Here is a 54,498-nt window from a genome sequence, read left to right as displayed (position 1 = left end):
ACCGTGTCCATGGTCAGGGTGGTCTGTTCCAGTAGGCGGCGGGCCAGGAGGACTCGTTGGCCGGTCAGCCAGTCGTGCGGAGTTGCGCCGGTCTCGGCGACGAAGCGGCGGGCGAAGGTACGGACGGCCATGTGCGAGCGGTCGGCCAGCTGCTCGATGGTCACCTGCTCGTCGAGGTGTTCGACCAGCCACTCCAGCAGCGGCTCCAGGGTGGGGGCGTCGCTGGTCTTGGGCACGGGGGCCTCGACGTACTGGGCCTGGCCGCCGTCGCGGTGCGGGGGCACCACCATCCGGCGCGCCAGCTTGTTGGCGACCTCGGAGCCGTGTTCGCGGCGGACCAGGTAGAGGCCCAGGTCGATGCCGGCGGCGGTGCCGGCGCTGGTCATGATGTTGCCGTCGGCCACATACAGGGAGTTGGGCTCGACGATGGCCGTCGGGTAGCGGCGGGCCAGTTGCTCGGCGTAGCGCCAGTGCGTGGTGCAGCGGCGGCCGTCCAGCAGGCCGGCCTCGGCCAGCACGAACGCCCCGGAGCAGACGCTGAGCAGCTCGGCGCCACGGTCGGCGGCGGTGCGCAGGGCGGCGAGGGCGGCGGGTGGCACCGGGGAGTTCATCGGGTGCGCGGGCACGCCGATCAGGTCGGCCTCGGCGAGCGGGGCCAGGTCGGCATGCGGGGTCAGGTGGAAGCCGAGGGAGGTACGGACCGAGCGGCCGTCCGGGCCACAGACGGTGAACTCGTAGCCGGGGATGCCGTCGTCGGTGCGGTCGATGCCGAAGACCTCGCACAACACGCCCAGCTCGAACGGGGCCACCCCGTCGAGGACCAGCGCGGCGACGCGTCGGATCACGCCAGCGAGCATAGCCGAACACTGGCCGAAAATCGACGAACTATGGCATCACTGCCACTCGAAGGGTCGTGTCCTCCGGCGGATCATTGAGGACAGACCCGGTGCGCACCGGCCGCGAACTTCACTCCACCGAGAGAGGCACGGCCGTCATGGGAATCGCAATCTTGACGTTCATCCTGGTCATCGCGCTGGCCTCGGCGGCCGGCTGGACCGCCGACAGCCGCGACAGCGCGGACTGGAAGCCCTATGTGTTCGGCGTGCTCGGCGGCGCGATGAAAGCGTGCCGGAGGCGGGTCCGGGCTCAGGTCTCGAACTTGTAGCCGAGACCGCGCACGGTGACCAGGTGCTTCGGCGCGGACGGGTCGGACTCGATCTTCGAGCGGAGCCGCTTGACGTGCACGTCCAGGGTCTTGGTGTCGCCCACGTAGTCGGCGCCCCAGACGCGGTCGATGAGCTGGCCCCGGGTGAGCACCCGGCCGACGTTGCGCAGCAGGTACTCCAGCAGGTCGAACTCCTTGAGCGGCAGCGGCACCTCGCCGCCGGCCACCGTGACCACGTGCCGCTCCACGTCCATCCGGACCGGGCCGGCCTCCAGCACGGGCGGGGACATGTCCTCGGACTCGCCGCCCCGGCGGAGCACGGCGCGCACCCTGGCGATGAGCTCGCGCGCGGAGTAGGGCTTGGTCACGTAGTCGTCGGCGCCGAGCTCCAGGCCGACCACCTTGTCGATCTCGCTGTCCCGGGCGGTGACCATGATCACCGGGACGGCGGAGCGCTGCCGCAGCGCCTTGCACACGTCGGTGCCGCTCATGCCGGGGAGCATCAGGTCGAGCAGCACGATGTCCGCGCCGTTGCGGTCGAACTCGTCGAGCGCGTCCTGGCCGGTGCCGGCCACCGCGGCGGTGAAACCCTCCTTGCGCAGCAGGAAGGCCAGCGGGTCGGCGAACGACTCCTCGTCCTCGACGATCAATACCCTGGTCACAGCACACCTCCTGGTTCGCTCACGCGCGTGGCGTGCCCACCGTTCTGGATCGCTTGCTGAGCGTTTGGTAGAGCGCCGTTGCTCGACGGTTCGGTCCCGACCCCGTGGACGGGGAGCCTGAGGGTGAACGTGGATCCGGTGCCGGGCCGGCTCCACAGCCGGACCTCGCCGCCGTGGTTGGCGGCCACGTGCTTGACGATGGCCAGCCCAAGGCCGGTGCCGCCGGTGGCCCGCGACCGGGCCGGGTCGACCCGGAAGAACCGTTCGAACACCCGCTGCTGGTGCTGCGGCTCGATGCCGATGCCCCGGTCGGTGACCGCGATCTCGACCAGGTCGCCCACCCGGCGGCGGCTGACCGACACGGCGGTGTCCGGCGGCGAGTACGAGATGGCGTTGTCCAGCAGGTTGGACAGCGCGGTGACCAGCAGCGTTCGGTCGCCGTCCACCAGCAGGCCGCTGTCGGCGTCCACGTTGATGCCGATGCCGGTGGACTCGACCACCAGCTTGGTGCGGGCCAGCGACTCGGCGATCACGTCGTCCACCTCGACCACCGCCAGCTCGGGCAGCCGCTCGGCCCCGGTCAGCCGGGACAGCGCGATCAGCTCGGTGACCAGCGAGCCCAGCCGGGTGGACTCATTGAGGATCTTGGTGGCGAACCGGCGGACCTCGTCCGGGTCGTCGGCGGCGTCCAGCACGGCCTCGGCGAGCAGCGCGACCGCCCCGACAGGGGTCTTGAGCTCGTGGCTGACGTTGGCCACGAAGTCGCGGCGGGTGGCCTCCAGGCGGACCATCTCCGAGGTGTCCTCGGCGTCCACCACGGCGAACCCGTCGCCCAGCGGACGCACCTGCCCGACCACCGCCTCCGGCTGGCGGCCCCGGTGCTCCAGCGGGGACAGGTCCACCTCCAGCGGCTGGCCGGAGTCGACGACCTGCTCGGCGGCCTTGAGCGCCCGGGGGTCCGCGCGCGCCACCTTGACCACCCCGAGCTCGGTGGCCCGGGGGTTGTGCAGCACCACGTCGCCGTGCCTGTTCAGCACCGCGAGCCCGTTGCGGGAGGACTGCACCAGCAGGTTGAGCAGATCGGCAAACGTGGGACCCGGAGGGCGGGCGCGCCGGACGGAACGACGACGAGCCCACAACCACCCGGCGGTCAGGCCCACGAAAAGGGTCCCGGCGGCCAGGGCGACGCTCGCCAGGAAGCTCACGGCAGCATCGTATGTCGCATCAGGGGGCCGTTGACCAGCCCGAACCACCGAGAGGTGACGAGTCCGACCCCCGCCGGGACCAGATTTCCGCGGTCGTTCACCCGCCGTTCACACTGACGGGCGATCCGTTATGCCACGAACTAGCGACCTTGGTTCGCGACAGCGCGCGCGGCGACCTCGGCGGCCTCCGGATCCAGGTACTCGCCCCGGGGCGTGAGCGGGCGCAACGCGTCGTCCAACCGGTACCGCAGCGGGATGCCGGTGGGGATGTCCAGGCCGGCGATGTCCGCGTCGGAGATCCCGTCCAGGTGCTTGACCAGAGCCCGCATCGAGTTGCCGTGCGCGGCCACCAGCACCGTGCGCCCGGCGCGCAGGTCGGGCACGATCGCGGACTCCCAGTACGGCAGCATCCGCGCGACCACGTCCTTCAGGCACTCGGTGCGCGGCGCGCCATCCTCGATGCCGGCGTAGCGCGGGTCGGCGGACTGGTCGAACTCGCTGCCCGGCTTGATGGGCGGCGGCGGGGTGTCGTACGAGCGGCGCCAGAGCATGAACTGCTCGTCGCCGAACTCCTCGCGGGTCTGCTTCTTGTTCTTGCCCTGCAGCGCGCCGTAGTGCCGCTCGTTGAGCCGCCAGTCCCGGCGCACCGGGATCCAGTGCCGGTCGCAGGCATCCAGCGCCAGGTTCGCGGTCGAGATGGCCCGGCGCAGCACCGAGGTGTGCACCACGTCCGGCAACAGGCCGGCCTCGGCGAGCAGCTCACCGCCCCGGCGGGCCTCCTGCTCACCCTTCGCGGACAGCGCGACGTCCACCCACCCGGTGAACAGGCCCTTCGCGTTCCACTCGCTCTCACCGTGTCGCAACAACACCAGCTGGTACGGCTCGCTCATGAGAACCCACTGTGCCAGAGTGACAGCCGCAGCTGTCCCGGTGCTCGATGGACGCCGGGATGCGCACGGTGCTCGGCGGCAGGTCGGGCTCGGCCAGCCGGCGCATCAGCAGCTGCACCGCCCGCGCGCCCATCGCGTGGCAGGGCTGCGCGGCGGCGGTCAGCCGGGGCCGCACCAGCGGGGACCACTCGAAGTCGTCGAAGGCCACCATCGCCACGTCGTGCGGCACCCGCACGCCGCGCCGCTCCAGCGTGGTCAGCGCGCCGACGGTCATCGCGTTGTTGCCGCTGAACACCGCCGTCGGCGGCATCGGCCGCTCCAGCAGCCGGGCCATGGCCCGCCGGCCGCCGTCCACGCTGGACTCACCGCAGACGATCAGAGCCTCGTCCACGGTGGCCCGCCGGCGCCGGTGCGCGCGCCGGTAGCCGGCCTCGCGCTCGCTGGTGGTGGACAGCCCGGACAGGCCGCTGATCATCCCGATGCGGCGGTGGCCGAGCCGGAGCAGGTGCTCGACCAGCACGCAGGAGCCCGGCTCGTTCTCCACCCCGACCTGGTCGACGTCCTCCGGCACCATCCTGTCGACCAGCACGAACGGCACCTTCCGCTCGTGCAGCAGCGGCCAGGCGCGCTCCGCCCAGCCGGCGGTCGGGGCCATCACCAGCGCCTCGATCCGGTGCGCGAGCAGGCTGGCCACCGCGCGCCACTCGGTCTCCGGGTCGTCGTGGGTGTCGGTCAGCACCAGCACCCGGCCGGCGCGGGCCAGCTCCTGCTCCACGCCCTGCACCAGGTCGGAGAAGTACGGGTTGGACACCCCGGACAGGGTCAGCCCGACCGCCGTCAGGTTGCGCGGCATCTGGCCCGGACGGGTGACCCGGCGGCGGTAGCCCAGCTCGGCCATGGCCCGCTCCACCTGGCGGCGGGTCTCGGCGGCCACCGTCCGGGTGCCGTTGAGCACGTGGGACACCGTCGTGATCGAGCAGCCGGCCGCCTCGGCGACCTCGCTCATGGTGGCCATCCGCCGATCCCTCCGCCGTGACCGGGTTCACCCGGCAGGGGGCCACCCTACTGAGAGCGGAGGCGGTGCGGGAGCGGAAACTCGCCAGGATGAGAACTCGGTCGAGGTGACCGCCGAGGATGCCTGGGGGTCGCTGCCGTCCGAGAGCAGCACCCTGGGCACCCGCCGGCGGCGCAGCTCGCGCCCGTACTCCTCCCGCCGCACCGAGACCAGCGTGCGCAGCTCGGCACCGCGCAGCGCGCGCCGCGCCTCGGCCAGGGTCAGGAAGAACACGTCGCCCGCGTCGTCCAGCCGCCCGGCCGAGGCCAGCTCGACGCCCACCTCGGCCACCGCCGCGCGCACCGGGGCCAGCCCGGCCACCAGCCGGTTCGTCGGCGCCCCCCGCATCCCGGCCAGCTCACGGGCCCGGCGCAGCGCCAGGCCGACCAGCAACGCCCGCCACCGGCCCCGGGTGCGCGCGGACGCGACCAGCCGGCGCACGGTGTCCTCGGCGGCCGCCTCGTCGGGCGAGGACGAAACGTCCCGCCGCAGGTGGTTCGACAGCGCGCCGAACAGGTCGGTCGGGTCGTCGGCCCACCGGGGGATGCCGAGGTCGATCCCGGCCGCCGCGTGGTGCCCGTGGCCGGCCAGGAACTCGGCCACGCCGCGCTGGACCACCGGCGGGAGGGTCCCGGTGCGGTAGCGCGCGGCCAGCTCGGCGGCCGGGAGCTCGCGCAGCGTGTTGGCCGCGTAGTGGTCGCCGGCGATCCGGGTGGCCAGCGCCCGCAGCGCCAGGTCCGCCTCGGCGGCGGGGGCGCGCAGCGCCGTCGAAAGGTCACCGGGCCGGGTCAGGCCGCGCAGCAGCCGGCCGGCCAGCGCCGCCATCAGGAACCCGGCGGCCGGCGCCACGGCGCTGCTCGCCACGGCGGCCGGCAGCTCCTCGTGCAGCACCCGCTCGGCGTAGTCCAGGCGCTCGTCGGCGCCCGGTTCGGCACCGGCGCGCCGCTCGTCCTCCCCGGCCAGCCGCCGCCGCGCCCGCCGCGGTGAGACCAGCGCCTCCAGCAGCCGCCACGGTGCCCGCACCCGCCACACCGCCCGGGCCAGCGCCCGCACCAACGGCCACGGTGAGCCGATGCGGACGGCGAACCGGGAGTCCTCGCCGAGCCCGCGCACCACCTCGGCCGCCCGCGCCTCGACCACGCCGAGGGTCCGCACCAACAGCCGCCGGCCCAGCGGATGGCGCAGCGCTGGCGTGATGTCCACGAACGGGCGCTGGCCGGCCACCACCAGCGGGCTCGGCCCCTCCAGCGGGCGGGCCACCTCCACACCAGCCAGGCCGGCGAGCCCGGATCCGAGCACGCGGAACGCGGACAGCCCCATCGGCGTCATCGGCCGGACCAGCCCCTGGGCCAGCGACGCACAGACGTACGCCCGGGCGCCGGACGGGTCGGCGTCGGTGTGGTCCGGCAGCGGGTAGAGCGTGGTGATCGGCCTGGCCTGGGTCAGCCACAGCGCGCCGCCGGTGTCCAGCGCCCACTCGCAGTCCTGCGGCGCGCCGTAGTCGTCCTCCACCCGGCGGCCCAGCTCGGCGAGCTCGCACAGCTGGTCGTCGGTCAGGCCGGTCGGGTGCACGGCGGCCGGGCGTCGCTCGCGGACCTCGCCGCCGTCCAGGCCGAGCACGAACCGGTCGGGGTCCCCCGCCAGGCCCAGGCCGGGGGCGGCGTCGACCACCGCCTCGCGGCGCCGGCCGGTGACCGGGTTGGCGGTGACCATCGCGCCGCTGGCCGCCGAGTCGACCAGCCGCTGCACCACCACCGCCGGGTGGCCGCCGTCGGTCCACGGCGAGGCCCAGCAGCGGTGCACCGCGTCCAGCACCGCATCGGCGCCGGCGACGTGCGGGAACGCCGTGGCCGACGAGCGCACCGCGACCGGGACGTCCGCGCCCAACGCGGCGTACGCCGTGACCACCTCCTCGGCGACCCGAGGCGGCACCGGGGCGGCGAGCAGTGCGGCACGCGCCGTGTCGGACACCGGATGCCCCACCAGCCCGGCCAGCGCGGCGGCCTCCCGGTAGGCGCCCACCGTGACGCAGAACCCGTCGGGCACCGGCAGCCCGGCGCTGGCCAGCTCACCGAGGTTGGCCGCCGTGTCCCCGACCAGCTCCAGCATCGTCGCGTCCACGGCGGCGAGGTTCAGCACCAGCGCGTCCACGGTGGCCTCCAGCTACCAGGAACTCAACGGCTGATGAAAAGTAACACGACGGACCGGGGTGCGGCCAACGTTTAAACGGCGGGGTGGCCGACCCCCTCGATGTCCAGAGAGGGTCGGCCACCCCGCCGCGCAATAGGTATACCGAGTTCAGCGAAGGTGTTTGGCGAAGAAGTCCAGCGTGCGCTGCCAGGCCCGCTCGGCGGCGGACTCGTTGTACATCGAGGGCGCGTCCCAGTTGGAGAACGCGTGGCCGGCGTCGTAGTGGTGCACCACCACGTCCGGGCGGCCGGCGAACCCGGCCTCCACGGCGGCCACCTGGTCGGAAGGGATGTACGGGTCCTGGTCGCCGTAGTGGAACATAAGGGGACACTCAATGTCGTCCGCCCGGTCCAGCATCTCGTGGATGCCCGAGCCGTAGTACGGCACCGCCGCGTCCACCCCGCGCCCGTTCGCCCTGGCGGTGGCCGCGCAGGTGTAGGCGAGCGTGCCGCCCAGGCAGAAGCCCACCGCGCCGACCTTGCCGCTACAGCCGTCCATGCCGAGCACGTGCCCCAGCGTCGAGGCCATGTCCCTGGCCCCGAGCTCCCAGTCGAACCGCTGGACCATGGCCATCCCGTCGGCCAGCCCGGACTCGTCGCGCCGCTCGAAGCCGGGCTCGAGCCGCCAGAACATGTCCGGGACCAGCGTCAGGTAGCCGGCGTCGGCCAGCCGCCCGGCCAGCCCGCGCATGTTGTCGTTCACCCCGAAGATCTCCTGGAACAGCAGGATCCCCGGCCCGGTGCCGCCCTCGGGCACGGCACAGAACGCGGTGAACTCGCCGCCGTCGTGGGCGGCGATCCGCTCGGTGTGTGTGCTGCTCACGTGGTCCTCCCTCGCGCCGGATTTTGTGCACACCGTGCCACGCGCCGAGCCCGCGCGCCCGGGGGATGCTGATATTCGGGGACGAGGAGAGGAGCGCACGCGAATGGTGTGGTTGATGCTGGCCGGAGCGATCGTGACCGAGGTGAGCGCGACGATCCTGCTGCGCCAGTCCGACGGGCTGTCCAGGTGGCTGCCGAGCGTGCTGGTGGTGCTGGGCTACGGGGTGTCGTTCGTGCTGCTGGCCCAGGTGCTCAAGCGGGGGCTGGCGGTCGGCGTGGCGTACGGGATCTGGTCGGCGGTCGGCGTCTCGCTGGTCGCGCTGATCGGGGCGATGTTCCTGGGCGAGTCGCTGACCTGGGTGCAGGTCCTCGGGCTGGTCCTGGTGATCACCGGGGTGGTCGCCGTGCAGTCCGGCACCACCACGCACTGAACGTGCGCCGAACATGCACTGAACACTCGTGCGCCCCGGGCCGATCCGCACGGCCCGGGGCACCCGGTTGGGGAGCGGACTAGGCCGCCGCAGGCGCGCGCGGATACGAACGCCCACGCCCACACGTAACGACTTCATCGCCGACAGGTGACGCGGCGTAACCAATCACCGAACACGTGCGGTGCGACCGCCTGTAGTGCCCTATACAGACCACTCTTTCGGGGGGCGCGCCCGACGCGTAATGGATTACTTGCAAGCCAGGTGTCCTGAATACTCCGTAACCCGGAGTGGAGCAATCGGCGCTTGCACCACCCACCCGTGCCCTAGCAGGCGTTTTACAACGAGACCCACCCGTCGGGAGCACACCGAGCGTTGATACCCTGTTACGCGTGTTACTGTTGAGACCACCTGAATAGGTCAGGCGAGACCCCTTGCATCAATACAGTCTTACTGCCAAGGTTACTTTTCTCACGACGACGTGAAGGAGCTCCAGCACGCCGTCGGAGGGCTTCGTGGTCCGTCCCCCGTGGACCGCGAGCCGTCCTGGCATCTCGTGTCCCCCATTTTGCGAGATGCCGGGGTGGTTAGTGCGGAGTGGCCCAAGTACGTGACTCCCCCTCATAGCTTGGGCCGCTCCGCTCACTTTCCCCAGTCTTTTCCCGTCAGGTGCCGTCGGGCGCGGCGGTCCGTCGCCTGCGCACCAGCCGGCGGGCGGTCAGCCAGGCGCCGGCCAGCAGGCCGAGCAGCACCAGGAACGGCAGCACCACGCCGAGCGCGGTGAGCAGGCCGCTCGCGGCGGCCAGGAACGCCTTCCAACCGGCGGCCAGCCCGCCGAGGAACCCGGTGCCGGCCGGGTCGACCGGCGCCGGCTCGGGGGCGAGCTGGACGGTCAGCGTGGACATCGCCACCCGCCCGGTGACCGACGCCAGCCGCTTCTGCAGCGACTCCAGCGTCGCCTCCCGCTGGGTCAGCTCGGACTCGATCATCACCACGTCGCCCACGGAGGTGGCCTTGTCCAGCAGCGCGCGCACCCGCGCCACGCTGGCCCGCTGGGTGGCCAGCCGGCCGTCCAGGTCGGCCACCTGGTCGGTCACGTCGTCGGCCTGCTCGGAGCGCTCGGTCACCTTGCCGGCACCGGCGAGCTGCCCGGTCACCTCGTTCAGGCGGGTGGCCGGGATCTTCAGGGTGAACGTGGAGAGCTTGTCCACGGACTGCTCGCTGGCCACGAACCCGCCCACTCCGCCCGCGAGCGCGCGCACCTTCGCGGCCACCGAGGGGAGGTCGGCCACCGTGAGCTCCAGCCGGGCGGTGCGGGCCACCTGGCGGTCCGGCTCGGCGGCGGCCAGGTCGGTCGGGGCCTGCGGCGGGGCGGGCGGGGCGTAGGTCTGCTGGCGCTGGTCGGTGGTCAGCGGCGCGGTGCCCTTGAACTGGGGCTCGGACGCGGCGGCTCCCGGGGCGACCTCGGAGGGAGCGCCGTACCGAGCGGCCCCCGACCGACCGCTCGGCACGGCGTCCTGGCCAGCCCGCTCGGGCTGGGGCGCGGGGTGCGCGGCGGCCGCGGAGTTGCCGGACAGTGTGCCCGATGTTGTCACGAACGCCACAGCAGCCACCCAGGTCACTATGACCACCGCCAGCAGGGCTACCCCGGCCACCACGAACCGGCCGGACCTCCGCTGCCTACCCGCCCGTACCGCCGTCCACACCCGCTGCCATGTCGTCATTGCCCGGCCCCTCTCGCTCGTGTGCGGATGGGACGGAGGGCGATGGCCGTCGGGTTGGTTCGGCGACGGTCACGAATTGGTTACGAGATCAGCGCCTCAGTACGTAGCGTCAGAACGAGACGCAGGGCGGGGTGGCGTCGTCGGCGCGCAGCACCGACTCCTGGTTGAACTTCTGCCGGTAGAGCTGCCGGATCTCGTCGATCTTGACCCCGGGCTGGGTGCCCGCCGACTTCGGGTACAGCAGGACCAGCACCATGGCCTGCTCCCGCGCCAGCTTGCCGTCCGAGCCCCGGAACTGGCCGTAGCCGGACAGCAGCGTCAGCCCGTCCGGGAACCGGGGCGTCACCTCGCTGTCCAGGAACGCGTGGAACTCCTGGTCGCTGATCGGCGGGCCGCCCGCGCGGGTGGTGCCGAAGAACAGCTCGGTGCGGGCGTACGGCTCGCAACCGGGCGGGGCGGGGTTCGCGGCGGGCGGGGTCGCGGGCGGCGCGGCGGCGGACGTGGCGCAGCCGGTGAGCGCGATCAACAGGGTCGCGCCGAGGACGGCAGCCCTGACCGGCGAGGCGAATGGGAGCATCGGAGAAGGATCTCAGCCCGGACGGCCGATGCGGATACGCAGTTTTGCGGTCTACCCGCCGGAGACCAGGTCCTCGAACGCGCGCAGGTTGGCCAGCGACTCGCCGCGATCGACCCGCCACGCCCACTCGCGGCGGATCGAGCTGGCGAAGCCGAGCCTGAGCAGCGTGTTGAAGTCGCCGTCGGCGGCCTCCAGTATCTGGCCGAGCACCCGGTCCAGCTCGTCCGCGGTGACGGCATGCAGGCCCAACCGGCCGACCAGGTGGATGTCGCCGGCCCTGTCGATCGCGTAGTGCACGCCGTACAGCCTGGCGTTGCGCTGCAGCAGGAACCGGTAGACGTCCTGGTGGCACTCGTCGGGGCGCCGGCACACGAACGCGCCGACCAGCAGCGCGTGCTCGGTGACGATCAGCCAGGTCGGGGTCTGCAACCGGGCGGTGCCGGGCAGCGTGACCAGGAACCGGCCGGTGCCGTGCCGGGTGTACGCCAGCCCCTCGTCGTCCAGCGCCCCGGCGATCAGCTTGTCCAGCTCGGCGTTCATCCGGCCAGGCCCTCCTCGGCGGCGAGCCTGGCGCCGAACTCGGCCACCGCGCCGGCATAGGTGGCCAGCAGCGCGTCGGTGGTCCGATCCCAGGAGAACCGCCGCGCGTGCTCCACCGCCCCGGCGGACAGCTCCGCGCGCCGCCCGGGCCGCAGCGCCACCGAGGCCAGCGCGGCCGCCCACTCGGCGGCGCCATGCCCGGGCACCAGCAGCCCGGACCGCCCGTCCGCCACCGCGACCGGCAGCCCACCGACCGCGGCCGCCACCACCGGCGTCCCACAGGCCTGGGCCTCCAGCGCGACCAGCCCGAACGACTCGTTGTGGCTGGGCACCGCTATCACGTCGGCGGCCCGGTACACGTCGGCCAGCGCCTCGCCCGAGCGCGGCGGCAGGAACCGCACCTGCTCGGCGATGCCCAGCGAGGCGGCCAGCATGCGCAGCGCCGTCGGCTCGGCCATGCCGGTGCCGGACGGCCCGCCCACGACCAGCACCACCAGCCGACGGCGCAGGTCCGCTTCTTCACCACGGGCGCGAGCCTTGTCGAACAGCTCGGCGGCGGCGTGCAGCAGCACGTCCGGGGCCTTGAGCGGCTGGATGCGGCCGACGAAGGCGAGCACCACCGCGTCCGGCGGCAGGCCCAGCTCGGCGCGCGCCAGGTGCCGGTTGCCGGGCACGAACCTCCGCAGGTCCACCCCGGGCGGGATGGTCACCGTCCGCTCCGGGTCTGCGCCGTAGAGGTCGATGAGCTGGGCGGTCTCCGCCTCGGTGTTTCCGACCAGCCGGTCCGCCTCGGCGACGATCTGCTCCTCCCCGAGCACCCGCGACCGGGGCTCCGGAGTGTCGCCGTCGGCCAGCGCGGCGTTCTTGACCTTGGCCAGGGTGTGCGCGGAGTGCACCAGCGGCACCCCCCAGCGGTCCCTGGCCAGCCAGCCGGCCTGCCCGGACAGCCAGTAGTGCGAGTGCACCACGCCGTAGTGGCCTGGCTCGTGGCGCGCCTCGGCACGCAGCAGGCCCAGGGTGAACGCGCACATCTGGCTGGGCAGCTCGTTCTTGCCGAGGTCCTCGAACGGGCCGGCCGGCACGTGCCGCACCTTCACCCCGGGGGCCAGCTCGGCCGTCGGCGGCTGCTCGGACGAGGTGGCCCTGGTGAAGATCTCCACCGGCACCCCGCGCTGCGCCATCCGGATCGAGGTCTGCTCGATGTAGACGTTCATCCCGCCGGCGTCCCCGGTGCCCGGTTGCTCCAGCGGCGAGGTGTGCACGGACAACACGCACACCCTGCGCGGCCATCCGGATGTCCAAGGCCCCGGGCCGCCGAACGTCGGGCTGACTATCCGCCTCACGGGGCCCTTCCTAGCACGCCGGTGGTCGGCTCACCCGGTGACGCGCGACGCCTAAGCTCAGCTTCCGTGACCACCACTCGTCCCACCGCCGTCGTCACCGGTGCCAGCTCGGGCATCGGCGCCGCCACCGCCCGCGAGCTCGCCGGCCAGGGCTTCCACGTCGTCGTCGGCGCCCGCCGGCTGGAGCGGTGCAAGGAGCTGGCCGCCGAGATCGACGGCACCGCCCTGGCACTGGACGTCACGGACGCCGACTCGGTCGCCGCGTTCGTGGCCGCCGTCCCCGCCGCCCGGGTGCTGGTGAACAACGCGGGCGGGGCGCGCGGGCTGGCGCCGGTCGAGGACGCCGACGAGGAGCACTGGCGCTGGATGTGGGAGACCAACGTGCTCGGCACGCTGCGGGTGACCAGGGCGCTGCTGCCGACGCTGGTCGAGTCCGGCGACGGGCACGTGGTCACCGTCACCTCGATCGCCGCGTTCGACGTCTACGACAACGGCGGCGGCTACACCTCGGCCAAGCACGCCCAGTCCGCGCTGCACCGCACCCTGCGCGGCGAGCTGCTGGGCCGGCCGGTGCGGGTGACCGAGATCGCCCCCGGCCTGGTGGAGACGGACTTCTCGCTGGTCCGCTTCGACGGCGACGAGGCGCGGGCGGCCGGCGTCTACGCGGGCATGACCCCGCTCACCGCGTCCGACGTGGCCGAGGTGATCGGCTTCGCGGTCAGCCGCCCGGCCCACGTCAACCTGGACACGATCGTCCTGCGGCCCCGCGACCAGGCCTCCGCCACCCGGGTGCACCGCTCGTGAGTGGCCTCAGTCAAGGGCCGAGAGCTTCTGCCACTCCGGCCAGGGCAGCGTCCAGTCCCAGATGTCGCCGTCCCTGGACGAGAGGTTGACCCCGGAGCCGACGACCTCGACCGGGTCGCCGTACTGGGCCATGTCGTAGTAGTTCTTCGCGTCCTCGGTGGACAGGTTGACGCAGCCGTGGCTGACGTTCGACGAACCCTGGACGCCGACGGTGGCCGGGTTGGCGTGGATGAACTCGCCGTTGTTGCTCATCCGGACCGCCCACTTCTCCATCACGTCATAGCCGTACTGCTGGCTGACCATCCGCTTGTCGGTGAACTTCTCGGTGATCACGTGGATGCCGGAGCGGGTGTTGCGGTTCGGGTCGGAGTCCAGGCCGTAGCTGGCCGGGTAGTTGGCCACCTGCTGCCCGTCGCGCATGACCACGAGCTGGTGGCTGTGCACGTCCGCCTTGGTGATCTGCGCGCGGCCGATGGTGAACGACGTGGTCAGGTTGGCCGCGCCGAACGCGCCGCCGCCGTAGTCCGCGCCGTAGAGGTTCGCCTTCACGTTGACCTTCGTGCCCGGCTTCCAGTACTCGCGCGGGCGCCAGTGGATCCGGGAGCCGCCGTTCTCGTCCGGCAGCCAACCCCAGGCGCCCTCGGTGGGCACCGAGGTCTCGACCGAGAGCACCTTCTCGGCGGACGCCTTGTCGTCGATGTGCGTGGAGAACTGGATCTGGATCGGCGCCGCGATCCCGACGGTGCGGTCGTCGCCGATGTTCACCGTGCCGCGCACCAGCTTGGCCGGGGTCACGACGCTCACCGTGCCGGCCACCGGGACGGTCTTGTTGTCGACGTCGGCGGCGGTGCCGCTCCAGGTGTACGTCTTGCCGAACGCCAGCGGCTCGGCGACCGTCCAGGTGCGGCGGTCCGGGGAGAGCGTGCCCTTCACCGGGGTGCCGCCGGCCGGGGTGAGCGCCACCTCGCGCAGCACACCGTTGGTGGCGCTGACCTGGATCGGGGTGGTCGGCTTCACCGGGGCGGTGCCGGGGCCGGGCTGGTAGCTCAGCGCCACCTTCGGCGGCGAGGGCGCCAGGAGCGGCAACGCGGAGCCTCGGCCGCCGCCGGTGGCCGTCGCCCCCGTGACCACGCCGGCGACGCCGACCAGCGCCACCGCGACCGCCAGCAACGTCCGCCGGAAGTCTCGTCTCGTGCCACCGCCCACTCTTACAGTCCTACAGGCGGCAGCCGACGAATACAGGCTCTGGCGCCAACTCGATACCAAAGGCCCCCCGCACCCCGTCGCGCACCTCACGGGCCAGCGCGAGCAGGTCTTCGGTGGAGCCGGTGCCCCGGTTGGTCAGCGCCAGGCTGTGCCGCCCGGACAGCGACACCCGCCCGCCCGGGCCGGGGTGACCGCGCCGGAATCCGGCCTGTGAGATCAGCCACGCGGCGGACAGCTTCACGTGTCCGTCGGCGGCCGGGTAGCGCGGCATGTCCACATCGGGGGCCGCCTCGACGGGCATCACCGGGTTGGTGAAGAACGAGCCGGCGCTCCAGGTGTCGTGGTCGTCCGGGTCAAGCACCATGCCCTTGGACCGGCGCAGCGCCAGCACGGCGTCGCGGACCTCGTGGGCGGGCGCGCTGGCCCCCTCCGCGACGCCCAGCGTCCTGGCCAGCTCGGGGTAGCGGACGGGTTTGCTTCGCGTGCCGGCGTCCAGGGCCAGCCGGATGCGCAGCACCACGGCGTCGTCGCGGCCCTTGAGCGCACTGTGCCGGTAGGCCAGCCCCAGCTCGGCGGCCGGCACGTGCTCGCGGACGGTGCCGGCGCGGCGGTCGTAGAGGTCCACGTCGACCAGCAGCTCGGCGATCTCGACCCCGTACGCGCCGACGTTCTGCACCGGGACGGCGCCGGCCCGCCCGGGGATGCCGGACAGGCACTCCAGGCCGGTCAGGCCGTCGGCCAGGGTGCCGGCCACCACCGCGTCCCAGTCCTCGCCGGCCTCCACGGTGAGCAGCACCTGGCCGTCGCCAGCGTGCTCCTTGCGCACGCCCGTGCTGGCCACCAGCACCGTGGTCCCGGCCACGCCGTCGTCGGACACCACGAGGTTCGAGCCGCCGCCGAGCACCAGCAGCGGCTCGCCGCCCGCGTCCGCCGTGCGCACCGCGTCCACCACGGCATCCGCCGAGCCGGCGCGCACCAGCCGCCGAGCCGGGCCGCCGAGGCGGAGCGTGGTGTACGCGGCGAGGCGGGGCGGCGCGTCTGGTTCGGCGCGGGTCGTCACATCCGGCAACGGTAGCGGTCGGTACTGTCTGCCCATGCCTCGGCCGATTCGGTTCCGGTTCCGGTACGCCGCCCCGGCGGACCGCGTGTACGGCGCGCTGGTCGACCGCTCCTACCTGGACGCGCGGCTGGCCACGATGGGCGGCAAGGACGCGGCGGTGGTGGAGCTCACCTCGGACGCCGACAACGCCCGCTACGTGCTGCACCAGGGCGTGGGCGCCGAGCAGCTGCCCGGGTCCGTCGCCCGGATCCTGCCCGGCGACCTGGTCATCGAGCGCACCGAGACCTGGCAACGCGGCGGGCCCGGCCGCTACGAGGGCACCGTCTCCGCGACCGTGCGGGGCGCGCCGGGAAAGATCGACGGCGTGCTGTCGCTGGTCGACGTGGACGGGGGCAGCGAGTACGGGCTGGACGGCGAGGCCAAGGTGGACGTCCCGCTGCTCGGCGGCGCCATCGAGGCCATGGTCGCCGAACAGATCACCAAGCTGATCGACGGCGAGGCCCGGTTCACCGAGGACTGGCTGGCCCGGTGAGCGACCGCAGTTTCGTCATCACGTTCAGCTGCCCGGACCGCACCGGGATCGTGGCCCGGATCTCCGGCTTCCTGGCCGACGCCGGCGGCTGGATCACCGAGGCGGCGTATCACACCGACTCCGACACCGGGTGGTTCTTCACCCGCCAGGTGGTCCGCGCGGACTCGCTGCCGTTCGACGCCGACGAGCTGCGGCAACGGTTCGCGGCGGTCGCGTCCGGGTTGTCCGACCAGGCGTCCTGGAAGGTCACCGACACCGGCGAGACCAAGCGGATAGTGCTGCTGGTCACCAAGGACGGGCACTGCCTGCACGACCTGCTCGGGCGCGCGGCCAGCGGGGAGCTGCCCGGCCGGATCAGCGCCGTGATCGGCAACAACGAGGCGCTGCGCGGCATGACCGAGGCGCACGGGCTGCCGTTCTCCTACGTCCCGTTCCCGGCGCTCGGGATGAACGGCGACGCCCGCTCCGCCGCGTTCGAGGAGCTGGCCGGGCAGGTCGACGCGCACGAGCCGCACGCGGTGGTGCTCGCCCGGTTCATGCAGATCGTGCCGGCCAAGCTGTGCGAGGCGTGGGCCGGGCGCGCGATCAACATCCACCACAGCTTCCTGCCGTCGTTCGTCGGCGCCCGCCCGTACCACCAGGCGCACGCCCGCGGCGTCAAGCTGATCGGCGCGACCTGCCACTACGTGACGGCCGACCTGGACGCCGGGCCGATCATCGAACAGGACGTGATCCGGATCGACCACGGCGACACAGTGGCCGACATGGTCCGCCTCGGCCGCGACGCCGAGAAGCTCGTCCTGGCTCGCGGCCTGCGCTGGCACCTGGAGGACCGCATCCTCATCCAGGGCAACAAGACGATCACGTTCACGTAGGGAGACCCGTGAGTGGTTAGCATTGTCATAGCAACGCTAACCACTCACGGGTTGTCCTCAGGCGGCGTGCGCGGGGACTTCGGCCGGCTCCAGGGCGAGGTCCAGGACCTCGGCGACGTCGGCGACCGGGTGCACCCTCAGCGCGCCTCGGACGGACTCGGGCAGGTCGTCCAGGTCCGGCTCGTTGCGCTTCGGGATGATCACGTCGGTCAGGCCGGCGCGGTGCGCGGCGAGCAGCTTCTGCTTCACCCCGCCGATCGGCAGCACCCTGCCCTGGAGGGTGACCTCGCCGGTCATGCCGACGCTGGCCTTCACCGGACGGCCAGAGGCGAGCGAGGCCAGCGCCGTGGTCATGGTGATGCCCGCCGACGGCCCGTCCTTGGGGACCGCGCCCGCCGGGACGTGCACGTGCACCTTGCGGGAGGCCAGCGAGCCGGCCAGCCCGCGCGAGCGCAGGTAGGACAGCGCGATCGACACGGACTCCTTCATGACGTCGCCGAGCTGCCCGGTCACGGTCAGGCCGGCCTCGCCGTCCATGTCGGTGGCCTCGATGAACAGCACGTCGCCGCCGGTTCCGGTGACCGCGAGCCCGGTGGCCACGCCCGGCACGGAGGTGCGCTCCGCGGACTCCGGGGTGAACCTCGGCCGGCCCAGGTAGCCGACCAGTGCGTCGGCGTCGATGTGCACCGGCCGTTCCAGGTCCTGGGAGTCGAGCGACACCGCGACCTTGCGGAGCACCTTGGCCAGGCCGCGCTCCAACTGGCGGACGCCGGCCTCCCGGGTGTACTCGGCCGCGATCATGGACAGCGCCACGTCGGTGAACTCGACGTCGGACGGCTCCAGGCCGGCCTTCTCGACCTGGCGGGGCAGCAGGTGGTCGCGCGCGATGGCGACCTTCTCCGCCTCGGTGTAGCCGTCCAGCGTGACCAGCTCCATCCTGTCCGCCAGCGGGCCGGGGATGGTCTCGGCCACGTTCGCGGTGGCCAGGAACAGCACATCGGACAGGTCCAGGTCGACCTCCAGGTAGTGGTCCCGGAAGGTGTGGTTCTGCGCCGGGTCGAGCACCTCCAGCAGCGCGGAGGACGGGTCGCCCCGGAAGTCCGCGCCCAGCTTGTCGATCTCGTCCAGCAGCACCACCGGGTTCATCGAGCCGGCCTCGCGGATCGCGCGCACGATCCGGCCGGGCAGCGCGCCCACGTAGGTGCGCCGGTGTCCCCGGATCTCCGCCTCGTCGCGCACGCCGCCCAGCGCGACCCGCACGAACTTGCGGCCCAGCGACCGCGCCACCGACTCGCCCAGTGAGGTCTTGCCCACACCGGGCGGCCCGACCAGCGCCAACACCGCGCCGGAGCCACGCCCGCCGACCTTCTCCATACCCTTGCGAGCCCGCCGCGAGCGAACCGCCAGGAACTCGATCAGCCGCTCCTTGACGTCGTCCAGGCCGGCGTGGTCGGCGTCCAGCACGGCGCGGGCGGCCACCAGGTCGTCGGCGTCGTCCGTCCTGGTGTTCCAAGGAATGTCCAGCACGGTGTCCAGCCAGGTGCGGATCCACCCCGACTCCGGGGACTGGTCGGACGCCCGCTCCAGCTTCCCGACCTCGACCAGCGCGGCCTTGCGGACGTCATCGGGCAGGTCGGAGGCCTCGACCCGGGCCCGGTAGTCCTCGCCGCCGTCCGGCTCGGACTCGCCCAGCTCCTTGCGGATGGCGGCCAACTGCTGGCGCAGCAGGAACTCGCGCTGGGTCTTCTCCATGCCCTCGCGGACATCGTCGGCGATCTTCTCGCTGACCTCCTGCTCGGCCACGTGCTCGCGCGTCCAGCCGACCAGCAGCTCCAGCCGCTTCGTCACGTCCGGCTCGGCGAGCAGCTGCAGCTTGCGCTCGGTGTCCAGGTAGCTGGCCCAGCCGGCGGTGTCGGCCAGCTGGCCGGGGTCGGTGATCTGCTCCACGGAGTCGATCACCTGCCAGGCGTTGCGCCGCTGCAGGATGCCGACGACCAGCGCCTTGTACTCCTTGGCGAGCTCCTGCGCCCGCCCGGTCGCGCCGCCCGTGTCGGGCAGCGGGGTGGCCTCCACCCAGAGCGCGGCGCCCGGCCCGGCCACCCCGGAGCCGATGCGGGCGCGCTGCTCGCCGCGCACCACGGCGGCCGGTTCGCCGGTCGGCATCCGGCCGACCTGAACCAGCACCGCCACCGTGCCCACGGCCGCGTACTGGCCCTCCGGCCGGGGCACCAGCAGGACCCGGCGCTCGCCGCTCTCGACACCACTCTGCGCCGCATCCACCGCGGCGCGCGGTTCTGGCTGGTCGAGCTCGATCGGCACGACCATGCCGGGCAGCACGACCGAGTCGGTCAGCGGTAGCACCGGCAGCTTCAGTGTGTCTGTCATGCCCGCTGCAACGCGGGACAACCGGAACTCATTCCGCACGGAGCAGGGAAGTTGAGCCTTGTCCGCTCAGGGCTGAACGGGGAACTACCTGCGGCCGCCCTGGACCTCGATCAGGACCGGCCGGACGTCGACGAGGTACACCAGCGCCGCGATCAGGCCGGCCACCCAGAACAGGGTCATCGGACCCCTGCACAACACCAGTACCAGCAGGCCGATTCCGGTGATCGCCAGCCAGGCCGGCTTGGTGAGCTTGTCGGCTGCCGTGAACGCGTCGGGCCGGGACCGCAGCGCGTCGATGAACGCCCACGCGCCGACGGGTATGCCGACGATCCATATCGCCTGGTTGATGTAGAAGTCCAGGTACCTGAGCAGCTCCACCTGGTAAGACTACGTCCGGTTGGCGGTTCGGGACACTCTCCGCCACCGAAACGGGCCGGACCCGGGTGCGTGCGACACCCGGGTCCGGCCCTGTTGAGCAGCGGTTTTACTTGGAGCCGCCGCTGCCGTTGGTTGCACGGCGAGCGGTCGACTGCTTGCGCGGAGCGGTCCGGTTGGCGGCCTTCCGGGTGGTGCTGCGGGTGGTGTGCGCCACCTCGTCACCGGTCTCCCGAACGGCCTCGGCCACGTCGGCGCCCGCCTCGGACGCCTTCTCGGCGGCGTCGGCGGCCACTCGCTGGGTGGCGCGGGCGGCCCGCTCGCCCACCGAGCGGGTCTGGCCGCTCACCCGGCCGAGCACCTCCTCGCCGGCGTCGTGCACGTCGTCGACGACCCGGTCCACTCGCTTGTCGAGCTTCTCGCTGGCGTCCTCGACGGCGCTGATGAACCGCGCGACCCTCGGCTCACGGCGCAGCCGCTCCAGGGTGTCCTCGCCCCGGTCGGCCAGCTCGGTGTAGGCCTTGCGGGCGCGCTCGGTCACCTCGTCGACGCGCTTGCGCAGCTCGTCGCCGGTGAGCCTGCCGCGCTCCGACTCGAACCGCTCGCGCAGCTCGGTGGGCAGCTCGGCCAGCTGGTCCTGCAGCTTCTCCGCGCGCGTCCGGGCGGCCTTCTGGCGCTCGGTGGCGCGGGTGCGGGCCTTGGCAACCGCGTCGTTGACCTTGTTCACGGCGAGGTCACCGGCGCCGAGCCAGGCCAGCAGCGGGGTGCGGACCAGGTCGAACTGGGTGTTGACGGCCTTGGTGGCCTGCGCGCGAACCTTGCGCACGTCGGCCGATGTCGGCAGCGATGCGGCCATGATGATCACCTTTTCTGGGGTGGTTGTATCGCCGGAGCGCCCCTGTCGGGCGTTCCGGTAGACGTTGTTCTGGCTGGCTAGTGCTCTGGCTTGTCGGCGAGGCCGTCGACCGGGTCGACGACCTTCGACCAGTCGGCCGGGCGGGACTGTTCGTTCTCCCGACGGAACGACTGGTAGATGTCGAGCAGCACCTGCTTCTGCCGCTCGGTGAGCTCCGTGTCGGCGAGCACGGCGTCGGTCACCGCGCTGGCGGGCCGCCGTTCCAGGATCCCGGCCCTGACGTAGAGCGCCTCCGCCGAGATCCGCAGGCCCTTGGCGATCTGCTGCAGGATCTCCGCCGACGGCTTGCGCAACCCCCGCTCGACCTGGCTGAGGTAGGGGTTGCTGACGCCGGCCAGCTTGGCGAGCTGGCGGAGCGAGACCTGCGCGCCTTCGCGCTGCTGGCGGATGTACTCGCCGATCTCCTCGACCGCCTGCCCGACGGTGTGGCCGACCTGTTCGGCCCGGTTGGACTCGGGCTTGCCCATCTCGACCACCTCCCCGACCGGCGTCGTTTGTTCTTACCGATACCCAAGGTAGCTCAATGTGCTAGCTCTAGCAAGCGCTCTGCTTGCACCCCGTCGAGTGGCCTTCGCCACGGTCACGGCCGGGTCTGACAGATACCCCGACTCACCCTGACAAAATCCCCGACTCGCGGACCCGCCTGGGTCACGTGATCATTTGGGAGACGGCGTAGATGACTAGGCCGGCGAGGGAACCTACGACCGTGCCGTTGATGCGGATGAACTGGAGGTCGCGGCCGACCTGGAGCTCGACCTTGCGGGACGTTTCCTGGGCGTCCCAGCGGGCCACCGTGTCGGTGATCAGGGTGGTGATCTCCTTGCGGTAGTGGCGGACCACGTAGCCGGCGGCGTCTTCGAGCCAGCCGTCGAACTTGGCGCGGAACTCGGCGTCGGTGTGCAGGCGCTGGCCCAGGCCGGCGAGGCCCTCGGCGACCCGGCGGCGCAGCGCGCTGGACGGGTCGGCGGCGGCGTCCAGGATCATGGTCTTGATGGTGGTCCAGGCCTTGCCGATCAGGCGCTGGACGTCGGGGTGCTCGACGAACTGGTGCTTGATCGACTCGGCGCGGTCGATGGTGGCCGGGTCGTGCTGCAGGTCGTGGGCGAACTCGACCAGGAACTTGTCCACGGCCTTGCGCATCGGGTGCTCGGGGTCGGTCTTGACGGCCCAGGCGAAGGCCAGGACCTCGCTGAACACCTTGTCCGCGATCATCGCGTCGACGAACCGGGGCGACCAGGTGGGGGCGTGGTCGGCGACCACGCGCATGACCAGGTCGTGGTTGGCGCGGACCCAGTCGTAGGCCCGGTCGCAGACCAGGTCGACCAGGCGGTGGTGGGTGCCGTCGGCGAGCACGCCTTCGAGCACCTTGCCCAGCGGCGGCCCCCACTGCTGGCTCATCAGCTGGCGGACCACGACCTGTTCGACGACCTCCTGGACGTCCTCGTCGCGCAGCACGGTGACGGCACCCCGGACGGCGGTGGCCAGTTCGGCGGTGACCCGTTCGGCGTTCGCGGGCTCGGCCAGCCAGCCGCCGATGCGGCGGGGCAGCTCGGTGCGGTGGAGCTTGTCGCGCACGACCTCCTCGGCGAGGAAATTGCTGCCCACGAAGTCGCCGAGGCTGTCGCCGATCTGGTCCTTCTTGGTCGGGATGATCGCGGTGTGCGGGATCGGCAGGCCCAGCGGGCGGCGGAACAGGGCGGTCACCGCGAACCAGTCGGCCAGCGCGCCGACCATGCCGGCCTCGGCGGCGGCCTTGACGTATCCGACCCAACCGGGGCCGCCCCGGGACAGCCACCAGTGCGTGGCCAGGAAGACCACCGTGGCGCCGACCAGGAACCCGGTGGCCACCAGCTTCATCCGGCGCAGGTCGCGGCGCTTGGACTCGGTGTCCAGCGGGTCCAAGCCGACCGGGGTCAGCCCGGTCTCTCGCTCCGCTAGCTGTGGGCGCACGTATCCATAGTGCCTGGAGTCTCAGGCAAGGTTTGTGACCGGCCGGGGTTGGTGGCGGGCGGACCACCAACCCCGGCCGAGTCGCACGGGCCTGCCCCGGCGCGCCCCGACGGGCGCAGCAGCGGGGCACAAGGCCCTTGCGAGTGGCTCGCGGTCACCGATGTCGTAGCCGGGAGGCTGGTTGCAAACGACGTCAGGACCGCACGCCAGAGGCGACGCCGGCCGGCCGCTGGGCCACCGACCGGTCGTCCCCCTCGCTGGCGCGCCACCTCACTGCTTCGGCGGCAGCGCCATACACCAGGTTCGACGCGGGCAACCGCCAGCCGCAGCTGGCCGGGTGTACCCGCCAATGCACGAGCCCGTCCGCGCATTCCGACGGCGGGGCGAGCACCCAGGAGCCCACGCCGTGCAGGATCGCGTCCGTGCCGGCCACCTCGTCGGGCAGGTCGGACCCGCCCGGGGTGACCGGGAACCACCAACGCCCGGTCGGCGTGGCCGCCAGCGGGACGACCACGTCGACCGAGCGCAACATGACCGTCATCCGACGGCCCATCCACGCCGGCACCTCGAGCACGTCCAGCACCTCGCCGGTGGTCAGCAGCACCGAGAACGGCGCCTGCGCCCACCATTCGGCCACCACGGCCGGGTCGCTGCTGGAGACCGCGCCCCGGACCGGGACCGGGAGGTTCGCGGCGGCCGGTGACTCCGGCCCGCACCATCCCTCGCCCCGTGACCAGGTGCCGGGCACCACCGGCCAGCCGTGGTCGACCAGACACAGAGCTCCGGCCCTCAGCTCCGCCCCGTACACGGCGGGGGAACTGTTCCACCACGACATTGCTGGCCTCACATTCGCTTCGCTGTCACATTCGTTGTGACTCCTGTGAATAACAACACATCAACTTGGCCAGTGGTGCGTACTTCGGGGGTGGGAGCGCTCACTGGACGTGACGTCGAGTCGAGTGGAGATGTTGTCAATACCTCAACGGTGACTCCCCCGTGACCTCCAGATGACCGGCTGCTGTCCGTGGGTCGGCGGCTACTCCATTCGGTGGCGCGGGGCTCGTCCGACCGCCCGTCTGTCGGGCGGCAGCTTCACGTGCGCGCCAGGATGAGCAGATGCTGCTGATCACCGGAGGGACGGGGTACCTGGGCTCGGCGTTGGTCGAGCTGCTGCGGAGACGGAACATGCAGGTCAGGGCGGTGGTTCGGTCGGAACGGCGGGCGGCGGCGCTGCCGGACGGGGTGGAACCGGTGGTCGCGGACCTGGCGGATCCGGCCTCGCTGCGCCGGGCGGTGAGCGGTTGCGACGCTGTGTTCCACCTGGCCGCGTCGGTGGGCGGGGGCCTGGAGGAACAGCGGCGGCTGAACGTGGCGGGAACCGAGGCGGTGCTCGCGGCGGCCATCCAGGCGGGCGTGCGGCGGTTCGTCCACACCAGCAGCGCCGCGGCCATCGTGGGCGCGGACGGGCTGGTGGACGAGGCTTCCGGCGGTTCGACGGCGATGACCGACCCGTACTCGGTGACCAAGTCGGAGGCGGAACGGCTGGTGCTGGCCACTCGCGGGATCGAGGCCGTGGTGGTCAACCCGGTGAGCATCTACGGGCCCAGCCCGGCCGGGCCGGCCAGCTACAACGCCCTGTTCGCGGCGGCGGCCGCCGGCGAGGTGGACGCGGTGGTGGACACCGACATGGGCTGGGTGCTGGCCGAGGACGTGGCGCTCGGGCACCTGCTGGCCTACGAGCGCGGCGAGCCGGGGCGGCGGTACGTGTTGTGCGGCGAGGTGGCCGGCTTCGGCGCGGTGCTGCACAGGTACGCCGAGCTGGTGGGCAGCCCGCACCGGGTCCGGGTGCTGCCGGCGGGGTCCTCGCTGGGCGCCGGCGCGGGGACGTTCGCCCGCCGCTCGGAGGTGTACGGCAAGCTCGGGCCGGTGCGGGTGCGCGACGCCGGCGCCCGCGCGCTCGGGTTCGCGCCGAGCGGGCTGGCCGACGGACTGGCGCGCACCGCGAGCTGGCTGACCGACCGTCGGTGAGAGCGGCCGGCCTGCGTACCGCACTGCTCGCGCTGTGCGTCACCGAGGTGACCAGCTGGGGCGTGCTGTACTACGCCTTCCCGGTCATGCTCGCCGACCTGACCGCCGACACCGGCTGGAGCACCGCGGAGGCGATCGGGGCGTTCTCCACCGGCGCGCTGGTGTCCGCGGTGGGGGCGGTGCCGGTCGGGCGCCTGATCGACAGCCGGGGGCCGAGGGCGGTGATGACGTCGGGCTCGGTGCTGGGCGTGCTGTCCGTGCTCGCACTGGCCGCCGCACCCACCCTGGGCCTGTTCTACCTGGCCTGGGCGGTGGCCGGGGTGGCGCAGGCGGCCACCCTCTATCCGCCCGCGTTCGCCGCCCTCACCGGCTGGTACCCCGAGTCCGGACGGATCCGGGCGCTGACCGCGCTGACCCTGGTCGCCGGCCTGTCCAGCACGGTGTTCGCCCCGCTCACCGCGGCGCTGCTCGGCGGTCTGAGCTGGCGGCAGGCGTACCTGGTGCTGGCCGGGGTGCTGCTGGTGGTCACCGTGCCGCTGCACGCGCTGTGCCTGACCCCGCCGTGGCCGGGCTCGCGTCATGCCCGAGCCCACGCTCGCGACGAAGACAGGGCGCACAGCGGCGCGGTGGTGCGCAGCCGGCCGTTCCTGGTGCTGGTCGCCGTGATGACGGTGACCGGCTTCGGCAGCTACGCGGCCACGATCAACCTGGTGCCGCTGCTCACCGCGCGCGGGTACGGCACGGAATTCGGGGCCTGGGCGCTCGGGCTGGTCGGGGTGGGGCAGGTGCTCGGCCGGTTCGGGTACGCGCCGCTGGCCCGCCGCTCGCCGGTCGCGGTCCGCACGGCGGTGATCCCCGCCGCCGCGGCGCTGTGCGTGGCCGCCATCGGCCTGCTCCCCGGCCCGGCGTCCGCCCTCATCGTGCTCACCGTCCTGGCCGGCGCCGCCCGAGGCGCCCACACCCTGCTCCAGGCCTCCGCGGTCGCCGACCGCTGGGGAACCCGCGCGTTCGGCCGGGTGAACGGTGTCTTCTCCGCCCCCATCACCGCCGCGATAGCCCTGGCCCCCGCCGGCGGCGCCTACGTGGCGGAGTGGCTCGGCAGCTACCCAACCGCCTTCGTACTGCTCGCCGCCCTCACCGCCCTGGCCTCCGCCGCCGCCCTCGCCACGTCCGTCCCCCCACCCACCCGCGAGTCGGGACTTTCGTCAGGGTGAGTCGGGCTTTTCGTCACACCGACTTCCCGAAGTGCAGCGCCGGGATGTGGAACCCGGAGGTGAGGTAGCGGCGGTGCGCGGCATGCCGCTGGGCCTCCTCGTCCACCCACCGCAGCAGCGCGCCGGCGTGCCCCTGGCCGCGCGCCTCGGGCACCGTGCACAGGTCGTCTGAGCCCAAGGCTCGCGAAGTCAAGTGGCAATCCGGTAGCGCCATCTGACCAGATTTCCACCAGGCCAGTTCGAGATCTCCGCATACGCTCGGGTCCAGAGGACGCCAGCGAAGGGAGACAGCGGTGACGAACCCCACGCCGGAGCGGGTAGCGGTGATCGGCGCCGGCATGGTCGGGCTGGCCACGGCGTGGTTCCTGCGGCAACGGGGTGTGGCGGTCACGGTGCTGGACCGGGTGGGGGTGGCCGCCGGGTCGTCGTGGGGCAACGCGGGGTGGCTGTCGCCGTCCAAGGTGGTGCCGCTGCCCGATCCGGCGGTGCTGCGCTACGGGCTGCGCGCGATGGTCAGCCCGTCCTCGCCGGTCTACGTGCCGCCCCGGCCGGACCCACGGCTGCTGGCGTTCATGGCCGGGTTCGTCAGGCACTGCACGCACCCGGCCTGGCGCCGGGCGCTGACCGCCCTGGTCGGGCTCAACCGGCGCGCGCTGGCCGGCTTCGACGCGCTCGCCGCGGCCGGGGTGGGCGGCCCGGGAACCGAGGCGGACATCCTGGCCGCGTTCGCCACCACCGCCGACGCCGACCACCTCATCGCCGAGTACGACCAGATGAGGGCCGGCGGCCAGGAGGTCGAGTACGAGGTGCTCACCGGCGACGCCGCCCGAGGCCGCGAGCCCGCGCTGTCCGACCGGGTGGTCACCGGCGTGGCCCTGCGCGGCCAGCGGTTCATCAACCCCGGCGAGTACCTGGCCGCGCTGGCCGAGGCGGTGCGCGGCGCGGGCGGCGAGGTCCGCGACGGCGTGGGCGTCACCGGCATCCGGGACCGGGGCACGGTCGTCGACGTCCAGGCCGGCGCCCAGGTCGAGACGTTCGACGCGGTGGTGATCGCCACCGGCGCCTGGCTGGGCGAGCTGGCCCGGCCGTTCGGGGTGCGCACGACAGTGCAGGCCGGCCGGGGCTACAGCTTCAGCGTCCCGGTCGAGAAGCTGCCGTCCGGCCCGCTGTACTTCCCGGGCCAGCGGGTGGCCTGTACGCCGGTCGGTGACCGGCTGCGGATCGCCGGCATGATGGAGTTCCGCCCGCCGAACGCGCCGCTGGACCCGCGCCGGGTGCACGCGATCACCGAGGCGGTGCGGCCGATGCTGACCGGCGCCGACCTGGACGCGCGCGAGGACGAGTGGGTGGGAGGGCGCCCGTGCACGCCGGACGGCCTGCCGCTGATCGGCCGCACCCGCGCGGCGCGGGTATTCGTCGCCGGCGGCCACGGCATGTGGGGCATCACGCTCGGGCCGGTCACCGGCCAGCTCCTCACCGAGCTGATCACGACCGGCTACCGTCCCGCCGAGCTCGCCCCGTTCGACCCGTTGCGCTGAGTTGTCGAAACCGCTGAGCGTGTCGAAACGGCGCGCGCCCGTTCGACGGGTCCGTGACGTCCCACGACAACGTAAGGAGCAGCACAATGCGGTTTCTGATGATGCACAGGCTCGACGAGCGCGTCCCGGAGGCCTGGAACCCGAGCCAGGAGTTCATCGAGAAGATGGGCGCGTTCATCCAGGACTCGATCGACAAGGGCATCCTGATCACGGCCGAGGGCGTGCACCCGTCCGAGATGGGTTCGCTGGTCCGCAAGCCCCGGGATGGGGCGATCAAGGTGACCGACGGGCCGTTCACCGAGGCCAAGGAGGTCATCGGCGGGTTCGCGCTGATCAACGCCGAGGACCGGGCGGCGGCCGTGGCGTACGCCCGGCGCTACGCCGACCTGTTCGAGGAGGTCGAGGTCGAGGTGCGGCAGGTCGTCGAGTTCGACGAGCTGCCCGGGCCAGCCTGACCCGGCCGGGCTAGGCGATCTTGCGCGCGGTCGCCGGCTGGTCGAGGATCGGCCTCGACCGCGCGCAACGATCGGGGACCACCGGTGACGACTACCGACGCGACCAACCACCAGGTGCGGCTGGCCGCCCGGCCGACGGGCACGCCCACGCCGGACGTGTGGGCGCACACCGAGGAGCCGGTCGCCGAGCCGGGCGAGGGGCAGCTGGTGGTGCGGGTGTCGCACATCTCGCTGGACCCGGCGATGCGCGGCTGGATGGACGACCGCCCGTCCTACGTCCCTCCGGTCGGGCTGAACGAGGTGATGCGCGCGCTCGGTGCCGGCGAGGTGGTCGCGTCCAGCCACCCCGACTTCCCGGTCGGCACGCACGTGTCGGGCATGTTCGGGGTGCAGGAGTACGCGCTGTCCGACGGCCGGGGGCTGCTCGCGGTTGACCCGTCCGCCGCGCCGATGTCCACCTACCTCGCCGCGCTGGGCATGACCGGGATGACCGCGTACTTCGGGCTGTTCGACGTCGGCGCGGCGAAGCAGGGGGACACCGTGCTGGTGTCCGGGGCGGCCGGCGCGGTGGGCACCATGGTCGGTCAGCTGGCGAAGATCAGGGGCTGCCGGGTGGTCGGGATCGCGGGCGGGGCGGCGAAGTGCGCACTGCTCACCGACGAGCTGGGCTTCGACGCCGCACTGGACTACCGCGAGGAGGGGCTGGCCCGCCGGCTGCGCGAGGCGACCCCGGACGGCGTGCAGGTGTTCTTCGACAACGTCGGCGGCGAGGTGCTCGACGCCGGGCTGACCCGGATCTCCCGGGGCGCGCGGGTGGTGCTCTGCGGCGCGATCAGCCAGTACAACAGCAGGGAGCGGGTGGCCGGACCGACGAACTACCTGAGCCTGCTGGTGAACCGGGCGCGGATGGAGGGCTTCATCGTCTTCGACTTCGCCGACAGGTACGCCGAGGCGGCCGCCGAGATCGCCGGCTGGCTGCGCGAGGGCCGGCTGCGGTCGAAGGAGGACGTGGTGACGGGCTCGGTGGCGGACTTCCCGGCCACGCTGTTGCGACTGTTCCGGGGCGAAAACGTCGGCAAGCTGGTGCTCCAGATCGCCTGAACCGGCCCACCGGCCACCGCTGGATCGTGTCGGCTCGTCGAGGCGGGCGGCGGCGCCGTTGGCCGGTCTGGTATTCACGAATTTGGTCGCGCCGTGGCTGCTCCCCGTGAAAATGTGCCACCTCGGCAGGCCGGGCGTGCACCTGTGACCACCGTGACCCGAGCGTTCCCACCACGGAAAACGACAAGGAATGAGGGATTTTGTGAGCGACCACACCACGGCGGATGCCCTGGCCGAGGCCGGCAACGGCCCGCTGAGCAGACGCGCCGCGCTGGCCGCGGGTGGCGTAGCCACCGCATCGGCCGCACTGGTGGCCGCGGGCTGTTCCACCTACACGCCACCGGCCGACAAGGCCTCGGACGCGCCGAGCCAGCCCGCCGCCGGCGCGGCCCCGCCCGCCGCGGAGGGTGCGCCGAACACCGGCGCCCCGGCCGCCCCGGCCCCGGCTCAGGGGGGCGGCACGCCACTGGGGCCGGTGAGCTCGGTTCCGGTGGGCGGCGGGAAGGTGTTCGCCGCCCAGAAGGTAGTGGTGACCCAGCCGACGGCCGGCCAGTTCAAGGCGTTCTCGGCGGTCTGCCCGCACAAGGGCTGCGCGGTGAACAAGGTGGCCAACGGGTCGATCGAGTGCCCGTGCCACGACAGCAAGTTCGACGTCAACAACGGCTCGGTCCAGGACGGGCCGGCCAAGACGGGCCTCGCCGCCAAGCAGGTCAAGGCGGACGGCGGCACGCTGCGGCTGACCTGACGGCCGCCGGGGTGCGGAAACGGCCGCGAGCCGAGACGCACCCCGGCGGGCCGCGGTCGGGTCTCAGTCGAGCGGCAGGCCCACGTAGTTCTCCGCCAGGCCGGTGGCGGCCGCCGTCGAGCCGGTCACGTACCGCAGCTGGGAGAGCTGCAGCTGGTCGAGGAACGGGTCGACGTCGGGCGCGCGGTGCAGCATCGTCGTCATGAAGTAGGAGAAGTGCTCGGCGCGCCAGACCCGGCGCAGGCACCGCTCGGAGTAGCCGTCGGCCAGCTCGGCGCGCCCCTGCCGCAGCAGCGCGACCAGCGCCGGGGCCAGCCGGTACACGTCGGCCATGGCCAGGTTCATGCCCTTTGCCCCGGTCGGCGGCACGATGTGCGCGGCGTCGCCGGCCAGGAACAGCCGGCCGTAGCGCATCGGCTCGGCCACGAAGCCGCGCATCGGGGAGATGCCCTTCTCCAGCACCGGCCCCTCGCGCAGGGTGAACGGGCCGTCCACCTCCAGCCGCGTCGCCAGCTCGTCCCAGATCCGCGCGTCCGACCAGCCGTCCAGCGTCTCGTCCGGGGGCACCTGCAGGTACAGCCGGGTCACCTCCGGCGAGCGCATGCTGTGCAGCGCGAACCCGCGCGCGTGCCGGGCGTAGATCAGTTCGTGGGACGACGGCGGCGTCTTGGCCAGCACGCCCAGCCAGGCGAACGGGTAGTCGTGGTTGTGCAGGGTGATCGCGTCGGACGGGATGGACGGACGGCTCACGCCGTGGAACCCGTCGCAGCCGGCGACCGCGTCGCAGCGCAGCTCGTGCCGGCCGCCGTCGACGTCGGTCCAGGTCACGCGGGGCGAGTCGGTGGCCAGGTCGTGCAGCGCCACGTCGGCGGCCTCGAACTCGATGCCCGCCCCGGTGGCCAGCCGGGCCGCGATCAGGTCCTTCACCAGCTCCTGCTGGCCGTACACGGTGATCGTCTTGCCGGTCAGCGCGTGCAGGTCGATGCGGTGGTCGGCGCGGTCGAAGCGCAGCGACAGGCCTTCGTGCGGGAGGCCCTCGCGGTCCAGCCGGTCCGCCAGCCCCAGCGAGCGGAGCAGCTCGACGGTCGGGTGCTCGCACACCCCCGCCCGTACCCGCTGCTCCACGTACGCCCGCGACCGCGCCTCCAGCACCACCGCGTCGATGCCGTCGGCGGCCAGCAGATGCGCCAGCAGCAGCCCGGCCGGCCCGGCGCCGATGATCGCGACCTGAGTGCGTTCCACGCCGGTCATCTTCGGTGCCCGCCCGCCGGCGCGACCATCAGCCTTCCGCTGAACGGAAACCCCTCGCCTAGATAGCGAGTCCGCCGATGACGAGCCCGGCGCCGATGACCACGGCCGCGATGACGCCGATGGACAGGTACCTGTGCCGCTTCTCACGCGAGGCGCGCAGCTCCTGCTCGGTGCGCGTGGAGATGATGAAGTGGCCGCCGCCCTCCGGCTTCGCGACCACCAGCGGGCCGATCTTGTCGTGCACCTCGCCGAGGATGTACAGCCGCCGGCCCGGCCGGATCACCCACTCCTTGTACTCGTAGCCGATCGTGCTGCTGTTGTTGCCGGTCAGGAAGCCAGGGATCTTGATGCCGAACAGCTCGACGCGTTCCTGCTGGCCCTGGTAGGGCTCGAACCGGCTGACGGTCTGCTCCGCGCCGTCCGGCCCGGTGCCGTTCGGGTCGACGCCGATGGTGCGGCCCTGCTCGTCGATGACGGCGTAGCCCTCCCACGACGTGTGCCCGGCGACCCGTTCGGACCGGCGGACGGTGTGGCGCTCGCCGTCGCGGTACTCGGTGTCCTCGTACTGACGGAGGACCTCGAAGCTGTACCAGACGCACTCGCTCTTCGACAGCTCCGCGACCAGCGGCCCCTCCGGCCGAGGGTGGGCCGCGCCGACCACCTCGGCGATCTTGCGGAACCCGCCCCTCGCCCCGACCTCGTCGGAGATGCCCCGCAGCCGCTCCAGCTCCGGAATCGACAGCGTCTCCGTGCCGATCATCGCGTGCAGCTCGCGCCTGGTGCGTCGCATGAAGTAGAACCCGATCGCCCCGACGGCGATCACGACCAAACCCGTGATCCACAAAGCCATGTTGAGCCCCCCTGACGCCAAGCTAGCGCACAGGTGAGGTCGGGGACCTACCCGATATTCGGGTGGTTCTGCTTGATCACCCGGGCCAGGTGCTCGCCCATCACGTCCGCAACGTGGCGTTCCAGGGAGTGCGCGAGCAGGCTCTGGACCGAGGAGGTGGCCAGCTGGCGCAGCCGGTGCAGCAGCTCGGTGGCCTCGCCGACCTCACCGCCCCTGGGCAACCAGGCGGCGCCGTGCTCCTCGATCAGCCGCGCCGCGCCGGCCTCCACCATCCGCCTGGCCACGTCGTCGATGGCCGGGGCGATCGCCTCGTGCAGCGACAGCAGGTCGGCCAGCCGGAAGCCCCTGCTCAACAGCTCGGCCACGATGGTGATCAACTGCGGGCTAGGCACCAGGCACTGGTCGCCGTCCGGCTTGAGCAGGCCCAGCTTGACGATCCGGTCGAACAGCTCGGGCTCGTCGTCCAGGCCGCCTTCTCCGGTCCCCGAGCGGCCGGCCAGGAACGCGCGGACCTGCTCGGTGGGCAGGTAGGTGGGGATCTCGTCGCTCCACGGGCTGTTCAGCGCCTCCTCCAGCCCGAGCACCTCGGCCAGGTTGCGGCCCTGTTCCCAGCTGGTGATCAGCTCGGTGATCTGCGCGGACGTGTAGCCGCGCTCGTGCAAGGAGGTGATCAGGCGCAGCCGGGCCAGGTGGGTGTCGGTGTAGATGCCGATCCGGCCCCGCTTGCGCGGTGGTGGCAGCAGCCCCCGCTCCTGGTAGGCGCGCACGTTCCGGCTGGTCGTCCCGGCGACCCGGGCCAACTCGTCGATGCGGTACTCGGACATCGGCTCCCCGAGGGGTCGGTCACGCTCGTGGCGCGCGGGCGCGGGATACCTTAGTACTACCACTGTGCCATTGAGCAATGTTACATTCAGCCTGGCTTGAGGCCTTGATTCACGGCGAGGTGAGGCATGGCGGGTCGGGTGCGGCCGGAGCTGGTGGTGGTCACCGGTGCCGGGTCGGGGATCGGGCGGGCCACCGCCGAGGAGTTCGCGCGCGGCGGTGCGACGGTGATCTGCGCGGACATCGACCTTGCCGCCGCCAGCGAGACGGCGCTGCGGATCGGCCAGCACGGGGCCGGACGGGCGGAGGCGCACGCGCTGGACGTGGCGGATCCGGAGGCCTGGGAGCGGTTCGGGGCCTCGGTACGGGCGTCGCACGGCGTGGCGGACGTGGTGGTGAACAACGCCGGCATCGGCATGGGCGGGCCGTTCCTGGAGCACACCGCCGAGGACTGGCGGCGGGTGGTGGACGTCAACCTGCTGGGCGTGGTGCACGGCTGCCGGGTGTTCGGACGCCAGCTCGCCGAGCGGCACCGCACCGAGCCGGCGCGGCGCGGCCATTTGATCAACGTGGCCAGTGCGGCGGCGTTCATCCCGAGCCGGCTGCTGCCCGCGTACGTGGCGACCAAGGCCGCCGTGCTCATGCTGTCCGAGGCGCTGCGCGCGGAGATGGCCGACCACAACGTCGGGGTGAGCGCGATCTGCCCGGGGTTCATCGCCACCAACATCTACGCCGCCAGCACGTTCGTCGGACTGACCTCGGCGGACGGGCAGCGGCGCGGCGGGCTAGCCCGCGAGCTGGCGGGGCGGTTCGCACCGGGGCCGGAGCTGGTGGCGCGGCGGATCGCGTTCGCGGTGCGTTACGACGTGCCGGTGCTGCCGGTGACGGCGGGCGCCTGGCTGGCCTACGGGACGTACCACTTCGCCACCCCGCTGATGCGGCTGGCCGCGCGGTTGGGCAGCGAGCCGGCGCTGGCCGGGCTGGAGGGCCTGGCCCGCCGGCTGCTCGGCGGCGGCTCACCGGCACCCGACCCGGCGGCCGGCCCGGCCCGCGACGAATCGAGGACGTCATGACCCGTACGGTGCCCGAACGCGAGGTCACCGCCGCCAAGCTGCTGGACGCCTCGGTGAAGCACAGCTTCGACCCGGCCGTGGACGTGGCCTGGGACGAGCCGTGGCGCGAGGACACGTTCTTCCTCCCGGAACGGGTGTCCACGCTGTACGGCACCGAGCCGTGGGAACGGATGAGCCGCCCGCACCGCATCGAGCTGACCCGCTGCGAGCTGGCCAACAACCTCGCGTTCGGCATCTGGGTGGAGACGGTGTTCATGCAGATGCTGGCGCGGCACTCGCTGCGCTGGAACGCCCGCTCGAACCACCTGCGCTACGCGCTCACCGAGCTCGGCGACGAGACCCGGCACTCCACCATGTTCTCCCGGATGATGGACAAGCTCGACCGGGGGCCGTACGCGTTCAACCCGATCGACAAGTTCGCCACCGACCTGCTGCGCGCGTTCTCCACCGAGCCGCTGGCGTTCGTCGCCGTGCTGTTCGTGGAGGAGATCTTCGACGGGCTGCAGCGCGCGGGCATGCGCGACGAGTCCGTCCAGCCGCTGTGCCGGCAGATCTTCCGCATCCACGTCGTGGAGGAGGCCCGGCACATGCGGTTCGCCCGCGACGAGCTGTTCCGGCTCATCCCCCGGTTGCCGAGGATCCGGCGCGAGGCGCTGGGCGCGGCCGTCGCGTTCGGGGTCGGGCTGGTGTCGCGGGCCACCCGCACGCCGGAGATGTACGCCGCCGCCGGCCTGGACGTACGCGAGGCGACCCGAGCGGCCGCCCGCAACCCGCACGCCACGGCCGTCATGCAGGAGTGCGTGGACAGGTTCCTGCCGCTGTACACCGAGCTGGGGCTGGTCACGCCGCTGTCGCGGCGGATCTGGCGGGCGCACGGGCTGGTGGCCTGATGACCCGCGATCCAAGGGTGCTGGTGATCGGCGCGGGGCCGTCCGGGATCGCCACCGCCATCGCGCTGCGCGCCGCCGGCATCTCCGACTACCTGGTGGTGGAGAAGGGCGACGACGTCGGCGGCACCTGGCGGGAGAACACCTACCCTGGCTGCGGCTGTGACGTGCCCTCGCACTGGTACTCGTACTCGTTCGACCCGAACCCGTTCTGGAGCCGGTTCTACAGTCCGCAGCCGGAGATCCTGCGCTACTTCCGGGCCAGCGCGCGCCGGCACGGCGTGTACGACCAGATCCGGTTCGGCGTGCGGGTGACCGGGGCGCGCTGGGACGCCACCGCGCACCGCTGGCTGGTGGACACCACCGACGGGCGCTACACCGCGTCCGTACTGGCCGCCGCGCCCGGCCCGCTGCACGAGCCGACCACGCCCACCCTGCCCGGGTTGAAACGTTTCACAGGGACCGCGTTCCACTCCGCCCGCTGGAACCACGACCACGACCTGACCGGCCGGCGGGTGGCGGTGATCGGCACCGGGGCGTCCGCGATCCAGTTCGTCCCGGAGATCGTGTCCAAGGTCGCCGAACTGCACGTCTTCCAGCGCACCCCGTCCTGGGTGCTGCCCAAGCTGGACTTCCCGATCCCGCTGGCGGCACGGATGCTGTTCCAGCGCGCGCCCATCACCGAGCGGGCGGTTCGGTTCGGGATCTACGCCGCGCACGAGGCGATCGGGGTGGCGTTCCGGCACGAGCGGCTGATGCGCCGGGTGCAGCGGCTGGCCAGGCTGCACCTGTACGCCCAGGTCCGCTCGCCGGAGCTGCGGGCGGCGCTGACGCCGAGGTTCACCCTGGGCTGCAAGCGGATCCTGATCTCCAACGACTACTACCCGGCGCTGAGCCGCCCGCACGTCCGCGTGCACCCGGCCGCCGCGTCTGTCACCCCGCACGCGGTGGTAGGTACGGACGGCGAGGCCGCCGAGGTGGACACGGTGATCTTCGGTACCGGGTTCGAGGTCGCCTCGCCGCCGGTGGCGCGCTACGTGTTCGACGGCGACGGCCGCAGCCTGGCCTCGCACTGGGAGGGGCGGCCGCCGAGCGCGTACCTGGGCACCACGCTGGCCGGGTTCCCGAACCTGTTCGTCTTCCTCGGCCCGAACATCGCGCCGGGGCATGCGTCCGTGCTGAGCACCATCGAGGCGCAGGCCCGCTACGTGGCCGACGCGGTGGGCGCGATGGCCCGCAACGGCTGGACGGCGCTGCGGGTCCGCCCCGAGGTGCACCGGCGCTACAACGAGGCGGTGGCGTCCGCACTCGAACCGACCGTTTATAACGCTGGTGGGTGTACCAGCTACTACCTCGACGGTTCGGGACATAACGTGGCTAACTGGCCCTGGTCGGTGGCCCGGCTGTCCGCGAACCTGCGCTTCCGGTCCGATGACTACGAGGTGAGCGATCGGGTGCGCTCGCCGGTTGAGGAGGTACGGGCGTGATCACCGTCAACTACGAGCGGCGGGGCTCCGGCAGCCCGCTGGTACTGCTGCACGGCATCGGACACCGCTGGCAGGCCTGGCGGCCGGTGCTGGACCGGCTGGCCGAGCGGCATGACGTGATCGCGCTGGACCTGCCGGGGTTCGGGCTCTCCCCCGGGCTCCCGGCCGGGTCCGCGCACGACGTGGGGACCAGCATGGACGTGCTGGCGGAGGTGTTCGCCGGGCTCGGCCTGGAGCGTCCGCACCTGGCCGGCAACTCGCTGGGCGGGCTGCTGGCGGTGGAGGCCGCGTCGCGCGGCATGGTGGCCTCGGCGACGGCGCTGTCCCCGGCCGGCTTCTGGACCCCCCGGGACCGGACGCGCGCGCTGTCCATCCTGCGCACGCTGCGGGCCAGCGCGCTGGCCCCCAGGTTCGTCAACTCGATGATCGTGGACAACCCCCGGCTGCGGGCCAGCTCGCTGCGGGTGCTGTACGAACACCCGGAGCGGATCGACCGGATGACCGCGCTGGGCGACCTGGCCGCGCTGCGCGGCTCGTCGGCGTTCCGGGCGACGCTGCGGGCCGGGCGCCGCTACTCCTGGACGGGCGTGCCGCCGACGGTGCCGCTGACCATCGCCTGGGCCGAGCGGGACCGGATCCTGCCGGCGCGCCAGGCCCAGCGCGCGGCCCGGCTGCTGCCCGAGGCGCACCACGTCACGCTGCCCGGCTGTGGGCACGTGCCGATGGTCGACGACCCGGCGCTGGTGGCCAGGACGATCCTGCGCACCTGCGAGCGGGCCGACCACCCGCCAACGCCCGAGCCCGCGACGCCCGCGACCGAGGTGGCCGCCGACACCCCGTGAGTGGCTAGGGTCGCTATGGCGGCCCTAGCCACTCACGGGTTCAGCTGGCCGCGGTGGTGCTCGTCGACCAGGTCCAGGTACTCGGGGTGGCGGCGGATGTAGTTGGCCACGTACGGGCACAGCGGGGTCACCTCGAGCTCGAGCCGGCGCGCCCGGTCCAGCGCGGCGCGAACCAGCCGGCCGGCCAGGCCCCGGCCCTGGTAGGCGTCGTCGACCTCGGTGTGGGTGAACACGATGCGCCCGGGCCGGGACCGGTACTCGGAGAAACCGGCCAGCTTGCCGTCGACGGTGATCTCGAATCGAGACCGGTCGGGTGCATCCCGGACCAGAACCTCGGGCTCGGCTGCCTCGTCCATGCCGAACGGTAACCCGCCGCCGTCCTCAGCGGGTGCGCCCGCGCGGGATCAACGGGGTGGGCGGTAGCGCGGGCGCCGGCAGCGGGTCGCCACCGGCCACGGTGCCGAAGCGGCGGCCGGCCATCCAGTCCTCGCGCGCGGCCGCGACCGCCTCACCGTCGGCGGCCACGAAGTTCCACCACATCACGATCCGCTCGGCGAACGGCTCGCCGCCGAGCAGCAGCAACCGGGCCGCGTCCTGGGCGCGCACCCGCAGCTCGGTGCGCCCGGTGCCGAGGTAGAGCAGCTCGCCCGGCGCGACCCGTGCGTCCGCCACCTCGGCGTCCCCGGCCGGCTCGGTGCGGACGCCCGCGCCGTCGACGCCCGCGTTGCCGGACGCGACGATCACCGCGTACTCGAAGTCCGGCTCCAGCGGCAGCAGCGCGTCCGCGCCGGCCTCCAGCTCGAGATCGGCCCCGACCAGCGGGCTGTGCACGGTCCCTGGGGAGACGGCGCCGGCCAGCTCGCCGAGCAGCACCGTGGCGCGCAGCCCGCCGTCGGTGAGCACGGGCAGCGTGGCATGGTGCTCGAACGCGGGCGCCACGTCCCGCGCGTGCCCGGGCAACGCCACCCACAGCTGCGCGCCGTGCAGCAGCGCGGGATGCACCGGCGGCGACTGCTCGGAGTGCGCGATCGCCCGCCCGGCCGTCATCAACCCGAGCTGACCCGGCCGAATGGTGACGTCGTTGCCCAGGCTGTCGCGGTGGTGGACCTCGCCGTCGAGCAACCAGCTCACCGTCTGCAGCCCGATGTGCGGGTGCGGCGGCACCTGCATGCCGGGCGCGCCCGCGATGTCGTCCGGCCCGTAATGATCGAGGAAGCACCAGGCCCCGACCAGCCGCCGCCCCAACGTGGGCAGCAGCCGCCGCACCTTGGTGCTCTCCCCCAGCATCACCTCGCGCCCCGGCACCCGCTCGTACACCGGCTCCCCGGGCGTCCCGCTCCGCCCGCCACACTCCACCGCCACCGGCCGCCGCTCCAGGTTGCTCACCCGCGCATTCTCCCGCGCGGGCGCCACAGGCGTCAGCGGGCGTTGTGGAAGATGATGCCGAGGACGTTGCGGTGGCCGGAGTGGACGGCGCTGACGCCGTGGCGTAGGGCGACGCGGCGGTAGCCACGGGCGCCGGGGACCGGGCGGTGCCGGACCGGGAAGATCACCGCCTGCCCCAGCCCGGGGCGGACCACGATCGGGCGGGACTGCTGGCGCGGCCGCTGCTCGACGAACACGCTCTCGCCGCCGGTGAAGTCCTGGTCGGGCGTGTTCAGCATGATCAGGAACTGCAGCGGGAACGCCAGCTCGCCGTACAGGTCCTGGTGCAGGCAGTTGTAGCCGCCGGGGCCGTAGCGCAGCACCAACGGCGTCGGCCGGTGCTGGCCCAGCTCGGCGCAGCGGGCGTGCAGCTCGTCCAGCCGCTCGGGGTAGCCGGGCTCGCCCAGCCGCGACGCCCACAGGTTCGCGATCCGCGCCAGCGGCGGGTACAACCGTTCCCGCAGCTCGAGCACCAGCGGCGGCAGCGGGTTGGCGAAGTACCGGTAGCTGCCCTCGCCGAACGCGTGCCGGGCCATCACGATGGTGCTCCGGAACAGCTCGTCGACGTCGAACATCTCGATCACGTCGGCGCACTGCTCCGGCGACAGCAGCGGCGGCGTGACGGCCACCCCGTTGGCGTCCAGCTCGGCGCCCAACGCCGGCCAGTCGAACCCGGCAAGCCCCGGCAGCTCGGCGTGCGCAACGCCCCGGGCGTCGACCGAAGCGGTCATCGGCTGCTCCTCTCCTCCAGGCGCATGGGGTTCCCTACCCCACCCTGCCGAACACCGCACACCGCCGGCGGGTTGCACCTCCGGAATAACCGGACACTCTGTCCAGTTGACCAGGCAGTAACGGACACGATGTCCGCTTACACCGCTCAACAACGGAGGACCCCCGATGCAGCACCTGCTCCACCTAGACGCCAGCGCCCGCCGACGCTCGTTCTCCCGCGAGCTGGGCGCCCGGTTCGCCCGCAATTGGCGCGCCGCCCACCCGGGCGCCGAGTACACCCACCGCGACCTCGCCGCCGACCCGGTGCCGTTCATCACCGAGGCCTGGACCGAGATCTGCGACGAGCTGCTGCGCGCCGGCATCACCGATCCGGCCCGCTACCCGTCGGCTCTGCGTACCGATACGCAGCGCGCGGCCTGGGCGATCGTCAGCCCGCTGCTCGACGAGCTGCTCGCCGCCGACACCGTCCTGATCACGATGCCGATGTACAACTTCAGCATCCCGGCCTCGCTCAAGGCGTGGATCGACCAGGTGACCTTCCCCAGGATGTCGCTGGCCGGCACCCGGTTCGTGGTCATCGCCGCGCGCGGCGGGTCGTACCTGCCGGGTACCCCGAGGGCCGAGGTCGAGCACCAGGAGCGCTACCTGCGGCACTTCTTCGCCGGCCACTTCGGCGTCACCGACGCGGCGTTCGTGGCCGCCGAGCTGACCAACACCGTCGTCGACCCGACCCTGTCGCACCTGGCCGACGCGCACGCCCGCTCGCACGCCGACGCGATCGCCGAGGTCGACCGGCTCAGCGCGGAAGCGGAAACGGTGACGGAGGCCGCGAGATGACCGCCGGCTGGCTGTACCTGCTGGCCGCCGGCGTGGTCGAGATCGCCTGGGCGCAGAGCATCCCGCCGACCGAGGGCCTCACCCGGTTCTGGCCGAGCGTGCTGTGCGTGGCGCTGTGCCTTGGCGTGATCTACCTGCTGTCGCTGGCCGCCCGCGACGTCCCGATCAGCACCGCGTACGTGGTCTTCACCGGCATGGGCGCGGCCGGCGCGGTGCTGCTCGGCCTGGCGGTGCACCACGACAAGCTCACCGCGACCAGGCTGGCCGCCGTGCTCCTGATCATCACCGGGGTGGTGCTGGCGCACGCGACGACCGAGACGGCCTAGTGCCGTGTCTACGATCGTCCCGGTGACCCAGCCGACCACCGAGCGGGCCGACGCCGCGCGCAACCGGGCCAAGGTGCTCGCGGCGGCCGCCGGGCTGTTCCGGGCGCGCGACCCTCGGACGGTCACCATGGACGACGTGGCCAGGGCGGCCGGGGTGGGCCGGGCCACCCTGTACCGCCGCTACCCGGACGTCGGCTCGATCGCCGAGGCGCTGCTGGACGAGTACGAGCGGGCGCTGCAGGAACGGCTGATGAGCGGTGCCCCGCCGCTCGGCCCCGGGGCGCCGGCGGCCGAGCGGCTGGCCGCGTTCTACGCCGCCATGGTCGAGCTGCTGGAGGCGCACCTGCCGCTGGTGCTGGGCGCGGACGCGGGCGCGGCGCGGCTGTCGGTCGGCTCGTACGGCTTCTGGCGGGCGCACGTGCGGTCACTCGTGGCGGGAAAAGCCGACGACCCGGACGCGCTGGTCGACCTGCTGCTCGCGCCGCTGGCCGCCGAGGTCTACCAGTACCAGCGCGAGCGGGCCGGCCTGAGCCCGGAGCGGATCACCGCCGCGCTCGGCCAGCTCGCCCGGCGCACGCTCGGGTGAGCCGTCACCCGGGCGGCGCCGCCACGAACTCGACGACCTTCGTCGGCGTGATCCGGACGGTCAGGCGCACGGTGTCGGCGGGCTCAGGTGGCGGGTCCTGGCCGGTGTACTTGTGCGAGACCGCCCGCTGGAACGACAGGTCCTCGTCCTCGGTGACCTCCGCGACGCCCCGGATCTCGACGTAGCTGTAGGGGTTGTCCACGGCGTAGATGGACAGGCTCACCCGGGGGTCACCGGCCAGGTTGCGCGCCTTGCGCCGGGCCTTCGTGGTGGTGAACAGCACGGCGTCGCCGTCGCGCGCGACCCAGACCACCGAGTTGTGCGGGCTTCCGTCGGCGTTCAGCGTCGCGATGGTGGCGAAGTTCGTGCCGTCCACCAGCTCGCGGGCCGCCGCCGTCAAAGACACGGTCATGCCGCGATCATCGGCCGGTCCGGCGACGAAGCGGAAGAGGGCACATCGCTGTCACGGGGGAACATCGATGTGACGGCGCTGGTCGTAGGCCTCGCGCGCGGCCGCGACCGTGTCCCGGTGCCGCACCGCCCACGAGGTCAGCCCGGCCAGCGACCCGTACAGCTCGCGGGCCATCTCGGTGGCGGTGTACTCCACCTTGGGCGGCACCGTCGGATACACCGTCCGCACGATCAGCCCGTCGCGCTCCAGGTTGCGCAGGTTCAGCGTGAGCATCCGCCGGCTGATCCCGCGCAGCGAGCGCTCCAGCTCGGTGAACCGCACCGGACCCGAGCTGGTCCGCAGCAGGATGCTGACCGCCCATTTGCCGCTGATCCGGTCCAGCACGTCCAGCATCGTGCACAGGTCTTCGTCCCAGGCCGCCTCGGCCAACCCGGCACCCCCTCCCGGCAGGTACCCGCCACACTAGGCCAGCCTGGACAGGAAGGACCTGGTCCGTTGCGTGCTCGGGCTGTCGATCAGCTCCGCCGGGGTGCCCTGCTCGACGATGGCGCCCTCGTCGAACATCACCATCCGGTCCGCCGCCGACCGCGCGAACCCCATCTCGTGCGACACCACGAGCATGGTCATCCCGTCGGCGGCGAGCTCCTTCATCACCGCGATGACCTCGCCGACCATTTCCGGGTCGAGCGCGCTGGTCGGCTCGTCGAACAACATCAGCGCCGGTTTCATCGCCAGCGCCCGCGCGATGGCGACCCGCTGTTGTTGTCCGCCGGACAGCGCGCCCGGATACGCCGCCTCCTTGCTCGCCAGGCCTACCCGGTCCAGCAATGCCCGCGCCTCGTCCCGGGCCTGCTGTTTCGGTACTCCGAGAACCCTGATCGGGGCCGCCGAGACATTGTCCAGCGCCGTGAGATGCGGGAACAGGTTGAACTTCTGGAATACGAACCCGATGCTGCGCCGGCTTTTCGCGATGGCCCGTGGCGTGCGTTCGACTGGACCGTTCGCGCCCTCTCGGTATCCGACCGGGTGGCCGTTGACGTGAATGTGGCCGCCGTCGATGGGCTCCAGGTGGTTGACGCAGCGCAGGAACGTCGTCTTGCCCGAACCCGAAGGCCCGATGATGACCACCGCCTCGCCGCGGCGGACGTCCAGGCTGACGCCGTCGAGCACGCGTGTCGACCCGAACGACTTGACCACATCGCGGGCGGAAAGCACCAGCTCCGGACGAGTGGGGGCGACCATCAGTGCGAACCTCCGCCCACGAGCTGCCGGGGCGAACGGCGCAGCCCGTTTCCGACAAAACGGTCCCGCAGCGACGGGCGCGGCCCGAGCGGCGTGCCGACCTCGCGCTCGATCCACCGTTGCACGAACGACCAGACGGTGGTGAGCAACAAATAGTACGCGGCGGCCACCAGGAATATCTCGAACGTCTTGAAGGTCGCCGAGTTTATGGACTGGGCGGTGAGGAACATTTCCTGCAGCCCGATCACGGACAGCAGCGAGGTCGATTTCATCATCAGGTTGAACTCGTTACCCAACGGCGGCACGATGATCCGGATCGCCTGCGGCAGCAACACTATCCGCATGGTCAGGTACGGGGTCATGCCGAGCGCCTTCGCCGCCTCGGTCTGGCCGGAGTCGATCGCGTCCAGCGCGGACCGGATGATCTCGGCCATGTACGCGGCCTCGTTGGCGGCGAGCGTGAGGATCGCGGCCTGGACGACGCCGAGGATCGTCCACTGCCCGATCGAGACGTCGGTGAACCGGTAGATGTTCGTGGCGGCCAGGCCGTTGAACACCAGCACGAGCTGCACCAGCAGCGGCGTTCCCCGCACCAGCCAGACATAGGTCCCGCCGGCGCCTCGCAGCGCCCGGAAACGACTGCGCCGGGCGAACGCGATGACGAAACCGAGCGCCACCCCCAGCGCCTGGGCGATGACCGAGATGTAGATCGTCCGCCACAGTCCCTGCAGGAACACCTGTGACGGATGGGCCAACGAGTCGATGAAGAACGTGAGGTCGAAGGAGACGTCGCTCGGGACGGCGTAATGAAGACTCATCGTCCGTCTCCTATTGTGCCCCGATACTGTCTCCGGAGAGGTTCCAACGTTCGAGGATCTGGGCGTACTTGCCGTTCTTCTGGACGGCGCCGAGCGCGGACGCGAGCGCATTGCGCAGCGCCTGGTTGGACTTGAGCGTGGCCATTCCCACCCGGATCCGGTTGAATGGCTCTCCAGCGGTGTGGTAAACGCCGGGCTGCCGGCTCATCGCGTACGACGCGGTTTCCAGCGTGGTGCCGTACGCGTCGACCAGCCCGAGGCTCAACTGCTGCAGCGCCTCGCTGTCCTTGTTGAACTGTCGGATGTCGATGGGCGGCCGCCCGGACTGGCCACATTTCGCCGTCGCGTCCTGCAGGAACACCGACACGGTCGTCCCGGTCTGGCTCGCGACCTTCCGCCCGCACAACGAGTCGAGCCCGGTCAACCCGGCGTCATTGCCAACCTTCACCATCAGCGTGTTCGAGGCGTACATGTACGGCACGAAGTCGACGACCCTTTCCCGCTCGGGCTTGATGTAGAGCTGGGACAGAATCGCGTCGCACTGCCTACCCTGGAGCGCGGGAATGATCCCGGCGAACGAGGTGTTGGACCAGACCGGCTTGAGGTTGAGCTCCTGCGCCAGCGCGCTACCGAGGTCGATCTCCGCGCCGGTCGGCGTCTGGGTCGCGTCGTAGAACGTCAGCGGCGGCGCGCTGATGTCCGAGCAGAACTTGATCTCATGAGCGGAGATGAGGGCGTCCGAGGGCACCTTGGGCGGCCCGGTCGGAACCTGCTCGGCCGGCCGCGAGCTCCCGCAGCCGGCGAGGACCACACAACCGAGCACGGCCGCGACGAGCCGGCCGGGGTGACGAATCGTGGATGGCACGCGCATGATCGGTGTCCTCGGAGAAGTTGATCGATGGAGTACCCCGGTGAGAAGTCAGTGAGATAGTCGACGCCGTTGACTCACGCAATCAACCCACGCCGGCCCCCGGCTGTCAAGGCCTCCGCCGACTCAGGCCTGCCCGTCCGAGCCCGGACGCGTCGACGTCGAATAGGACGCGACCCTGGCGCGCACCGCATCGATGATCGCCTGCACCGCCGTGCGAAAGTTCCTCGGATCGTCGAGCGCGACGAAACGAGGCCCGACGGCGGCGATGTTCGGATACTCGTCCGAGGACAGCGCCAGGTAGTCGACCGTCCAGGACCTGAAGTCCGCTTCCCTGATGTCGCTCGGCAACGCCGCGAGGCTCGCATCCATGGCGCTGTAGCCCAGTACGAGATCGGCGAAAACCCGGTAGTAATGCGCCGCGTCGTCGTCCGTCAGGCCCGCGCGCCGCATGCAGTCCAGCTTCAGCTCCACCGACCGGAACTCGTTCTCCCGGCGGGCCGTGCGCGCGGCGGCCATCGCGCCGAGCCGGGGATGGCGCAGGAACGCCTCGTGGGTATGCACGGCGATCCGCATGAGGTCCGCGGCCCAGTCCTCGGTCGGCGCCGGTAGGTCGCGCAGCGCCTCGGCGTGCAGCGCGTCGATGAGCGCCAGGAAAAGATCGTCCTTGTTGCGGAAGTGGCGGTAGATGGCCGTCGGATGCGCGTTCAGCTCGGCGCCGAGGGTCTGGAAGGTGAGCCCGTCGACCCCCGAGGCATCCGCCACCCGGAACGCCGCCCGCACGATCAGCTCGGGGCTCAACGAGTTGCGCGGCAGCCGATGCCCACGCTTCTTCGGCGCCCCCTTCTCGCGGGTGGACATGAGCCGATCGTACCTGGTCAGCGAGATTGACTACGCCGTCGGCTATGACCCGGGGCAGGACGGCCCGAGTTGATCTACTCGGAGCCGTATCCGCTGGTGAAAGATTGTGGCCAGGGGCGGGGTCGAACCGCCGACCTACCGCTTTTCAGGCGGTCGCTCGTACCAACTGAGCTACCTGGCCCGGGTGGGTCCGACCGTGCGGCCGAACACCGAACCGAGCGACCCAGACGGGACTCGAACCCGCGACCTTCGCCGTGACAGGGCGACGCGCTAACCAACTGCGCCACTGGGCCTTGCTATGTGTCCGCGCCTCCCGAGGAGGTACGTCCTGCTTCGACAACAAAATCTACACTAACCCGCGCCGGACCGAGCGTCGGGTGTCCGCAACGCCCGCCTCCCCGGACGCCGCACCCGCCTCCTACCGCCACCAACAGGCGTTCGGGGCCGGTTTCGAGGGCCACCCGCACGCCGGCGATGTGGTAGAGATCCGAACCGTGGCTGAGACGGGCGACGGCAAGCCTCGGGACATCGTGGCGGCCGCGCAGGAGCTGTTCGGCCAGGCCGGCTACCACAAGACGAGCGTGCAGGAGATCGCGGAGCGGGCCAACGTGGCGCTCGGGACCGTCTACGCACACTTTCCACGGGGCAAGGGCGACGTCCTGGACGCCGCGCTGGCCGACCGTTTGCAACGCCTGGTCGCCCACGTCCTGGGCGGCACCGAGACCGACCCGGTCGACCAGTTCTTCGACGCCGTCCGGCGGCTCAACAGCGAGCGGGTTCGCGACCCGCTGCTGCGTCGCATGCAGTCCGAGCGAGGCGGGATTCCCGAGCCGCGCATGCAGCGGCGCGGCCGGGACGTCGAGGCGTTGTTCCGTGACGTCGCGGTCAGCTGGCTGCGCGAGATGGACGCCGCCGGCCTGATCCACTGCCGCGACCCCGAGGCCGTGGCCGATCTGCTGGGCGCGACCACCCGAGGCTGGCTGCGTGACCTCGACGACGGACACGAGCCGGTCGCGCACGACCGGGTGCTGCAGGCCCTGCTCGATGCCGTCCGCGCGCTCGTGACCGTCCGCCGGCCGACCTGATCACCGCCCTCGGTCGGCGGGTGCCGCCGCCCGACCACCGGAGTTGATCAGTGCGCGCACGCCGTCCAGCAGCATCTCCAGCATCCGGTCGTGCTCGACCAGGTCACGGCCGTCGTCGCGGGCCTGCAGCCAGCCCCGCGTGGTGACGCGCAGCAGGGTCGCCACGGCCTCCGGGTCCGGGCAGTGGATCAGGCCGGCGGCGTCCATCTCGCGCAGCCGGTCGACGGCGATGGCATGGAACCTGTCCTCGATCTGGCGGCCGCGCTCCCGCAGCCGAGGTTCCGGGATCCTGCCCTGCTCCGAGCGCAGCTTGCGCAGCAGCGGATCCCGGACCAGCTCGCTGTTCAACCGCCGGGTGGCGTCGAGGAACCGCTCGACCGGGTCCTCCAGCGGGCTGCCGAGCACATGAGCGACCAGGCTGCGCATCCGGTCGCTCATGACGGCTTCGAGAACGTCGACCTTCCCCGACGGAAAGTGCGCGTAGACGGTGCCGACCGCCACGTTCGCCCGCCTGGCGATCTCACGCACGCCGGCCTTGGCGTAGCCGACCTGGCCGAACAGCTCCCGCGCGGCCGCCAGGACGTCGCGAGCCTTGTCGTTGTCCACCTCGGGTCCGCCGACGTCCGCCGCCACGACCACATTCTCCTCCGAGCGGCGCGCGGCGGTCCGGGCTCAGGGCGTGGCGCGCCCGCGCACCTGGTGGCCTCGGCGCCTGACAGCGATCCAGCCGACGGACACCGCGGCGAGCAAGGCCACCGCAGCCAGCACGACGACCCGGCCGGTCTCGCCGTTGAACCAGGTCACGACCACACCGACCGCCACAAGGCCCAGCACGCCAGCCACGCCGGCCACGCCAGCCGCCGACGATCGCGGCCGGCGACCGGCGGCCGTGCCTGTCCGCTCGCGCACTCCGCCCCGAACTCGCCCCGAGCCCGGTCGGCGCGAATCCGGCCGCCTGTGCCCCCGGGCCGACCGCGTGCCGGCCGGCCTCTCCGGCCGATTCCGGCGCGCCCTACGGGCGATCTTGCGATGCGCGACGCAGCAGTACAACCGCGCCTGGCCCGACGAAACCTGCTCGAGCGGGTTGGTGCACCCGGGAAGGGCGCACACCGTCGGCACGTCGGTCGGCTCGCCCGTGGCGCTCATGCCCACAACCACCGCTCCTCGACCCATCGCCGATGCTCGCCGGCCGGCGCGGCCGCATCGCCGATCCCCTACCCGGACGTCCAGCTCGCGGTAACCACTAGAATGACTTACCTCATTCGTTACAGTAACAGCAGCACGACCCCCGCCACAACACTGTTACACCGCCCGGGCGTATCGCCGCTCCGGAGCGATTGCGCTGGACCTTTCCGGGGTACGCTGGCCGGGCCAGCAACCCGCGCGTTGGCGCCCGAACCAAGTGCCGACGGCTGGGTCTGGAACCTGCGTGACGTGACCGTGGGTACACGAGCGGGTCGGGTCTGGGCGCCACCGAATGCCCCGGAGTGCCGGCCGCTTCTTCACTTTTCCTGAGGGGGCCTCGAGGCCCTGGCGCAGTCAGCGTTCCTCGACCAAGGAGTGATCATGAAGCGAGTTCAAACCGGGATTCACCCAGCCATGGCATCGACACTGGTGGCCGGCGCGATGCTCGCGGCCGTAGCGGGTGCGATGCTAGCCCCGGCGCCCGCCGAAACGGCCCAAGCGCACCCGGCGAGCACGAACGCGCCCGTCGTGCACACCATCGCCCACAGCACGCCCCTGTCCACCCCCGTCCGGCAATCCTCCGACGGCGGAGACGCATGCGTCTCAGGCGCCGACGACGGCACCCAGGTGTGCGTCCTGCCCGTCAAACCGAAGACACCGAGCTCGGTCTCGTCCGGCACGCCCAAGTCACAACAGGCCAGCACCGGCTCGCCCGGATCCTCGGAGTCCGAAGAAACCGACCCGATCAAGGTCCTGACCTCGTGGATCCACGACGGCGCCGGCGCCGTCAGCTCGGTCGCCTCGGCCGTAGGCGACGTAGCCAAAGCAGCCACCGCCTGGGCACCCCTAGCGGCAATGCTCGGCGCAGCCGTCTGACCACCTTCAACCTGAGGCAATGCCGCCGCAAATCCCCGGCGGCATTGCCCAGCCGAGCCCTCTCCGGGCGGCCAGCGACCGCCATACTCAACCCACTACTTGGGGGTCCGGGGGCGAAGCCCGCCGGGCGGGGTCTGGGGGTTGCACCCCCAGAAGACACGGCGATCGATAAAGGCGAGCGCTCCCCGCGAGCACACCTCGCCCAATCGATCGTGCCCCCAACGGGATTCGAACCCGCGCTGCCGCCTTGAAAGGGCGGAGTCCTAGGCCGCTAGACGATGGGGACCCAGGCCCTGCCGGACCGTGACCCTCAACGGCTGACCGCTGGGAGCGGTCGAAGCATATGCCAGGTGCCGGGCCGCGCTCAAACCGACCCTGGCGATCCCGGCGCCGTCAGCGCCGCACCGGGGGAAGTTGGTCAGGTGAGGACGCGATCAGCCCGAGCATGTCCAGCAGCCGACGGCAGTCCTCGGAGTCCTCGGCGTTGCGGGCGACCACGATCCGCGCCCGGTGCACCTGGTCCTCGCTGACGCGGTAAGCGTCCGCCGCGTTCCGCTGTGATGGAATCGCCGATGCCGGCACCTCACGGGCGAACCGCTGCTCCGTCGGCTGCCCGGGCACCCTGCCAGTACCACTCATTTGCGCCTCCCCGTCGGCATTCGGCTCGATCGCCTCCCGCGAGCGAATCGGCCACCCCCGTCACCGCGACCTGCACGTTACCTACCACCCGCGAGGCTCGCACCCCCCTTCCCGGGTGAGCTGATGCACTCTAAGTGAGCACTTCAGCCCACTTCCGACACCACCCGATCGGGTACCGGCGGCGGGGCGGCGGACGGGGCGAACGGGCGGTGCGGCGGCGTGACGAACGACATACCCGCTGCCCGAGGCGCCGGGCGCTTCTCATCGACGGGCGGAGCGCGGCGCCGAGGACCGGGCCGGGGTGCGCGGGCGGCGCCGCACGAGCGGGTGACGACCGGACGGGCGGTGCCATCCCGGTATGCGGATGTAGCGGACCCCGGCGGCCGCCCCGAACCCGGCCGGGACGATGATCGGGCGAGTTTCATCAGCGACTGGAGGCCCCATGATCGTGCAGGCTCCGTACCGCACCACGGTGACGGTGATCGGGATGAGCTGTGAGCACTGCGCTCAAGCGGTCACCGACGAGCTCAGTGCGGTGAGCGGTGTGCGTTCGGTTGACGTGACGGTCAGTAGCGGTTTTGTCACCATCACGAGCGACCGTGAGCTGGGGGCTTCGGAGATCTCGGCCGCCGTTGTGGAAGCCGGCTACGGCGTGGCCGACTGACGCACCCAGGCGTCACCTCATCGCATGATCTTGGGCGTATTGTGCGTATCGCACTGCACAGGCAGGTAGGCCCCCCTAAGGTTTGCGGTCATGGTGTTTCGCGAGCGTCGCCCCTCACGGCATCGGGCGGTGGAGTCCGACCCGGCGGACCTCATGCCCGAAGACGAACTGGAGTCCTACCTGGCCGCGCTTTCGCCCGAGGCCGACGGTTCGGCGTCCGAGCTCACCGGCCGTTTCGGCTCCGCGCAGGTGTTCCAGGTGCGGCTGCCCGCGCTACGCATCGAACAGCTCAAGCGACTGGCCGCCGACCGTGGCGTGGCGCCCACCGCGCTCGTCGTCGACTGGGTGATCGAGCGCCTCGACCGTGAGGACCCCGGCTACGCCTCGCCCCCGCTCAAGCCCAGCGGCGGTCACGGCGCCGTGCGCAGCGGTGCGCACAATGAGGTGAACCGCGACCCCCTCGGCGGCGGCCACGCCGACACCCGAGGCGGCCTGCACAGCGACACCCGGGGCGACACCCGCGACAACACCCACGGTGACTTGCAGAACGACCCGCTCGGCGGCCTCCACTCACCCGCGTCACACCATGCGCAGCCGTCACAACACGCCCGGCCGGAGGCGCCGCCCGCTCCCGGCCCCGCGACCTCCCCGATGCTGTCCCCGATCGACCAGCTCATCCCGGTCGGCGAGGTCACCTCGGTGGATGCCGAGCCGGACGGAGACCGGCCCGACGAGGAGGCGCCGGTGACCCCGCTGTTCGGCTCGGCCGCGCACGCCGCCAAGCCCGAGGAGCGCTCGCGCCGGCCCCGGCACCGCGCCCCCGAGCCGGTGACGAGCCTGCTCACCCGCAGGAAGTTCTGACCGGACGGCGCTCAGCCGCCGCTCAGCCGTCGGCCAGGAACGGGCGGAGCAGCGCCACCAGCTCGTCAGGGCGTTCTTCGGCGATGAAGTGTCCGCACTCGGGTATCCCCTCCCCTCGGACGTCCTCGGCGTAGTCGCGCCACGCCTCGAGCGCGGGCGCCGACCCGAACAGCCCGGCGGCACCCCACGACGCGAGCACCGGCATGGTGAGCCGGCGGCCGGCGGCGTAGTCCGCGTCGTCGGCCTCCGCGTCGGCCGGGAACGCGGCTCGGTAGTCGTCGAAGCTGGCCCGCAGCGCGCCAGGGGCGGAGAACGACCGCACGTACTCGGCGACCGCCTCGGGCTCCAGCCCGTGCCGGTTGTACGTCCAGCGCTCGTAGAAGTACCCGAGGTAGCCGGCCACGTCCGCGCCGGCCAGCCGCTCCGGGAGGTCCGGCTGCAGGTGGAACATCCAGTGCCAGTAGCGCCGCCCCAGCTCGGCGTCCCAGCGCCGCCACACCTCCCTGGTCGGCAGGATGTCCAGCACGGCCAGCCGGCGCACCTGCTCCGGGCGGTCCAGCCCCCAGCGGTGCGCGACCCGGCCGCCCCTGTCGTGCCCGACCACCGCCACCCGGTCGAACCCCAGCGACTCGACCAGCGCGGCCACGTCGGAGGCCATGGTGCGCTTGTCGTAGCCGGAGGCCGGCTTGTCGGTGCGGCCGTACCCGCGCAGGTCGGGCGCGATCACCGTGTGCTCCTCGGCCAGCGCTGGGATGATCTTGCGCCAGCAGTGGCTGGTTTGTGGCCAGCCGTGCAGCAGGACCACGGGAGAGCCGGAGCCGGCCCGCAGGTAGTGCATGCGCAGGCCGTTGACGGCGGCCACGCCGGTCTCGAACTCGGTCATGAGGTTGACGCTAGAAGCTCACACCGACAGTTCGGCACCGCATTCCGGACAGGTGCGCGGCTTGCGCTCGGAGGCGGCGAACCTGCCGCATTCCGGGCACACTCTGTCCAACCAACAGACCGGGTCGCCGCCGATGTCGTCCTCGTCGGGCGGAGGATCCTGGTTCGTCATTGCGGGCACCTAGTTCGACAGATGGTTCGACACAGATGGAGAGATCGATGAGCGGCTACCGGGACGCCTTCCGCACCAGTATCGACGATCCCGAGCGGTTCTGGGGGTTCGAGCACGGCGCCGCGAGCGCCATCGACTGGCACCGGCCGCCGACCCGCGCGCTCGACTCGTCCAACCCGCCCTTCTACCGGTGGTACCCCGACGGCGAGCTGAACACCTGCCACAACGCGCTGGACCGGCACGTCGAGGCCGGCCACGGCGAGCGGACCGCGCTGATCTACGACAGCCCGGTGACCGGGACCAGGCGGAGCTACAGCTACGCCGGGCTGCGCGACGAGGTGGCCCGGTTCGCGGGCGTGCTGGCCGGCCTCGGCGTGACCAAGGGCGACCGGGTGGTCATCTACATGCCGATGGTGCCGGAGGCGGCCATCGCGATGCTGGCCTGCGCGCGGATCGGCGCCGTGCACTCGGTGGTGTTCGGCGGGTTCGCCGCGCCCGAGCTGGCGGTGCGGATCGACGACGCCGCGCCGAAGGTGATCGTGTCCGCGTCCTGCGGCATCGAGGTGAAACGGACCGTCGAGTACAAACCGCTGCTGGACCGCGCGATCGAGCTGGCCAACCACAAGCCGGAGCGGTGCGTGATCCTGCAGCGCCCGCAGGCGCCGGCCGCGATGGGCGAGCGGGACGTGGACTGGGCGTCGGCGCTCGACAAGGCCACCCCGGCGGACTGCGTGCCGGTGGCGGCCACCGACCCGCTGTACATCCTGTACACCTCCGGTACGACCGGGAAGCCCAAGGGCGTGGTGCGGGACAACGGCGGCCACGCGGTCGCGCTGCGCTGGAGCATGGCCAACATCTACGACGTCGGGCCGGGCGAGGTCATGTTCACCGCCTCCGACGTGGGCTGGGTGGTCGGCCACTCCTACATCGTGTACGCGCCACTGCTCACCGGGGCGACCACCGTGCTGTACGAGGGCAAGCCGGTCGGGACGCCGGACGCCGGCCAGTTCTGGCGGGTGATCGCCGAGCACGGGGTGAAGGCGATGTTCACCGCGCCCACCGCGTTCCGGGCGATCAAGAAGGAGGACCCGAAGGGCGCGCTGCTCGGTTCGTACGACCTGTCCGGGTTCGAGTACCTGTTCCTGGCCGGCGAGCGGCTCGACCCGGAGACGCTGCGCTGGGCGCAGGACCTGCTCCGGGTGCCGGTGATCGACCACTGGTGGCAGACCGAGACCGGTTGGCCGATCGCGGCGAACCTGATGGGGCTGGAGCCGCTGCCCGTGAAGCCGGGGTCGCCGACGGTGCCGGTGCCCGGCTGGGACGTGGCGGTGCTGGAGCCGTCCGGCTCCCCGGCCGCGCCCGACACCGACGGCGCCATCGTGATCAAGCTGCCGATGCCGCCCGGTTCGCTGCCCACGCTGTGGAACGACGACCAGCGGTTCGTGGCGTCCTACCTGTCCGCGTTCGACGGCTACTACCTGACCGGCGACGGCGGTCACCTCGACGCGGACGGCTACGTGTTCGTCATGGGCCGCACCGACGACGTGATCAACGTGGCCGGCCACCGGCTGTCCACCGGCACCATGGAGGAGGTGCTCGCCTCGCACCCTTCGGTGGCGGAGTGCGCGGTGATCGGGGTGGCGGACCAGTTGAAGGGCCAGGTGCCGCGCGGGTTCGTGGTACTCAAGGCCGGTGTGAGCGCCGACGAGTCCGAGCTGTCCGCCGAGCTGATCGGGATGGTCCGCGACCAGGTCGGCGCGGTGGCCTCGTTCAAGGAGGTGGCGGTCGTCCCGGCGCTGCCCAAGACCCGCTCCGGCAAGATCCTGCGCAAGACCATGCGGGGCATCGCGGACGGCCCGAACGGCGGCCGGGACGAACCCGTCCCGTCCACCATCGACGACGCGTCGGTGCTGGACGCGCTGCGCCCGATCCTGCGCGGCCGGTGAGCCCTTACCTGGCGCGGCGCCGGACGAAGCCGACGATGAGCAGCGCCAGGCCGGTCAGGAAGATCAGGACGGCCACCAGCGGGCCGACGAAGGCCAGGGCGAGCCAGCCGCCGAGGTTGCCGCCCACCGCGAGCTCGCCGGACTGCGCAGACGCGCTCACCGGCTCGATCTGGTACCGGCCCGGCCGGTCGGCGGTCAGCTCGGCGATCTTGCGGCCGGAGTGGTCATTGAAGGAGTAGCTGAACTCGCCGTCGGGTGGCGTCACCGTCGCCACCGAGCCGTCCGGACCGATCACCTGGACGGCCGGCAGATCGGTGACGGGGCCGCTCGGGTCCTGAGTGAGGGCGCCGGGGGCCGGCTCGTAGAAGATCGAGTAGACGCCCGAGGAGTCGAGGGTCACCGGACCGCCGACGGCCGCCGGCACCCGCTGCAGGTCGGTCAACGAGCCGAACGACCGGTAGAGGCCGAACCCGAGCGTGAACACCCCGCCGACGATCGAGACGATCAACAACACCAGGCCGGCCACGCGCAGCCGTCGACCGCGGGTGGGGTCGGGCGGGACGGGAGGTGGCGCGGGCGGCCAGTTCGGCGCGTACGGGGGTGGGGTCGGCTGGCCGGGAGGCGGCGAGTACGGCGGCGCGGGCACGTTGGGCGCGGATGGCCACGCCGGAGCACCGGCCTGTGTGTGCGACGGATAGGGCGGCGGCTGCCAGGGCTGCCCGCCCGACGGCCAGGCCGGAGTGCCGGGCGGGGCGCCCGACGAGCGGGGCTGGGACGGGTCGGTCATCGTTCCTCCTGGTGACGCGCGTGCCACCGGTTTGCGCAGGTCAGGTTAGGCTTGGCTGGCTGTTGCGGCGGCGTGATCAGGTGCACGATGGCCGCCATGAAGGTTGTAGTTGATTTTGATCGGTGCGAGAGCAACGCGCTGTGCATGGGCGTCGCCCCGGACATCTTCGAGGTACGCGACGACAACTTCCTGTACATCCTGAACGAACACCCGGACGAGTCGCGGCGGGCGGACGTGGAAGAGGCCGTCCAGATGTGCCCGAAGGCGGCCATCTCCATCGTCGAGGACTGACAGAAACC

At 72.1% G+C, this 54,498-nt stretch carries 61 protein-coding genes and 3 tRNA genes (1 of these 64 running past the window's edge); 24 read left to right on the top strand and 40 right to left on the bottom strand.

Going from position 1 to position 54,498, the window contains the following annotated elements; all coding sequences use genetic code 11:
* Nucleotides 1-845, bottom strand: partial view of a GlxA family transcriptional regulator gene (locus tag N912_RS54575; RefSeq protein WP_051580771.1) — the 5' portion only. It extends 145 nt beyond the left edge of the window; 845 of the gene's 990 nt are visible here — the first part of the coding sequence; it begins with the start codon at nt 843-845; its stop codon lies off the left edge, out of view.
* Between the two features lie 149 nt (nt 846-994).
* On the opposite strand from N912_RS54575, the gene N912_RS54570 reads away from it, so the two are divergent.
* Nucleotides 995-1,165 (top strand): hypothetical protein, encoded by a 171-nt coding sequence (locus N912_RS54570; RefSeq protein ID WP_156993985.1) that lies wholly within the window; start codon nt 995-997, stop codon nt 1,163-1,165.
* Here the strand turns inward: N912_RS54570 and N912_RS0125505 are convergent.
* From N912_RS0125505 to N912_RS0125480, 6 genes are all read right to left on the bottom strand, one after another.
* Entirely contained in the window at nt 1,147-1,827 is a 681-nt protein-coding gene (locus N912_RS0125505) for a response regulator transcription factor (RefSeq protein ID WP_028924621.1), read from the bottom strand. The genes N912_RS54570 and N912_RS0125505 overlap by 19 nt on opposite strands.
* On the bottom strand, nt 1,824-3,032 hold the full coding sequence (locus N912_RS54565) for a sensor histidine kinase (protein ID WP_051580754.1): 1,209 nt from the start codon (nt 3,030-3,032) through the stop codon (nt 1,824-1,826). The genes N912_RS0125505 and N912_RS54565 overlap by 4 nt, the downstream gene beginning before the upstream one ends.
* Nucleotides 3,033-3,172: 140 nt before the next feature.
* Nucleotides 3,173-3,922, bottom strand: coding sequence for a phosphoglyceromutase (locus tag N912_RS0125495; protein ID WP_028924620.1), 750 nt, complete (start codon nt 3,920-3,922; stop codon nt 3,173-3,175).
* Nucleotides 3,882-4,937 carry a LacI family DNA-binding transcriptional regulator gene (locus N912_RS54560; protein ID WP_051580753.1) on the bottom strand — a complete coding sequence of 352 codons (1,056 nt, stop codon included), beginning with the start codon at nt 4,935-4,937 and terminating at the stop codon, nt 3,882-3,884. The genes N912_RS0125495 and N912_RS54560 overlap by 41 nt, the downstream gene beginning before the upstream one ends.
* Before the next feature lie 27 nt (nt 4,938-4,964).
* Nucleotides 4,965-7,127 carry a PEP/pyruvate-binding domain-containing protein gene (locus N912_RS54555; protein ID WP_051580752.1) on the bottom strand — a complete coding sequence of 721 codons (2,163 nt, stop codon included), beginning with the start codon at nt 7,125-7,127 and terminating at the stop codon, nt 4,965-4,967.
* Nucleotides 7,128-7,274: 147 nt separating this feature from the next.
* Nucleotides 7,275-7,988: a dienelactone hydrolase family protein gene (locus N912_RS0125480; RefSeq protein ID WP_037066343.1), complete on the bottom strand. Its 714-nt coding sequence runs from the start codon at nt 7,986-7,988 to the stop codon at nt 7,275-7,277.
* Nucleotides 7,989-8,103: 115 nt separating this feature from the next.
* Between N912_RS0125480 and N912_RS0125475 the strand changes: the two genes are divergently transcribed.
* Nucleotides 8,104-8,418 (top strand): DMT family transporter, encoded by a 315-nt coding sequence (locus N912_RS0125475; protein ID WP_245645414.1) that lies wholly within the window; start codon nt 8,104-8,106, stop codon nt 8,416-8,418.
* Nucleotides 8,419-9,080: 662 nt separating this feature from the next.
* On the opposite strand, the gene N912_RS54550 is transcribed toward N912_RS0125475, so the two are convergent.
* The 4 genes from N912_RS54550 to mshA all read right to left on the bottom strand — a co-directional run bounded on the left by N912_RS54550 (nt 9,081) and on the right by mshA (nt 12,590).
* The gene (locus N912_RS54550) at nt 9,081-10,139 is read right to left on the bottom strand and encodes a DUF4349 domain-containing protein (RefSeq protein WP_084211183.1); all 1,059 of its coding nucleotides are present in this window, start codon (nt 10,137-10,139) and stop codon (nt 9,081-9,083) included.
* Between the two features lie 109 nt (nt 10,140-10,248).
* Nucleotides 10,249-10,716, bottom strand: coding sequence for a DUF3574 domain-containing protein (locus N912_RS0125465; RefSeq protein ID WP_028924616.1), 468 nt, complete (start codon nt 10,714-10,716; stop codon nt 10,249-10,251).
* Between the two features lie 51 nt (nt 10,717-10,767).
* Nucleotides 10,768-11,256 carry a type III secretion system chaperone family protein gene (locus N912_RS0125460; RefSeq protein ID WP_028924615.1) on the bottom strand — a complete coding sequence of 163 codons (489 nt, stop codon included), beginning with the start codon at nt 11,254-11,256 and terminating at the stop codon, nt 10,768-10,770.
* Nucleotides 11,253-12,590 (bottom strand): D-inositol-3-phosphate glycosyltransferase, encoded by a 1,338-nt coding sequence (mshA, locus tag N912_RS54545; RefSeq protein WP_211261396.1) that lies wholly within the window; start codon nt 12,588-12,590, stop codon nt 11,253-11,255. The genes N912_RS0125460 and mshA overlap by 4 nt, the downstream gene beginning before the upstream one ends.
* Nucleotides 12,591-12,665: 75 nt before the next feature.
* On the opposite strand from mshA, the gene N912_RS0125450 reads away from it, so the two are divergent.
* A complete protein-coding gene (locus tag N912_RS0125450; protein WP_028924614.1) occupies nt 12,666-13,403 on the top strand; it encodes an SDR family NAD(P)-dependent oxidoreductase in 738 nt (245 codons plus the stop codon).
* 6 nt (nt 13,404-13,409) lie between these two features.
* Here the strand turns inward: N912_RS0125450 and N912_RS0125445 are convergent, their stop codons facing one another.
* Nucleotides 13,410-14,609: a L,D-transpeptidase gene (locus N912_RS0125445; protein ID WP_051580750.1), complete on the bottom strand. Its 1,200-nt coding sequence runs from the start codon at nt 14,607-14,609 to the stop codon at nt 13,410-13,412.
* 10 nt (nt 14,610-14,619) lie between these two features.
* Entirely contained in the window at nt 14,620-15,678 is a 1,059-nt protein-coding gene (locus N912_RS0125440) for a UDP-N-acetylmuramate dehydrogenase (protein WP_425415317.1), read from the bottom strand.
* A 25-nt stretch (nt 15,679-15,703) separates the two neighbouring features.
* Here N912_RS0125440 and N912_RS0125435 point away from each other — a divergent pair, with 25 nt between their 5' ends.
* Nucleotides 15,704-16,201 (top strand): DUF2505 domain-containing protein, encoded by a 498-nt coding sequence (locus N912_RS0125435; RefSeq protein ID WP_028924611.1) that lies wholly within the window; start codon nt 15,704-15,706, stop codon nt 16,199-16,201.
* Complete coding sequence (purU, locus tag N912_RS0125430) at nt 16,198-17,076, top strand: formyltetrahydrofolate deformylase (RefSeq protein WP_028924610.1); 879 nt, start codon at nt 16,198-16,200, stop codon at nt 17,074-17,076. The genes N912_RS0125435 and purU overlap by 4 nt, the downstream gene beginning before the upstream one ends.
* Nucleotides 17,077-17,133: 57 nt before the next feature.
* On the opposite strand, the gene lon is transcribed toward purU, so the two are convergent.
* The 6 genes from lon to N912_RS63745 all read right to left on the bottom strand — a co-directional run bounded on the left by lon (nt 17,134) and on the right by N912_RS63745 (nt 23,510).
* The gene (gene lon / locus N912_RS0125425) at nt 17,134-19,461 is read right to left on the bottom strand and encodes an endopeptidase La (RefSeq protein ID WP_028924609.1); all 2,328 of its coding nucleotides are present in this window, start codon (nt 19,459-19,461) and stop codon (nt 17,134-17,136) included.
* An 84-nt stretch (nt 19,462-19,545) separates the two neighbouring features.
* Nucleotides 19,546-19,839, bottom strand: a complete 294-nt coding sequence (locus tag N912_RS0125420; protein WP_084211181.1) for a DUF2516 family protein — start codon at nt 19,837-19,839, stop codon at nt 19,546-19,548.
* Between the two features lie 106 nt (nt 19,840-19,945).
* Nucleotides 19,946-20,692: a hypothetical protein gene (locus N912_RS54540; protein ID WP_051580769.1), complete on the bottom strand. Its 747-nt coding sequence runs from the start codon at nt 20,690-20,692 to the stop codon at nt 19,946-19,948.
* A gap of 77 nt (nt 20,693-20,769) precedes the next feature.
* Entirely contained in the window at nt 20,770-21,219 is a 450-nt protein-coding gene (locus N912_RS54535; RefSeq protein ID WP_064745379.1) for a helix-turn-helix domain-containing protein, read from the bottom strand.
* Between the two features lie 181 nt (nt 21,220-21,400).
* Nucleotides 21,401-22,609 (bottom strand): DUF445 domain-containing protein, encoded by a 1,209-nt coding sequence (locus tag N912_RS0125405; RefSeq protein ID WP_084211211.1) that lies wholly within the window; start codon nt 22,607-22,609, stop codon nt 21,401-21,403.
* Nucleotides 22,610-22,895: 286 nt separating this feature from the next.
* Nucleotides 22,896-23,510, bottom strand: coding sequence for a bifunctional DNA primase/polymerase (locus tag N912_RS63745; protein ID WP_156993983.1), 615 nt, complete (start codon nt 23,508-23,510; stop codon nt 22,896-22,898).
* Between the two features lie 308 nt (nt 23,511-23,818).
* Here N912_RS63745 and N912_RS54525 point away from each other — a divergent pair, with 308 nt between their 5' ends.
* Together N912_RS54525 and N912_RS0125390 are read left to right on the top strand one after the other, a co-directional pair.
* The gene (locus tag N912_RS54525) at nt 23,819-24,730 is read left to right on the top strand and encodes an NAD-dependent epimerase/dehydratase family protein (RefSeq protein ID WP_051580748.1); all 912 of its coding nucleotides are present in this window, start codon (nt 23,819-23,821) and stop codon (nt 24,728-24,730) included.
* On the top strand, nt 24,727-25,944 hold the full coding sequence (locus tag N912_RS0125390; RefSeq protein WP_028924606.1) for an MFS transporter: 1,218 nt from the start codon (nt 24,727-24,729) through the stop codon (nt 25,942-25,944). Before N912_RS54525 ends, N912_RS0125390 begins: the two co-directional genes overlap by 4 nt.
* 13 nt (nt 25,945-25,957) lie before the next feature.
* Here N912_RS0125390 and N912_RS63740 read toward each other — a convergent pair whose 3' ends face one another.
* A complete protein-coding gene (locus tag N912_RS63740) occupies nt 25,958-26,122 on the bottom strand; it encodes a GNAT family protein (RefSeq protein ID WP_211261380.1) in 165 nt (54 codons plus the stop codon).
* 115 nt (nt 26,123-26,237) lie between these two features.
* On the opposite strand from N912_RS63740, the gene N912_RS0125380 reads away from it, so the two are divergent.
* From N912_RS0125380 to N912_RS0125365, 4 genes are all read left to right on the top strand, one after another.
* On the top strand, nt 26,238-27,482 hold the full coding sequence (locus N912_RS0125380; protein ID WP_028924605.1) for an NAD(P)/FAD-dependent oxidoreductase: 1,245 nt from the start codon (nt 26,238-26,240) through the stop codon (nt 27,480-27,482).
* 86 nt (nt 27,483-27,568) lie between these two features.
* Entirely contained in the window at nt 27,569-27,937 is a 369-nt protein-coding gene (locus tag N912_RS0125375; RefSeq protein WP_028924604.1) for a YciI family protein, read from the top strand.
* Between the two features lie 84 nt (nt 27,938-28,021).
* Entirely contained in the window at nt 28,022-29,038 is a 1,017-nt protein-coding gene (locus N912_RS0125370; protein ID WP_211261379.1) for an NADP-dependent oxidoreductase, read from the top strand.
* A gap of 202 nt (nt 29,039-29,240) precedes the next feature.
* Complete coding sequence (locus tag N912_RS0125365) at nt 29,241-29,783, top strand: Rieske (2Fe-2S) protein (RefSeq protein ID WP_051580747.1); 543 nt, start codon at nt 29,241-29,243, stop codon at nt 29,781-29,783.
* A gap of 63 nt (nt 29,784-29,846) precedes the next feature.
* Here N912_RS0125365 and N912_RS0125360 read toward each other — a convergent pair whose 3' ends face one another.
* Genes N912_RS0125360 through N912_RS0125350 form a run of 3 tightly spaced genes read right to left on the bottom strand, consistent with a single transcriptional unit; the run spans nt 29,847 to nt 32,708 of the window.
* The gene (locus tag N912_RS0125360; protein ID WP_037066339.1) at nt 29,847-31,034 is read right to left on the bottom strand and encodes a 4-hydroxybenzoate 3-monooxygenase; all 1,188 of its coding nucleotides are present in this window, start codon (nt 31,032-31,034) and stop codon (nt 29,847-29,849) included.
* A 58-nt stretch (nt 31,035-31,092) separates the two neighbouring features.
* Nucleotides 31,093-31,884: an E3 ubiquitin ligase family protein gene (locus tag N912_RS0125355; protein ID WP_425415316.1), complete on the bottom strand. Its 792-nt coding sequence runs from the start codon at nt 31,882-31,884 to the stop codon at nt 31,093-31,095.
* Nucleotides 31,885-31,931: 47 nt separating this feature from the next.
* Nucleotides 31,932-32,708 (bottom strand): MerR family transcriptional regulator, encoded by a 777-nt coding sequence (locus N912_RS0125350; protein ID WP_028924599.1) that lies wholly within the window; start codon nt 32,706-32,708, stop codon nt 31,932-31,934.
* 126 nt (nt 32,709-32,834) lie between these two features.
* Between N912_RS0125350 and N912_RS54520 the strand changes: the two genes are divergently transcribed.
* Genes N912_RS54520 through N912_RS54515 form a run of 4 tightly spaced genes read left to right on the top strand, consistent with a single transcriptional unit; the run spans nt 32,835 to nt 36,995 of the window.
* Complete coding sequence (locus N912_RS54520; RefSeq protein WP_051580746.1) at nt 32,835-33,779, top strand: SDR family NAD(P)-dependent oxidoreductase; 945 nt, start codon at nt 32,835-32,837, stop codon at nt 33,777-33,779.
* Entirely contained in the window at nt 33,776-34,669 is an 894-nt protein-coding gene (locus tag N912_RS0125340; RefSeq protein ID WP_028924598.1) for an AurF N-oxygenase family protein, read from the top strand. The genes N912_RS54520 and N912_RS0125340 overlap by 4 nt, the downstream gene beginning before the upstream one ends.
* Entirely contained in the window at nt 34,669-36,153 is a 1,485-nt protein-coding gene (locus N912_RS0125335) for a flavin-containing monooxygenase (RefSeq protein ID WP_028924597.1), read from the top strand. The genes N912_RS0125340 and N912_RS0125335 overlap by 1 nt, the downstream gene beginning before the upstream one ends.
* Complete coding sequence (locus tag N912_RS54515; protein WP_211261378.1) at nt 36,150-36,995, top strand: alpha/beta fold hydrolase; 846 nt, start codon at nt 36,150-36,152, stop codon at nt 36,993-36,995. The genes N912_RS0125335 and N912_RS54515 overlap by 4 nt, the downstream gene beginning before the upstream one ends.
* 32 nt (nt 36,996-37,027) lie before the next feature.
* Here N912_RS54515 and N912_RS0125325 read toward each other — a convergent pair whose 3' ends face one another.
* From N912_RS0125325 to N912_RS0125315, 3 genes are read right to left on the bottom strand one after another with little or no spacing between them, the layout of a single operon-like run.
* On the bottom strand, nt 37,028-37,351 hold the full coding sequence (locus N912_RS0125325) for a GNAT family N-acetyltransferase (RefSeq protein ID WP_028924596.1): 324 nt from the start codon (nt 37,349-37,351) through the stop codon (nt 37,028-37,030).
* A gap of 25 nt (nt 37,352-37,376) precedes the next feature.
* Nucleotides 37,377-38,381 carry a pirin family protein gene (locus N912_RS0125320; RefSeq protein WP_028924595.1) on the bottom strand — a complete coding sequence of 335 codons (1,005 nt, stop codon included), beginning with the start codon at nt 38,379-38,381 and terminating at the stop codon, nt 37,377-37,379.
* A gap of 32 nt (nt 38,382-38,413) precedes the next feature.
* Nucleotides 38,414-39,151 (bottom strand): 2OG-Fe(II) oxygenase, encoded by a 738-nt coding sequence (locus N912_RS0125315; protein WP_051580745.1) that lies wholly within the window; start codon nt 39,149-39,151, stop codon nt 38,414-38,416.
* A 166-nt stretch (nt 39,152-39,317) separates the two neighbouring features.
* Between N912_RS0125315 and N912_RS0125310 the strand changes: the two genes are divergently transcribed.
* The 3 genes from N912_RS0125310 to N912_RS0125300 are packed head-to-tail and all read left to right on the top strand — an operon-like array spanning nt 39,318 to nt 40,901.
* Nucleotides 39,318-39,989, top strand: a complete 672-nt coding sequence (locus tag N912_RS0125310) for an FMN-dependent NADH-azoreductase (protein ID WP_028924593.1) — start codon at nt 39,318-39,320, stop codon at nt 39,987-39,989.
* Nucleotides 39,986-40,315 carry a DMT family transporter gene (locus N912_RS0125305; protein WP_028924592.1) on the top strand — a complete coding sequence of 110 codons (330 nt, stop codon included), beginning with the start codon at nt 39,986-39,988 and terminating at the stop codon, nt 40,313-40,315. The genes N912_RS0125310 and N912_RS0125305 overlap by 4 nt, the downstream gene beginning before the upstream one ends.
* 22 nt (nt 40,316-40,337) lie before the next feature.
* Complete coding sequence (locus N912_RS0125300; protein ID WP_051580744.1) at nt 40,338-40,901, top strand: TetR/AcrR family transcriptional regulator; 564 nt, start codon at nt 40,338-40,340, stop codon at nt 40,899-40,901.
* Nucleotides 40,902-40,905: 4 nt separating this feature from the next.
* On the opposite strand, the gene N912_RS0125295 is transcribed toward N912_RS0125300, so the two are convergent.
* The 8 genes from N912_RS0125295 to N912_RS0125260 all read right to left on the bottom strand — a co-directional run bounded on the left by N912_RS0125295 (nt 40,906) and on the right by N912_RS0125260 (nt 45,395).
* A complete protein-coding gene (locus tag N912_RS0125295; RefSeq protein WP_028924590.1) occupies nt 40,906-41,313 on the bottom strand; it encodes a PPOX class F420-dependent oxidoreductase in 408 nt (135 codons plus the stop codon).
* Between the two features lie 51 nt (nt 41,314-41,364).
* Nucleotides 41,365-41,706 (bottom strand): winged helix-turn-helix transcriptional regulator, encoded by a 342-nt coding sequence (locus N912_RS0125290; protein ID WP_084211209.1) that lies wholly within the window; start codon nt 41,704-41,706, stop codon nt 41,365-41,367.
* 69 nt (nt 41,707-41,775) lie between these two features.
* Complete coding sequence (locus tag N912_RS0125285) at nt 41,776-42,555, bottom strand: amino acid ABC transporter ATP-binding protein (RefSeq protein ID WP_037066336.1); 780 nt, start codon at nt 42,553-42,555, stop codon at nt 41,776-41,778.
* On the bottom strand, nt 42,555-43,373 hold the full coding sequence (locus N912_RS54510; protein WP_051580742.1) for an amino acid ABC transporter permease: 819 nt from the start codon (nt 43,371-43,373) through the stop codon (nt 42,555-42,557). The genes N912_RS0125285 and N912_RS54510 overlap by 1 nt, the downstream gene beginning before the upstream one ends.
* Before the next feature lie 10 nt (nt 43,374-43,383).
* Nucleotides 43,384-44,184 (bottom strand): ABC transporter substrate-binding protein, encoded by an 801-nt coding sequence (locus N912_RS0125275; RefSeq protein WP_211261377.1) that lies wholly within the window; start codon nt 44,182-44,184, stop codon nt 43,384-43,386.
* Nucleotides 44,185-44,367: 183 nt separating this feature from the next.
* Nucleotides 44,368-45,102 carry a TetR/AcrR family transcriptional regulator gene (locus N912_RS54505; protein ID WP_051580740.1) on the bottom strand — a complete coding sequence of 245 codons (735 nt, stop codon included), beginning with the start codon at nt 45,100-45,102 and terminating at the stop codon, nt 44,368-44,370.
* A 107-nt stretch (nt 45,103-45,209) separates the two neighbouring features.
* A tRNA-Phe gene (locus N912_RS0125265) sits at nt 45,210-45,283 on the bottom strand.
* Nucleotides 45,284-45,321: 38 nt separating this feature from the next.
* Nucleotides 45,322-45,395: transfer RNA gene (locus N912_RS0125260), tRNA-Asp, on the bottom strand.
* A gap of 84 nt (nt 45,396-45,479) precedes the next feature.
* On the opposite strand from N912_RS0125260, the gene N912_RS0125255 reads away from it, so the two are divergent.
* A complete protein-coding gene (locus N912_RS0125255; RefSeq protein WP_028924586.1) occupies nt 45,480-46,187 on the top strand; it encodes a TetR/AcrR family transcriptional regulator in 708 nt (235 codons plus the stop codon).
* On the opposite strand, the gene N912_RS0125250 is transcribed toward N912_RS0125255, so the two are convergent.
* Complete coding sequence (locus N912_RS0125250; RefSeq protein WP_211261376.1) at nt 46,188-46,820, bottom strand: TetR/AcrR family transcriptional regulator; 633 nt, start codon at nt 46,818-46,820, stop codon at nt 46,188-46,190.
* 39 nt (nt 46,821-46,859) lie between these two features.
* Complete coding sequence (locus N912_RS0125245) at nt 46,860-47,030, bottom strand: hypothetical protein (protein WP_156993980.1); 171 nt, start codon at nt 47,028-47,030, stop codon at nt 46,860-46,862.
* A gap of 723 nt (nt 47,031-47,753) precedes the next feature.
* On the opposite strand from N912_RS0125245, the gene N912_RS63735 reads away from it, so the two are divergent.
* Complete coding sequence (locus N912_RS63735; protein WP_156993979.1) at nt 47,754-48,248, top strand: hypothetical protein; 495 nt, start codon at nt 47,754-47,756, stop codon at nt 48,246-48,248.
* A gap of 213 nt (nt 48,249-48,461) precedes the next feature.
* On the opposite strand, the gene N912_RS0125235 is transcribed toward N912_RS63735, so the two are convergent.
* Nucleotides 48,462-48,534 (bottom strand) — tRNA-Glu (locus tag N912_RS0125235).
* A 107-nt stretch (nt 48,535-48,641) separates the two neighbouring features.
* A complete protein-coding gene (locus N912_RS0125230) occupies nt 48,642-48,887 on the bottom strand; it encodes a hypothetical protein (protein ID WP_156993977.1) in 246 nt (81 codons plus the stop codon).
* A gap of 442 nt (nt 48,888-49,329) precedes the next feature.
* Between N912_RS0125230 and N912_RS0125225 the strand changes: the two genes are divergently transcribed.
* Nucleotides 49,330-49,551, top strand: coding sequence for a heavy-metal-associated domain-containing protein (locus N912_RS0125225; RefSeq protein WP_028924581.1), 222 nt, complete (start codon nt 49,330-49,332; stop codon nt 49,549-49,551).
* Nucleotides 49,552-49,641: 90 nt separating this feature from the next.
* Complete coding sequence (locus tag N912_RS60680; RefSeq protein WP_156993975.1) at nt 49,642-50,412, top strand: hypothetical protein; 771 nt, start codon at nt 49,642-49,644, stop codon at nt 50,410-50,412.
* A 22-nt stretch (nt 50,413-50,434) separates the two neighbouring features.
* Here N912_RS60680 and N912_RS0125215 read toward each other — a convergent pair whose 3' ends face one another.
* On the bottom strand, nt 50,435-51,295 hold the full coding sequence (locus N912_RS0125215; protein WP_037066333.1) for an alpha/beta fold hydrolase: 861 nt from the start codon (nt 51,293-51,295) through the stop codon (nt 50,435-50,437).
* Nucleotides 51,296-51,513: 218 nt separating this feature from the next.
* Between N912_RS0125215 and N912_RS0125210 the strand changes: the two genes are divergently transcribed.
* A complete protein-coding gene (locus tag N912_RS0125210) occupies nt 51,514-53,412 on the top strand; it encodes a propionyl-CoA synthetase (protein ID WP_028924579.1) in 1,899 nt (632 codons plus the stop codon).
* A 4-nt stretch (nt 53,413-53,416) separates the two neighbouring features.
* On the opposite strand, the gene N912_RS0125205 is transcribed toward N912_RS0125210, so the two are convergent.
* Nucleotides 53,417-54,199 (bottom strand): hypothetical protein, encoded by a 783-nt coding sequence (locus N912_RS0125205; protein ID WP_156993972.1) that lies wholly within the window; start codon nt 54,197-54,199, stop codon nt 53,417-53,419.
* 96 nt (nt 54,200-54,295) lie between these two features.
* Between N912_RS0125205 and N912_RS0125200 the strand changes: the two genes are divergently transcribed.
* Entirely contained in the window at nt 54,296-54,490 is a 195-nt protein-coding gene (locus N912_RS0125200; protein WP_028924577.1) for a ferredoxin, read from the top strand.
* Nucleotides 54,491-54,498: the final 8 nt, after the last annotated feature.

This window comes from Actinospineispora acaciae DSM 45401 (genome assembly GCF_000620785.1).
Lineage (GTDB): Bacteria > Actinomycetota > Actinomycetes > Mycobacteriales > Pseudonocardiaceae > Pseudonocardia > Pseudonocardia acaciae.
Note: the sequence above shows the minus strand (reverse complement) of the source record. Positions and strands in the feature narration are given on the sequence as shown.

Excerpts from the sequence above, each read along its gene's own strand:
- N912_RS54540 (WP_051580769.1), bottom strand. The coding sequence starts at position 20,692 with ATGGCCGCATCGCTGCCGACATCGGCCGACGTGCGCAAGGTTCGCGCG.
- N912_RS54560 (WP_051580753.1), bottom strand. The coding sequence starts at position 4,937 with ATGGCCACCATGAGCGAGGTCGCCGAGGCGGCCGGCTGCTCGATCACG.
- lon (WP_028924609.1), bottom strand. The coding sequence starts at position 19,461 with ATGACAGACACACTGAAGCTGCCGGTGCTACCGCTGACCGACTCGGTC.
- N912_RS0125285 (WP_037066336.1), bottom strand. The coding sequence starts at position 42,555 with ATGGTCGCCCCCACTCGTCCGGAGCTGGTGCTTTCCGCCCGCGATGTG.
- N912_RS0125340 (WP_028924598.1), top strand. The coding sequence starts at position 33,776 with ATGACCCGTACGGTGCCCGAACGCGAGGTCACCGCCGCCAAGCTGCTG.
- N912_RS0125290 (WP_084211209.1), bottom strand. The coding sequence starts at position 41,706 with ATGCTGGACGTGCTGGACCGGATCAGCGGCAAATGGGCGGTCAGCATC.
- N912_RS0125205 (WP_156993972.1), bottom strand. The coding sequence starts at position 54,199 with ATGACCGACCCGTCCCAGCCCCGCTCGTCGGGCGCCCCGCCCGGCACT.
- N912_RS0125325 (WP_028924596.1), bottom strand. The coding sequence starts at position 37,351 with ATGGACGAGGCAGCCGAGCCCGAGGTTCTGGTCCGGGATGCACCCGAC.
- N912_RS0125355 (WP_425415316.1), bottom strand. The coding sequence starts at position 31,884 with ATGGCTTTGTGGATCACGGGTTTGGTCGTGATCGCCGTCGGGGCGATC.
- N912_RS0125460 (WP_028924615.1), bottom strand. The coding sequence starts at position 11,256 with ATGAACGCCGAGCTGGACAAGCTGATCGCCGGGGCGCTGGACGACGAG.
- N912_RS0125360 (WP_037066339.1), bottom strand. The coding sequence starts at position 31,034 with ATGACCGGCGTGGAACGCACTCAGGTCGCGATCATCGGCGCCGGGCCG.
- N912_RS0125495 (WP_028924620.1), bottom strand. The coding sequence starts at position 3,922 with ATGAGCGAGCCGTACCAGCTGGTGTTGTTGCGACACGGTGAGAGCGAG.
- N912_RS60680 (WP_156993975.1), top strand. The coding sequence starts at position 49,642 with ATGGTGTTTCGCGAGCGTCGCCCCTCACGGCATCGGGCGGTGGAGTCC.
- N912_RS0125295 (WP_028924590.1), bottom strand. The coding sequence starts at position 41,313 with ATGACCGTGTCTTTGACGGCGGCGGCCCGCGAGCTGGTGGACGGCACG.
- N912_RS54550 (WP_084211183.1), bottom strand. The coding sequence starts at position 10,139 with ATGACGACATGGCAGCGGGTGTGGACGGCGGTACGGGCGGGTAGGCAG.
- N912_RS63735 (WP_156993979.1), top strand. The coding sequence starts at position 47,754 with ATGAAGCGAGTTCAAACCGGGATTCACCCAGCCATGGCATCGACACTG.
- N912_RS0125405 (WP_084211211.1), bottom strand. The coding sequence starts at position 22,609 with ATGAAGCTGGTGGCCACCGGGTTCCTGGTCGGCGCCACGGTGGTCTTC.
- N912_RS0125225 (WP_028924581.1), top strand. The coding sequence starts at position 49,330 with ATGATCGTGCAGGCTCCGTACCGCACCACGGTGACGGTGATCGGGATG.
- N912_RS0125210 (WP_028924579.1), top strand. The coding sequence starts at position 51,514 with ATGAGCGGCTACCGGGACGCCTTCCGCACCAGTATCGACGATCCCGAG.
- N912_RS54520 (WP_051580746.1), top strand. The coding sequence starts at position 32,835 with ATGGCGGGTCGGGTGCGGCCGGAGCTGGTGGTGGTCACCGGTGCCGGG.
- N912_RS54570 (WP_156993985.1), top strand. The coding sequence starts at position 995 with ATGGGAATCGCAATCTTGACGTTCATCCTGGTCATCGCGCTGGCCTCG.
- N912_RS0125375 (WP_028924604.1), top strand. The coding sequence starts at position 27,569 with ATGCGGTTTCTGATGATGCACAGGCTCGACGAGCGCGTCCCGGAGGCC.
- N912_RS54535 (WP_064745379.1), bottom strand. The coding sequence starts at position 21,219 with ATGGGCAAGCCCGAGTCCAACCGGGCCGAACAGGTCGGCCACACCGTC.
- N912_RS0125215 (WP_037066333.1), bottom strand. The coding sequence starts at position 51,295 with ATGACCGAGTTCGAGACCGGCGTGGCCGCCGTCAACGGCCTGCGCATG.
- N912_RS0125230 (WP_156993977.1), bottom strand. The coding sequence starts at position 48,887 with ATGAGTGGTACTGGCAGGGTGCCCGGGCAGCCGACGGAGCAGCGGTTC.
- N912_RS0125200 (WP_028924577.1), top strand. The coding sequence starts at position 54,296 with ATGAAGGTTGTAGTTGATTTTGATCGGTGCGAGAGCAACGCGCTGTGC.
- N912_RS54505 (WP_051580740.1), bottom strand. The coding sequence starts at position 45,102 with ATGTCCACCCGCGAGAAGGGGGCGCCGAAGAAGCGTGGGCATCGGCTG.
- N912_RS0125310 (WP_028924593.1), top strand. The coding sequence starts at position 39,318 with ATGCAGCACCTGCTCCACCTAGACGCCAGCGCCCGCCGACGCTCGTTC.
- N912_RS0125315 (WP_051580745.1), bottom strand. The coding sequence starts at position 39,151 with ATGACCGCTTCGGTCGACGCCCGGGGCGTTGCGCACGCCGAGCTGCCG.
- N912_RS0125335 (WP_028924597.1), top strand. The coding sequence starts at position 34,669 with ATGACCCGCGATCCAAGGGTGCTGGTGATCGGCGCGGGGCCGTCCGGG.
- N912_RS0125465 (WP_028924616.1), bottom strand. The coding sequence starts at position 10,716 with ATGCTCCCATTCGCCTCGCCGGTCAGGGCTGCCGTCCTCGGCGCGACC.
- N912_RS0125305 (WP_028924592.1), top strand. The coding sequence starts at position 39,986 with ATGACCGCCGGCTGGCTGTACCTGCTGGCCGCCGGCGTGGTCGAGATC.
- N912_RS0125475 (WP_245645414.1), top strand. The coding sequence starts at position 8,104 with ATGCTGGCCGGAGCGATCGTGACCGAGGTGAGCGCGACGATCCTGCTG.
- N912_RS0125435 (WP_028924611.1), top strand. The coding sequence starts at position 15,704 with ATGCCTCGGCCGATTCGGTTCCGGTTCCGGTACGCCGCCCCGGCGGAC.
- N912_RS54510 (WP_051580742.1), bottom strand. The coding sequence starts at position 43,373 with ATGAGTCTTCATTACGCCGTCCCGAGCGACGTCTCCTTCGACCTCACG.
- N912_RS0125350 (WP_028924599.1), bottom strand. The coding sequence starts at position 32,708 with ATGTCCGAGTACCGCATCGACGAGTTGGCCCGGGTCGCCGGGACGACC.
- N912_RS54525 (WP_051580748.1), top strand. The coding sequence starts at position 23,819 with ATGCTGCTGATCACCGGAGGGACGGGGTACCTGGGCTCGGCGTTGGTC.